This is a genomic window from Kitasatospora xanthocidica, assembly GCF_014656195.1.
GTDB classification, from domain to species: domain Bacteria; phylum Actinomycetota; class Actinomycetes; order Streptomycetales; family Streptomycetaceae; genus Kitasatospora; species Kitasatospora xanthocidica.
The window spans coordinates 114202-169065 of the sequence record NZ_BNBY01000007.1 but is presented as its reverse complement, the minus strand read 5'-3'; the positions used below and the strand labels follow the sequence as shown (position 1 = coordinate 169065).

58 protein-coding genes and 1 pseudogene (2 of these 59 cut by a window edge) are annotated in these 54864 nt (G+C 72.7%); 23 read left to right on the top strand and 36 right to left on the bottom strand.

Annotated elements, in window-relative coordinates; genetic code table 11:
* The 3 genes in view from IE332_RS15300 to IE332_RS15290 are tightly spaced (at most 22 nt apart) and all read left to right on the top strand, a layout consistent with a single transcriptional unit that may run on beyond the window.
* Positions 1-1098: the 3' portion of a cysteine desulfurase gene (locus tag IE332_RS15300; RefSeq protein WP_189916396.1), read on the top strand. The gene continues 162 nt to the left of window position 1, outside the view; only the last 1098 of its 1260 coding nucleotides appear in the window; its start codon lies off the left edge, out of view; its stop codon occupies positions 1096-1098.
* A 20-nt stretch (positions 1099-1118) separates the two neighbouring features.
* Positions 1119-1571, top strand: coding sequence for a Fe-S cluster assembly sulfur transfer protein SufU (sufU, locus tag IE332_RS15295; protein WP_189916395.1), 453 nt, complete (start codon positions 1119-1121; stop codon positions 1569-1571).
* Positions 1572-1593: 22 nt separating this feature from the next.
* The gene (locus IE332_RS15290; RefSeq protein WP_189916394.1) at positions 1594-1986 is read left to right on the top strand and encodes a metal-sulfur cluster assembly factor; all 393 of its coding nucleotides are present in this window, start codon (positions 1594-1596) and stop codon (positions 1984-1986) included.
* 242 nt (positions 1987-2228) lie between these two features.
* On the opposite strand, the gene IE332_RS15285 is transcribed toward IE332_RS15290, so the two are convergent.
* The 8 genes from IE332_RS15285 to IE332_RS15250 all read right to left on the bottom strand — a co-directional run bounded on the left by IE332_RS15285 (position 2229) and on the right by IE332_RS15250 (position 7563).
* The gene (locus IE332_RS15285; protein WP_229928617.1) at positions 2229-3161 is read right to left on the bottom strand and encodes a helix-turn-helix domain-containing protein; all 933 of its coding nucleotides are present in this window, start codon (positions 3159-3161) and stop codon (positions 2229-2231) included.
* Between the two features lie 118 nt (positions 3162-3279).
* Positions 3280-3711 carry an NUDIX hydrolase gene (locus IE332_RS15280; RefSeq protein WP_189916393.1) on the bottom strand — a complete coding sequence of 144 codons (432 nt, stop codon included), beginning with the start codon at positions 3709-3711 and terminating at the stop codon, positions 3280-3282.
* 33 nt (positions 3712-3744) lie between these two features.
* Complete coding sequence (locus IE332_RS15275) at positions 3745-4098, bottom strand: hypothetical protein (RefSeq protein WP_229928616.1); 354 nt, start codon at positions 4096-4098, stop codon at positions 3745-3747.
* Between the two features lie 80 nt (positions 4099-4178).
* Complete coding sequence (locus tag IE332_RS15270) at positions 4179-4424, bottom strand: hypothetical protein (RefSeq protein ID WP_189916392.1); 246 nt, start codon at positions 4422-4424, stop codon at positions 4179-4181.
* Positions 4425-4446: 22 nt separating this feature from the next.
* Positions 4447-5133 (bottom strand): pentapeptide repeat-containing protein, encoded by a 687-nt coding sequence (locus IE332_RS15265; RefSeq protein ID WP_189916391.1) that lies wholly within the window; start codon positions 5131-5133, stop codon positions 4447-4449.
* Positions 5134-5168: 35 nt separating this feature from the next.
* Positions 5169-5312: a hypothetical protein gene (locus IE332_RS15260; RefSeq protein WP_189916390.1), complete on the bottom strand. Its 144-nt coding sequence runs from the start codon at positions 5310-5312 to the stop codon at positions 5169-5171.
* Between the two features lie 131 nt (positions 5313-5443).
* Positions 5444-6802 (bottom strand): hypothetical protein, encoded by a 1359-nt coding sequence (locus IE332_RS15255; RefSeq protein ID WP_189916389.1) that lies wholly within the window; start codon positions 6800-6802, stop codon positions 5444-5446.
* An 11-nt stretch (positions 6803-6813) separates the two neighbouring features.
* Entirely contained in the window at positions 6814-7563 is a 750-nt protein-coding gene (locus IE332_RS15250; protein ID WP_189916388.1) for a hypothetical protein, read from the bottom strand.
* Positions 7564-7589: 26 nt separating this feature from the next.
* Here IE332_RS15250 and IE332_RS15245 point away from each other — a divergent pair, with 26 nt between their 5' ends.
* Positions 7590-8468 carry a glycosyltransferase family 2 protein gene (locus IE332_RS15245; RefSeq protein WP_189916387.1) on the top strand — a complete coding sequence of 293 codons (879 nt, stop codon included), beginning with the start codon at positions 7590-7592 and terminating at the stop codon, positions 8466-8468.
* A gap of 22 nt (positions 8469-8490) precedes the next feature.
* Here the strand turns inward: IE332_RS15245 and IE332_RS15240 are convergent, their stop codons facing one another.
* The 3 genes from IE332_RS15240 to IE332_RS15230 are packed head-to-tail and all read right to left on the bottom strand — an operon-like array spanning position 8491 to position 11754.
* On the bottom strand, positions 8491-9630 hold the full coding sequence (locus IE332_RS15240; RefSeq protein WP_229928615.1) for a DegT/DnrJ/EryC1/StrS family aminotransferase: 1140 nt from the start codon (positions 9628-9630) through the stop codon (positions 8491-8493).
* Positions 9627-10682 carry an NAD-dependent epimerase/dehydratase family protein gene (locus tag IE332_RS15235; RefSeq protein ID WP_189916386.1) on the bottom strand — a complete coding sequence of 352 codons (1056 nt, stop codon included), beginning with the start codon at positions 10680-10682 and terminating at the stop codon, positions 9627-9629. Before IE332_RS15235 ends, IE332_RS15240 begins: the two co-directional genes overlap by 4 nt.
* A 19-nt stretch (positions 10683-10701) precedes the next feature.
* On the bottom strand, positions 10702-11754 hold the full coding sequence (locus IE332_RS15230) for an NAD-dependent epimerase/dehydratase family protein (protein WP_189916385.1): 1053 nt from the start codon (positions 11752-11754) through the stop codon (positions 10702-10704).
* Positions 11755-11879: 125 nt separating this feature from the next.
* On the opposite strand from IE332_RS15230, the gene IE332_RS15225 reads away from it, so the two are divergent.
* The 6 genes and pseudogenes from IE332_RS15225 to IE332_RS15200 all read left to right on the top strand — a co-directional run bounded on the left by IE332_RS15225 (position 11880) and on the right by IE332_RS15200 (position 16021).
* Positions 11880-13235, top strand: a complete 1356-nt coding sequence (locus IE332_RS15225) for an NsdA family TPR-like regulatory protein (protein WP_189916384.1) — start codon at positions 11880-11882, stop codon at positions 13233-13235.
* A gap of 529 nt (positions 13236-13764) precedes the next feature.
* Positions 13765-13863: pseudogene (locus IE332_RS42370) on the top strand (Gfo/Idh/MocA family oxidoreductase); the annotation flags it as partial.
* Positions 13857-14348 carry a DegT/DnrJ/EryC1/StrS family aminotransferase gene (locus tag IE332_RS42365; RefSeq protein ID WP_373313742.1) on the top strand — a complete coding sequence of 164 codons (492 nt, stop codon included), beginning with the start codon at positions 13857-13859 and terminating at the stop codon, positions 14346-14348. The pseudogene IE332_RS42370 and the gene IE332_RS42365, both read left to right, overlap by 7 nt.
* Entirely contained in the window at positions 14345-14785 is a 441-nt protein-coding gene (locus IE332_RS15210) for an NUDIX domain-containing protein (RefSeq protein WP_189916383.1), read from the top strand. Before IE332_RS42365 ends, IE332_RS15210 begins: the two co-directional genes overlap by 4 nt.
* A gap of 374 nt (positions 14786-15159) precedes the next feature.
* Positions 15160-15633, top strand: coding sequence for an NUDIX domain-containing protein (locus tag IE332_RS15205; RefSeq protein WP_189916382.1), 474 nt, complete (start codon positions 15160-15162; stop codon positions 15631-15633).
* Positions 15634-15670: 37 nt separating this feature from the next.
* A complete protein-coding gene (locus tag IE332_RS15200; RefSeq protein ID WP_189916381.1) occupies positions 15671-16021 on the top strand; it encodes a GNAT family N-acetyltransferase in 351 nt (116 codons plus the stop codon).
* A 168-nt stretch (positions 16022-16189) separates the two neighbouring features.
* On the opposite strand, the gene IE332_RS15195 is transcribed toward IE332_RS15200, so the two are convergent.
* Positions 16190-17059 (bottom strand): hypothetical protein, encoded by an 870-nt coding sequence (locus tag IE332_RS15195; protein ID WP_189916380.1) that lies wholly within the window; start codon positions 17057-17059, stop codon positions 16190-16192.
* 143 nt (positions 17060-17202) lie between these two features.
* Here IE332_RS15195 and IE332_RS15190 point away from each other — a divergent pair, with 143 nt between their 5' ends.
* Positions 17203-17616, top strand: coding sequence for an NUDIX hydrolase (locus IE332_RS15190; RefSeq protein ID WP_189916379.1), 414 nt, complete (start codon positions 17203-17205; stop codon positions 17614-17616).
* A gap of 80 nt (positions 17617-17696) precedes the next feature.
* Here IE332_RS15190 and IE332_RS15185 read toward each other — a convergent pair whose 3' ends face one another.
* Together IE332_RS15185 and IE332_RS15180 are read right to left on the bottom strand one after the other, a co-directional pair.
* Complete coding sequence (locus IE332_RS15185; protein WP_189916378.1) at positions 17697-17918, bottom strand: hypothetical protein; 222 nt, start codon at positions 17916-17918, stop codon at positions 17697-17699.
* A 100-nt stretch (positions 17919-18018) separates the two neighbouring features.
* Complete coding sequence (locus IE332_RS15180) at positions 18019-19353, bottom strand: MFS transporter (RefSeq protein ID WP_189916377.1); 1335 nt, start codon at positions 19351-19353, stop codon at positions 18019-18021.
* A gap of 325 nt (positions 19354-19678) precedes the next feature.
* Between IE332_RS15180 and IE332_RS15175 the strand changes: the two genes are divergently transcribed.
* Positions 19679-21295: a hypothetical protein gene (locus IE332_RS15175; RefSeq protein ID WP_189916376.1), complete on the top strand. Its 1617-nt coding sequence runs from the start codon at positions 19679-19681 to the stop codon at positions 21293-21295.
* Between the two features lie 49 nt (positions 21296-21344).
* On the opposite strand, the gene IE332_RS15170 is transcribed toward IE332_RS15175, so the two are convergent.
* Positions 21345-21824, bottom strand: coding sequence for a VOC family protein (locus tag IE332_RS15170; RefSeq protein ID WP_189916375.1), 480 nt, complete (start codon positions 21822-21824; stop codon positions 21345-21347).
* A gap of 136 nt (positions 21825-21960) precedes the next feature.
* Between IE332_RS15170 and IE332_RS15165 the strand changes: the two genes are divergently transcribed.
* Both IE332_RS15165 and IE332_RS15160 read left to right on the top strand, forming a co-directional pair.
* Positions 21961-23145: a hypothetical protein gene (locus tag IE332_RS15165; RefSeq protein ID WP_189916374.1), complete on the top strand. Its 1185-nt coding sequence runs from the start codon at positions 21961-21963 to the stop codon at positions 23143-23145.
* Positions 23146-23396: 251 nt separating this feature from the next.
* Positions 23397-24887 (top strand): alkaline phosphatase PhoX, encoded by a 1491-nt coding sequence (locus IE332_RS15160; RefSeq protein ID WP_189916373.1) that lies wholly within the window; start codon positions 23397-23399, stop codon positions 24885-24887.
* A 17-nt stretch (positions 24888-24904) separates the two neighbouring features.
* Here IE332_RS15160 and IE332_RS15155 read toward each other — a convergent pair whose 3' ends face one another.
* Complete coding sequence (locus IE332_RS15155) at positions 24905-26533, bottom strand: PucR family transcriptional regulator (RefSeq protein ID WP_229928613.1); 1629 nt, start codon at positions 26531-26533, stop codon at positions 24905-24907.
* Positions 26534-26679: 146 nt separating this feature from the next.
* Between IE332_RS15155 and IE332_RS15150 the strand changes: the two genes are divergently transcribed.
* The 4 genes from IE332_RS15150 to IE332_RS15135 all read left to right on the top strand — a co-directional run bounded on the left by IE332_RS15150 (position 26680) and on the right by IE332_RS15135 (position 31409).
* Positions 26680-27276, top strand: coding sequence for a PadR family transcriptional regulator (locus IE332_RS15150; protein ID WP_189916372.1), 597 nt, complete (start codon positions 26680-26682; stop codon positions 27274-27276).
* The gene (locus tag IE332_RS15145) at positions 27273-28541 is read left to right on the top strand and encodes an FAD-dependent oxidoreductase (RefSeq protein ID WP_189916371.1); all 1269 of its coding nucleotides are present in this window, start codon (positions 27273-27275) and stop codon (positions 28539-28541) included. Before IE332_RS15150 ends, IE332_RS15145 begins: the two co-directional genes overlap by 4 nt.
* A 150-nt stretch (positions 28542-28691) precedes the next feature.
* Entirely contained in the window at positions 28692-30320 is a 1629-nt protein-coding gene (gene pruA / locus IE332_RS15140) for an L-glutamate gamma-semialdehyde dehydrogenase (RefSeq protein WP_189916370.1), read from the top strand.
* A gap of 159 nt (positions 30321-30479) precedes the next feature.
* A complete protein-coding gene (locus IE332_RS15135) occupies positions 30480-31409 on the top strand; it encodes a proline dehydrogenase family protein (RefSeq protein ID WP_189916369.1) in 930 nt (309 codons plus the stop codon).
* A gap of 67 nt (positions 31410-31476) precedes the next feature.
* On the opposite strand, the gene IE332_RS15130 is transcribed toward IE332_RS15135, so the two are convergent.
* The gene (locus IE332_RS15130) at positions 31477-32031 is read right to left on the bottom strand and encodes a Uma2 family endonuclease (protein WP_189916368.1); all 555 of its coding nucleotides are present in this window, start codon (positions 32029-32031) and stop codon (positions 31477-31479) included.
* Between the two features lie 156 nt (positions 32032-32187).
* Here IE332_RS15130 and IE332_RS15125 point away from each other — a divergent pair, with 156 nt between their 5' ends.
* Positions 32188-32880 (top strand): RraA family protein, encoded by a 693-nt coding sequence (locus IE332_RS15125; protein ID WP_189916367.1) that lies wholly within the window; start codon positions 32188-32190, stop codon positions 32878-32880.
* 10 nt (positions 32881-32890) lie between these two features.
* Here the strand turns inward: IE332_RS15125 and IE332_RS15120 are convergent, their stop codons facing one another.
* From IE332_RS15120 to IE332_RS15105, 4 genes are all read right to left on the bottom strand, one after another.
* Complete coding sequence (locus IE332_RS15120) at positions 32891-33379, bottom strand: GNAT family N-acetyltransferase (protein WP_189916366.1); 489 nt, start codon at positions 33377-33379, stop codon at positions 32891-32893.
* Between the two features lie 48 nt (positions 33380-33427).
* Complete coding sequence (locus IE332_RS15115; RefSeq protein WP_189916365.1) at positions 33428-34393, bottom strand: SGNH/GDSL hydrolase family protein; 966 nt, start codon at positions 34391-34393, stop codon at positions 33428-33430.
* A 127-nt stretch (positions 34394-34520) separates the two neighbouring features.
* Positions 34521-35849 (bottom strand): TerD family protein, encoded by a 1329-nt coding sequence (locus tag IE332_RS15110; protein ID WP_189916558.1) that lies wholly within the window; start codon positions 35847-35849, stop codon positions 34521-34523.
* A 211-nt stretch (positions 35850-36060) separates the two neighbouring features.
* On the bottom strand, positions 36061-37332 hold the full coding sequence (locus IE332_RS15105; RefSeq protein ID WP_189916364.1) for a hypothetical protein: 1272 nt from the start codon (positions 37330-37332) through the stop codon (positions 36061-36063).
* Between the two features lie 329 nt (positions 37333-37661).
* Here IE332_RS15105 and IE332_RS15100 point away from each other — a divergent pair, with 329 nt between their 5' ends.
* On the top strand, positions 37662-38162 hold the full coding sequence (locus tag IE332_RS15100) for an SsgA family sporulation/cell division regulator (RefSeq protein ID WP_189916363.1): 501 nt from the start codon (positions 37662-37664) through the stop codon (positions 38160-38162).
* A gap of 46 nt (positions 38163-38208) precedes the next feature.
* Here IE332_RS15100 and IE332_RS15095 read toward each other — a convergent pair whose 3' ends face one another.
* The 3 genes from IE332_RS15095 to IE332_RS15085 all read right to left on the bottom strand — a co-directional run bounded on the left by IE332_RS15095 (position 38209) and on the right by IE332_RS15085 (position 41466).
* Positions 38209-39648 carry a helix-turn-helix domain-containing protein gene (locus tag IE332_RS15095; RefSeq protein WP_229928612.1) on the bottom strand — a complete coding sequence of 480 codons (1440 nt, stop codon included), beginning with the start codon at positions 39646-39648 and terminating at the stop codon, positions 38209-38211.
* A 211-nt stretch (positions 39649-39859) separates the two neighbouring features.
* A complete protein-coding gene (locus IE332_RS15090; protein WP_189916361.1) occupies positions 39860-41008 on the bottom strand; it encodes a M56 family metallopeptidase in 1149 nt (382 codons plus the stop codon).
* Positions 41005-41466, bottom strand: coding sequence for a BlaI/MecI/CopY family transcriptional regulator (locus IE332_RS15085; protein WP_189916360.1), 462 nt, complete (start codon positions 41464-41466; stop codon positions 41005-41007). Before IE332_RS15085 ends, IE332_RS15090 begins: the two co-directional genes overlap by 4 nt.
* A 432-nt stretch (positions 41467-41898) precedes the next feature.
* Here IE332_RS15085 and IE332_RS15080 point away from each other — a divergent pair, with 432 nt between their 5' ends.
* Together IE332_RS15080 and IE332_RS15075 are read left to right on the top strand one after the other, a co-directional pair.
* Positions 41899-42567, top strand: coding sequence for a phosphatase PAP2 family protein (locus tag IE332_RS15080; protein ID WP_189916359.1), 669 nt, complete (start codon positions 41899-41901; stop codon positions 42565-42567).
* A 209-nt stretch (positions 42568-42776) separates the two neighbouring features.
* Complete coding sequence (locus IE332_RS15075; protein ID WP_189916358.1) at positions 42777-43292, top strand: pyridoxamine 5'-phosphate oxidase family protein; 516 nt, start codon at positions 42777-42779, stop codon at positions 43290-43292.
* Between the two features lie 175 nt (positions 43293-43467).
* Here the strand turns inward: IE332_RS15075 and IE332_RS15070 are convergent, their stop codons facing one another.
* The 11 genes from IE332_RS15070 to IE332_RS15020 all read right to left on the bottom strand — a co-directional run bounded on the left by IE332_RS15070 (position 43468) and on the right by IE332_RS15020 (position 52324).
* Complete coding sequence (locus tag IE332_RS15070; RefSeq protein WP_189916357.1) at positions 43468-44070, bottom strand: hypothetical protein; 603 nt, start codon at positions 44068-44070, stop codon at positions 43468-43470.
* Complete coding sequence (locus IE332_RS15065) at positions 44067-44738, bottom strand: hypothetical protein (protein ID WP_189916356.1); 672 nt, start codon at positions 44736-44738, stop codon at positions 44067-44069. The genes IE332_RS15070 and IE332_RS15065 overlap by 4 nt, the downstream gene beginning before the upstream one ends.
* Complete coding sequence (locus IE332_RS15060; RefSeq protein WP_189916355.1) at positions 44728-46050, bottom strand: putative T7SS-secreted protein; 1323 nt, start codon at positions 46048-46050, stop codon at positions 44728-44730. The genes IE332_RS15065 and IE332_RS15060 overlap by 11 nt, the downstream gene beginning before the upstream one ends.
* Positions 46047-46346, bottom strand: coding sequence for a hypothetical protein (locus IE332_RS15055; protein ID WP_189916354.1), 300 nt, complete (start codon positions 46344-46346; stop codon positions 46047-46049). Before IE332_RS15055 ends, IE332_RS15060 begins: the two co-directional genes overlap by 4 nt.
* Before the next feature lie 173 nt (positions 46347-46519).
* A complete protein-coding gene (locus tag IE332_RS15050) occupies positions 46520-47011 on the bottom strand; it encodes a hypothetical protein (protein WP_189916353.1) in 492 nt (163 codons plus the stop codon).
* A 110-nt stretch (positions 47012-47121) separates the two neighbouring features.
* Complete coding sequence (locus tag IE332_RS15045; RefSeq protein ID WP_189916352.1) at positions 47122-47442, bottom strand: DMT family transporter; 321 nt, start codon at positions 47440-47442, stop codon at positions 47122-47124.
* Positions 47443-47449: 7 nt separating this feature from the next.
* Positions 47450-48172: an HAD family hydrolase gene (locus tag IE332_RS15040; protein ID WP_189916351.1), complete on the bottom strand. Its 723-nt coding sequence runs from the start codon at positions 48170-48172 to the stop codon at positions 47450-47452.
* Between the two features lie 50 nt (positions 48173-48222).
* Positions 48223-49308, bottom strand: a complete 1086-nt coding sequence (locus tag IE332_RS15035) for an ABC transporter ATP-binding protein (protein WP_189916350.1) — start codon at positions 49306-49308, stop codon at positions 48223-48225.
* Positions 49309-49362: 54 nt separating this feature from the next.
* Positions 49363-50172 (bottom strand): ABC transporter permease, encoded by an 810-nt coding sequence (locus IE332_RS15030; protein ID WP_373313741.1) that lies wholly within the window; start codon positions 50170-50172, stop codon positions 49363-49365.
* Positions 50172-51152, bottom strand: a complete 981-nt coding sequence (locus IE332_RS15025; RefSeq protein ID WP_189916348.1) for an ABC transporter permease — start codon at positions 51150-51152, stop codon at positions 50172-50174. The genes IE332_RS15030 and IE332_RS15025 overlap by 1 nt, the downstream gene beginning before the upstream one ends.
* An 8-nt stretch (positions 51153-51160) precedes the next feature.
* Positions 51161-52324, bottom strand: coding sequence for an ABC transporter substrate-binding protein (locus IE332_RS15020; RefSeq protein ID WP_189916347.1), 1164 nt, complete (start codon positions 52322-52324; stop codon positions 51161-51163).
* Positions 52325-52685: 361 nt separating this feature from the next.
* Here IE332_RS15020 and IE332_RS15015 point away from each other — a divergent pair, with 361 nt between their 5' ends.
* The gene (locus IE332_RS15015) at positions 52686-53474 is read left to right on the top strand and encodes a GntR family transcriptional regulator (RefSeq protein WP_189916346.1); all 789 of its coding nucleotides are present in this window, start codon (positions 52686-52688) and stop codon (positions 53472-53474) included.
* 147 nt (positions 53475-53621) lie between these two features.
* Here the strand turns inward: IE332_RS15015 and tmpA are convergent, their stop codons facing one another.
* Positions 53622-54864, bottom strand: partial view of a 2-trimethylaminoethylphosphonate dioxygenase gene (gene tmpA / locus IE332_RS15010; RefSeq protein ID WP_189916345.1) — the 3' portion only. It continues 338 nt past the right edge of the window; the window shows 1243 of its 1581 coding nt (coding positions 339-1581); its start codon lies off the right edge, out of view — the gene reads right to left on this strand; the stop codon is at positions 53622-53624.

Below are 54864 nucleotides of genomic sequence, written 5' to 3'. Positions count from 1 at the left end.
GAGCGGCACAACGCCAACGTCCACCGCGGCGTGCACGTGCTCGCCGAGGAGGCCACCGCGCTGTACGAGGGCGCCCGGGACAAGGTCGCGGCCTTCGTCAACGCGCCGAGCCGCAACGAGGTGATATTCACCAAGAACGCCTCGGAGTCGCTCAACCTCGTCGCCAACATGCTGGCCTGGGCGGAGGAGCCCTACCGGGTCGACGCCGACTCCGAGATCGTCATCACGGAGATGGAGCACCACTCCAACATCGTCCCGTGGCAGCTGCTGTCGCAGCGCAGCGGCGCGAAGCTGAAGTGGTTCGGGCTGACCGACGAGGGCCGGCTCGACCTGTCCAACATCGACGAGCTGATCACCGAGAAGACCAAGGTGGTCTCCTTCACCCTGGTCTCCAACCTGCTCGGCACCGTCAACCCCGTCGAGACGATCGTCCGCAAGGCCCAGTCGGTCGGCGCGCTGGTCGTCATCGACGCCTCGCAGGCCGCGCCGCACATGGTGCTGGACGTGCAGGCGCTGGAGGCCGACTTCGTCGCCTTCACCGGCCACAAGATGCTGGCCCCGACCGGCATCGGCGTGCTCTGGGGCCGCCAGGAGCTGCTGGAGGACCTCCCGCCGTTCCTCGGCGGCGGCGAGATGATCGAGACCGTCACCATGGGCTCGTCCACCTACGCCCCGGCACCGCACAAGTTCGAGGCCGGCACCCCGCCGATCGCCCAGGCGGTCGGGCTCGGCGCGGCCATCGACTACCTCCAGGGCATCGGCATGGAGAAGATCGCGGCGCACGAGCACGCGATCACCGAGTACGCCGTCGAGCGGCTGCTGGAGGTCCCGGACCTCCGGATCATCGGCCCGCGCACGGCCGTGGACCGCGGCGCGGCGATCTCCTTCACCCTCGGCGACATCCACCCGCACGACGTGGGCCAGGTGCTGGACGAGCAGGGCATCGCCGTGCGCGTCGGCCACCACTGCGCGCGGCCGGTCTGCCTCCGGTACGGAATTCCGGCGACCACGCGGGCGTCGTTCTACCTGTACTCGACGCCGGGCGAGGTCGACGCGCTGATCGACGGCCTGCACCACGTCCGGAACTTCTTCGGCTGACGGGACGGGGCAGGACGACCATGAAGCTCGACTCCATGTACCAGGACATCATCCTGGACCACTACCGCAACCCCCACGGCAAGGGGCTGCGGGACGGCGACGTCGAAGTGCACCACGTCAACCCGACGTGCGGCGACGAGATCACCCTGCGGGTGAAGCTCGACGGCCCGACGGTGGTCGACGTCTCGTACGAGTCCCAGGGCTGCTCGATCAGCCAGGCGAGCGCCTCGGTGCTCAACGACCTGGTGGTCGGCAAGACCGTGGGCGAGGCGCAGGCGGTCCAGGAGGCCTTCCTGGAGCTGATGCAGAGCAAGGGCCAGGGCGAGGGCGACGAGGAGGTGCTGGAGGACGCGGTCGCGTTCGCCGGCGTCTCCAAGTACCCGGCCCGGGTCAAGTGCGCCCTGCTCAGCTGGATGGCCTGGAAGGACGCCACCGCCCAGGCGCTCGCCCAGCACCCCGCCGTGAACGACTGATCCCGCAGAGGAGGAACAGACCATGAGTGACGAGAACACCACCGCCGACGCCACGGCCTCCGCTGCGGAGGAGCAGACCGGCATCATCGTCGGCACCACGGCCGGCACCGTTTCGGTCGAGGACCTGACCGAGGCCCTGATGGACGTCGTCGACCCCGAACTGGGCATCGACGTCGTCAACCTGGGCCTGATCTACGGCGTCCACATCGACGAGTCCGACGTGGCCACCATCGACATGACGCTCACCTCGGCGGCCTGCCCGCTGACCGACGTCATCGAGGACCAGGCCAAGACCGCCACCGACGGCCTGGTGAAGGACCTGCGCATCAACTGGGTCTGGATGCCGCCGTGGGGCCCCGACAAGATCACTGACGACGGCCGCGACCAGCTGCGGGCGTTGGGGTTCAACGTCTGAGGTCGCTGGGCGATCGTTGTTCCGCTGCGGCGCGAACCCCTCGGGGGTCGCGCCGCAGCGGCGTTTCTGGGGTGAACACCCGCGCAGCATCCCCTTGTTGAGCAGGTTCACCGCCGTTCCCCGCCGTCCACCCCCCACCCGCCTGCCGGCGGGTGCCCGCCCCGGGCCTGGCCGAGCGCGGCGTTGATGGAGCAGGGTGATGTACCTGCCGGAGCCCTTTCGGGCTGGTGGGAGAGCGCGTCTCAGGCGGCGATGTGTGCAGGCCGACTGCCGGCTATTGCGGAGCGCAGGGCAGTCCGGACTCGTTCGGCACCTGCGGTGGCCACGTCCGCGCCCTTGCGGGCCGTGGGGGTTCGGGTGGTCAGGCCGGCGCACGGGCGGCAGATGCCCGGCCGGGGCACGGGGTCGTGGCACTTGGCGCACTCGGCGTACCGGGCCGGTGGCCGCGCGGCAGGCCCGGCGGGCGGCATCTTGCGCTCCAGGCGGTAGCGGAGCACGGCGGCCGCCGAGTGCACCGGGGTGGGCAGGCCCGGCAGCAGGGCGTGGGCGAGGTCTGCGTGGGCCGCGCCGCGTTGCAGCCACTGCGCCACCAACGGTGCCAGTTCCCGTGCTTCGGCCTCGCCCAGGCGCAGCCGGGGCTCGGGGCGGATCACCCGGAACAGCGTGGCCGCTGCCTCGCGGATCTCGGGTGCTTCCTCTTCTCCTTCCCGGTCGCTTTCGTCTGCCGGGCTTGTGGGGAGGGAGGGTTCTTGGTGCCGGTTCTTTACAACAGGGCTGCCAGCACGGCCGGTTGCCGCTTCACCGGGCGCCGGACGGGTGGTACCCGGCGGCCCCGTGAGGTGTGGGGTGTCGTAGACGTGGGTTTCGGTGATGATCGTGCCGTCGGGCATGCGGATCTTCTCGACCCGGTAGTACCCGGCCTCGGTCAGTTCCTTCAACGCCTTGCGGATCGCGCCTCGGCCCTGGGGGCTGCTGTCGGCCATGTGCCGTCCGTCTTCGCGCCAGCCGTCGGGGCGGGAGAGGAGGTCCGCGAGCAGACCCCGGGCGGTGTAGGACAGCCGCCGGTACTGGAGGACGGCGTTGGGTAGCACGGTGAAATTGCGCACGTGGGCGCTACGATGGACGCGCATCGGGAGTGTCAGCTCCTGTTGCCGGGCCCCGGGGTGTTCCAGCACCGCCGGGGTCACCTGTTTTCGGTTGGGTTACGGAACGTACCACGGCATTTGACGCAGCGTGAGACGTTCACGACATTCGGTGCGCGACCAGTGTGCTGACGCAGTTGCCGGATTGCCGCTACCTGGCGGCGAGAAGGTCCCCGCGTTCGACGGCCTTGCGGAGGACTGCGGCGATCTCCTGAGGCAGGAGGTTGATCGCGTCGAGGGCTTCGGTGGTGAGGGGGATCTCCTCCAGGAAGTACTCGCCCCGGCCTGCCTGGCTGAACTCGGGCCCGGTGCGATCCTCGAAGCTCCACTTGTCGACGGTGGCGAGGTAGAAGTCCTGGCGCTCGTCGTCCGTCTCGATGGTGTGGAGAAGGCTGACGATCTCGGCCTCGCCCGCGATTTCCTCGCGGACCTCGCGCAGCAGGGCCTCCTTGGGACTGGCGTCGGTGGGCTCGATCTTTCCGCCGACGATCACCCAGTACGGGGCGATGCCGGGGCGGATGCGCTTGATCAGCAGTGTGGTGTTGTTCGGGGTAACGAGGACTGCGCGGACGCGGCGCTGCATGGTGGTCTGCTTCCTGTTCGGTGGGACGGGCGGTCAGGCGGCTTCGGCCTGGTCGATTGTGGCTGCACTCGGCTGTGCGAGCCAGACCAGCCGTGCGGTGATCCCCGGTCGCCCGGCGAAATGGCTCAGGGCCCGATCGGGGGACGCGAGGGTCATTCGCGCCTGCCCGTCGATGCTGATCACGTGCGCCGGCCCGCCGTGGTCGACGAACCCCCAGGCCACGACCCACCCGTCGACGTCCGGGAGTCCCTCGCCACACACCTGGACGACGGCGAACAGACGGGGTGCGGTGTCGAGCACGAGCCCGCACAGCTCCTGGTCGAAGGTCAGACCGGCCGGGGGCCGAGGCATGACCGGACGGGAGTTCTGCGGCGGCGCACCAGCCATGGAAGTTCTCCTATGTGAACGGGAGTTGGAGGCGACGCTGCCGCCATCACGGGCAGCGGAACAGCTCGCACTGGGCGGTGTCAGATCGGCGAGGCCAGGACGCCTCGTGGCCAGTGGCCGAGCCAGAACGCGGCGGTGGACGGTTCGGGTTGGCCCTCGGTGGAGCCGTCGTGGGGCAGCAGTTCGGTGGGGGCGATGTAGCCCTCGCCGGGATCGAGCCGCAGCCGGAAGACGCGAAGGGGCAGCCCGAGGGCGGCGTAGGCCCGCAGGTCGTCGGTGTGCGGATAGCGGTCATTGGGGTCGGTGTGGGCGATCGCGAGAGTCACGCGGGTTCCTCCCGGGCGTGATTTACCGGTCGTCGAGGGTGTCGCCGAAGGTCACGTCCAGCTCGGCGACCAGGGCTTCGGCGAGCTCGGCCCGCTGGGTGCGGTCGATGAGGACCTTGCCGAGGTTGGCGACGCCCCGCAGCGTGGTCAGGTCGTTGCCTCGCAGGTCGAGGCCCTGGTACTTTCCCCGGCCGAACTCGGTCAGCCGCAGGGTGCAGGCGTCGAGGACTGCGCCGCCGAGGTCGCAGCCGGTGAACGACGCCTCGACGAGCGCGCACTTGGTGAAGGCGACCGGGCCGGTGACGCGGACCTGCTCGAACGTCGAGTAGTCGAGCTTGCAGTTGTCGAACAGGACGTTGTCCAAGGTCGTGCCGGTGACGGCGGCGCCCATGATCTTGCAGTTGCGGAAGACGACGCGGGAGAGCTTGCTATCGGTGATGCGGGCGGTGGCCAGGTCGCAGGTGTCGAACTCGACCGAGTCGAGGCGGACTTGATCGAGCTGCACGCGGTCGGCCCGGATGTTGGAGACGCGGCCGGTGACGAGGCGGGTCTCGGCGAGGTCCAGGGCCCGCAGGTCGGCGTCGCAGTACTGGAAGTTCTGGACGATGCCCCGGGCGGAGCCCAGGGTGGTGACGTTGGACAGGTAGAGGCCGGGCTCGTTCAGGTGGGGCAGGGTCACGGTGACACGACCGAAGGTGATGTCGTCCATGGGAGGCTCCGTTTTCTCGAAGGTCGGGGCGGGCGTTACTTGCCCTTGGTCTTGTTCGACCAGTTGTCCCAAGTGGGCCGGTTGTCGAACGGTCCAGCGATGGGGTCGGTCACGGTGAAGCCGGTGAGGTCGGTGACGACGGCGGTGTTGCTGGTGGCCGGCAGTTCGAGCAAGGTCATGCGGCGTTCTCCTCTCGGACGGTATGGGACAGGGCGGCGACCAGGGCTTACCGGGACGCGCGGCGGGCTGAGGCAGACACCGAAGACCGCGTAGGAGTTGCCGCGAAGCACGATCAACTGGTGCCGCTCGATCACGTCGGGGCCGCGCGGCGCTTCGACCACCGCTCCTCCTCCGTCCGGTTCCGGAGGGGAGCAACCAGCCACGGTACGAGCCGGGGGGCTGGAACGGCGGCGATCTGCTCAACCGGATGGAGAAGCCCCTGCCTGCATGACTCCGCCGTCCAGACTGTGAACCGGGCGTTGGGGCAGGCCGGGTTGATGCCGATCTCTCCCTTGGGGCTGACGCCGTTGAATGGCGTCAGGATGCCCTCCTTGTTCCAGTAGGCCCACGCCTGAAGAGCCTTGGCCTGCTCGAAGCAGTGGTAGAGCTGCGGGTAGCGGTCGAGAAGCCGGATCTCTCGGAAGATCAGCTGGCCGAGGAGGCGTGGTGCCGTCTTGGCCAGCGTGCCCAGACCGGCAGTGTGGAACGTGAAATTCCGGATGTCCTGGCGTGGCGTCAGGGATGTGGCGGCAAAAAGGTGGGACATGCGCCGGCGAACGTAGTCGGCGGCCGACGCTGCCAGGCCGGGCTCGATGCGTCCGATGAGATCGAGGAGTCGGGTGTGGCCTGGGTAGAACCGCCCGAGGTCGAAGAGAGTGCCCATGCTGTCCACGGCGGAGAAGGCGAGTTCCTTGTAGAGCCGGTTGTTCATCTCCCCGCAGTCCGCGTACTCCCGGGTGGCCCGGCTGCTGGAGTGGAGCATCAGGTACTCGGCGACGGTCTCGAAGTAGAGGTACCCGAGATAGGGAAGGACGGGGACCGTTGCGGCAAGGGCGTCGATGAACGACTCGTTCGGAGTCGTGCCACCACTGGCGTTGTGCAGGAGCTTGTCGAGGAACGGAGCTGCGACGCGCACCCGGTCCACGACAGACCGCAGTACCTGGTCGTCCTCGGCTGCGGTGAGAAAGTGCCGGTACGTCTGGTAGGTCCACAGGTGGATGCCGCCGAGCCGCAGGTAGTCCAGGCCCTTGACCGGTGCCGGGCGACCGGGGGTGACCTGGATGACCAGGGGTGTGCTGTCGCGGCGGCTGGCCAGGCCGTGGCGGGCGTCCAGCAGGTAGGAGCCGAGGTTGTGGGGCCGCAGCACGCCGCCAGGCAGCGGGGTGAGGGGCGATCCGTAGACGGCCCCGATCAGGCAGCCGGTGGACGCGAGCAGGTGGCCGCTGGAGCGGATGGCGTCCAGGGAACGGGTCAGGTGCAGGAGGTAGACCGGACCGCCGGCGGTGAGCGAGGCGAGCATGGCGTTGGCGTCCTCGCGCAGCAGGTGCCCGTTGGGGGCCTGTTCGAGGCGCTGGTGCCAGTCGGCCTCGGAGTCGGTGAGCCCGGCCGGCAGCGGTCGGTCGGGAGGTGCGCTGTAGTCGGTGTGCGCGAGGTCCCACTCGGTGTGCACGGGGGCTTCTCCTATTCGGGCATCACGGCCTGGAGCGCGCGCTCCAGGGCCTGGGTATCGGTCGCGCCGTAGAGGTGGGCATGCTCGCTGCCCACCACCAGGTCGTGGGCGAGCACTGTGGTCCAGGCGGGAACCTGCAGGCGCAGGTGGTTGAGATCGGGCCACCAGCGGGCCAGTGGCAGCCGGTAGCGGTCGAGCGCGTCAGCCGCCTTGAGGAGGTCCACCGCCACCTGGTGCTGCCGATAGGCGCGTTCCTCTCTGCGGGCGAAGGCGTTGTGCGGCACGTCGTGGAGGGCGACTGCGGTGATCGCCTCTGTCGTGGCCGCAGTCCTGAACGTCGCCTGAAGGCTCGCGGTGTGCTGGGTCAGCCAGTCGGCGGCGCGGCGGCCGTGGCCGGGATCGTCGCGGTCGTTCAGCCGCCGGCAGTCGTGGCAGGCCGCAGCTGCCGCGAGCGCCAGCCCCCGGCCCGGCGTGAGGCCGTGGCTCGGGGCGAGCAACTGCACGAGCACGGCGACGCGAGCACCGTGGCGTACGCCGTGGATCGAGGTGGCCGTCTGCGTGCGGGCGAACCAGGAGACGTTCGGTACCAGCAGCAGCGGCCGGTGTGGCAGTCTGGCCCGGACACCCGGGTCGGCGGGCCGGTGGCGGGCGATCCAGTCCAGCGTCGGCCGATCCATCACCTGGTGGTCCGGCAGTCGGCCGGTGCCGGCCAGCTCGTGCAGCGACGGTCCGCCGCCGGGTCGGGGTGTCGGCGAGATCATGAAGGTTCCTCGAAGGGTCGGGTGCGATGGGCGTCACACTGGGCGTGGTGGTGCTGACGATGGGAAACCGGCCTGCGGAGCTGGCGGCGCTGCTGGAGTCGGTACGGGCCCAGGACGGCGGCGACAGCGGCGTTCGGACCGTCGTGCTCGGGCAGGGCGTGAAGCTGCCCGAGTTGCCGGAGTGGGTGGACGCGGTGGAGCTGCCGGAGAACCTCGGCATCCCCGGGGGCCGCAACGCCGGCGTCGAGCGGCTGCGCGAGCTGGGCGGCACGGACGTGCTGGTCGTCCTGGACGACGACGGGCTGCTGCCCCGCACCGACACGTTCCGGCTGATCCGGGATGCCTTCGAGCGGGACTCGGAGCTGGGCATCGTCAGCTTCCGGATCGCGGATGAGACCGGGTTCACCCAGCGCCGCCACGTGCCGCGCTTCGGCGAGAGCGATCCGCTGAAGTCCGGTCCGGTCACGACGTTCCTGGGTGGCGGGCACGCCATCCGTATGAGCGTGATCGACCAGGTCGGCCTGTTCCCCGCCGAGTTCTTCTACGCGCACGAGGAGACCGACTTCGCCTGGCGCGCCCTGGACGCGGGCTGGCGGATCGACTACCGCGCCGACCTGGTGCTGCAGCACCCCCGTACCGACCCGGCCCGGCACGCCGCCTACTACCGGATGACGGCCCGGAACCGGGTGTGGCTGGCCAAGCGCCACCTGCCCGCCCCTCTGGTGCCGGTCTACCTCACCTCCTGGGCGCTGTACACGCTGGTCCGCCGGCCGCCCATGTCCGGGCTCAAGGCGTGGTGGTCGGGGTTCTTCGAGGGTGTTCGGGTGCCGTGCCCGCCGCGGCGGCCGATGCGGTGGAGCACGGTGTGGCGGATGACGCGGCTGGGCCGGCCGCCGGTGATCTGACAGCCGGCCCGGCACGCGGGGGTCAGCACCAGACAGCGTGGGCGGCGTCGATGACACGCTGCACGTCCGCAGCTGTCATCGCCGGGTAGCAGGGCAGGGAGAGCTGCTGGGTGGCGATCTGCTCGGTGATGGGCAGGTGGCAGTCCAGGTGGCGGTACGCGGCGAAGTGGTGCACCGGCTTGAAGTGCACGCTGGTGCCGATCCCGTGGTCGTTCAGGAGCATCTCGGCCACCATGTCCCGGGTCAGGCCGCCCGCCGGTTCGATCAGGACCGGGTAGAGGAACCAGCCGTGCCGGACGCCGTCCGCGACGATGGGTAGCCGCAGGCCGGGCAGGTTGGCGAGGGACCGGTCGTAGGAGGCGGCGATCAGGGCTCGGCGGGCGGTGAAGTCGGGCAGCTTCTGGAACTGCTGGAGGCCGACCGCGGCCGTGATGTCCGGCATCGTGTACTTCAGGCCCGGCACGGTGACCTCGTAGTCGGCGGTGTTCCGTTTGCCGTGCCGTTGCCACACGGAGGTGTCGATGCCGTGCCGGCCGAGCAGGCGGGCGGCCTGGACGAGGTCGGCGCGCCCGACGATCATCCCGCCTTCGCCACAGGTGATGACCTTGTTGGCGTAGAAGGAGAACACCGCCAGGTCGCCGACGCTGCCGGCCCGCAGGCCGTCGCGCCAGGCGTGCAGAGCGTGGGCGGCGTCCTCGATCAGGACCATGCCATGGTCGTCGGCAAGCTTGCGGAAGGCCAGGAGATCGCAGGGCTGGCCGCCGTAGTGCATGACCACGACGGCCTTCGTCCTGGAGGTGATCGCCTGCTCGGCCGCCCCGGGGTCGATGGTGAGGGTGACCTGATCGACCTCGGTGAACACCGGTCTGGCGCCGCACTGGACGATGGCGTTCGGGGCCGCGCAGAAGGTCAGGCTCGGTGTGATCACCTCGTCGCCCGGCTTGATCCCGGCCGCCAGCAGAGCCAGGTGAAGCGCGGCGGTGCACGAGGAGACCGCGAACGCGTCCTCGACGCCGAGTTCGGCCTTCACCGCTTCCTCGAACCGGCCGGCCTTAGGGCCGTGGGTGAGCCAGCCCGAGCGCAGGGTGTCCATGACCTCGGCTTCCTCTTCCTGCCCGAGCAAGGGCCGGTTCCACGGCAGGAACGGGGCGACGGTGGTCACGGCCGCCCCCACACGGCGGTGTAATCGGCCAGGTAGCGCCGGCACTCGGGAGCGCGCACACTCCGCACCTTGCCCGCGGCGAGAGCCGCCGCCAGGCCCCGGTGGTTGTCGTACTGGGGCTCCTCCGGGTCGGTGATCTGACGGTTCGCCAAGAGGTCGGCGATCTCCTGCACGCCGTCCTTGAGGGTGGTGGAGCACGTCCCGGGGAGGTGCTGCTGGAGCCGGCTGAAGCTCACCCGGTAGTCGCGGGCGTCGGCTTCGTCGCGCTCCGGGCCGCGCTGGATCCTCGATCCGGGCACGATGGCGGCCACGGTCTCGGCGACATCGGCGATGGTGTGGTTCTCCTGGTCACTGCCGATGTTCCACGCCCCGGTCAGATCCTTGTCCAGAACGGCGGCGAGCACCCTGGCGACGTCGCCGATGTGGACGAGGGGCCGGCGCTGGGCGCCTCCGTTGAGGGGGATGCGTCCGGTGGCGACGGCGCGCGAGGCCATGGAGTTGACCACGGAGTCCAGGCGCTGACGGGGCGAGGAACCGTGGACGGTCGCCAGCCGAAGGCTCGTCAATGCGGTGACTTCGCCGAGCACGTCGGGCAGGCGCCGTTCGGCGAGGACTTTGGTCCGGGCGTAGATGCCCAGCGGGTTGGGCTCGGTGTCTTCGTCCACGGTGCCTTCGCGCTGGCCGTAGACGCTGCACGAGGAGAAGAACACGTACTGACCGACGCCCGCGCTGGCGGCGGCCTCGGCGGCGACCATCGGGGCGGCGTAGTTCAGTTCGACGGCCAACTCCTCGTCCAGCCGGCAGGCCGGCTCTCCGACGATCCCGCCGAGGTGCACGACGGCGTTCGCGCCGTCGCAGACCCCAGCCAGCAGCTCGGGGTCACGCACGTCCCCGGGGACGAACGTGGCGGCGCTGGGCAGGAGCTGGCCGGGGTCGTCCCCGCGGTTGTAGATCAGGCCGTCCACGACGGTGACATGGTGGCCGAGCGAGACGAGGCGGTGGGAGGCGACGGAGCCGATGTATCCGGCTCCGCCGAGCAGCACGACGCGCATGGGGTGAAGGTCCCTTCGTTCAGGCGGCCGAGACGGCGGTGGTCGTCGCGGTGAACCAGTCCGGGACGGCACCCGGGGTGGTGTTGAGCCAGTGCACGTAGCGGTCGATGCCTTCGGTGAGGGTGATGGCGGGACGCCAACCGAGCAGGTCGGCGGACCGGCGGGTGTCGGCGAACCCTCCACGCGGGTCGCCCTCGGGCATCGGCGTCACGACAGAGGCGGCCTCGGGATAGTGGGTGGCGATCAGGTCGGCGATCCGCCGGACCGAGGTGGGGATGCCGGTGCCGACGTTGATGGTCTGCCCGGCAGCCCGGTCGATGGCGAGGGCGAGGACGGTGGCGTGTGCGATGTCCTCGACGTGGACCATGTCGCGGACCTGGTGGCCGCCGCCGTTGAGCCTCATCGGCCGGCCGGTGTGGGCGGACAGGGCCAGCCAGGGCACCATCCAGGAGTGCGAGCCGGGCTTGGGGATCTGCGGGTCGCCGTAGACCGAGAAGTACCGGACGATCGAGTACTCGGTGCCGCTGCCTCCGAGCATCAGTCGCACCTGGTGCTCGCCCCAGAGCTTGGTGTTGGCGTACACGGAGATCGGGGTCAGCGGCTGGTTCTCGGTGAATCGCGCCGTGCCGTCCTCGGCGGGGGTGCCGTCGCCGTAGACGGAGGCGGAGGAGACGAAGACCAGCCGCTTCACCGGCGAGGCCGCCACGGCGTCCAGGACGATCTGGGTGCCGTGCACGTTGGCGGCGAACGCGATGTCGGGTCGGCGGGTGCAGGCGGCGACATCGGCGTACGCGGCGGCGTGGATCACGTAGTCCGCGCGGCCCGCGAGCCACTTCACGGTGGCCCGCTCACGAACGTCGCCGAGCACGACCTGGGCGCTGTGGCGGTCCACCTGGAACAGGTCCCGCACCGGGTGCGGGTAGGCGTCGAACCGGTCCAGGACGATCGGTGTGGCGCCGCAGGCGGCGAGTTGAGCGACGATGCGGCTGCCGACCAGGCCACCGCCTCCGGTGACCAGAACGCTGGCCCCGGTCAGCTCACGAAGGCGCGGGTCGCGGTACACGTCGGCCATGAGGCATCAACCTCCTCTGAGGTGCGGGTTTATGCAGTCAGTGAACAGCCGACCACGCTCCGGCGGTACGGTGATGGCCCGCTCATCCTGTTCAATCTGTTCAAGATCAGCTTTGGGGGCGCGAGTTGACTGGGAGTAAGCAGCCGAACCAACAACTGGCGGCCGTCATCGCGGAAGCCGGCTGTACATACGAAGTTCTGGCCAAGGCGGTCCGCGGCGTCGCGGCGGAGGCCGGCGAGACCCTGCACACCTCGCGGTCGGCCGTGCTCTCCTGGGTCCGGGGCGGCACCCCGACCGGCAAAACCGCGGCCTACCTCGCCGAGGCCCTGTCCAGAGTGGCGAAGCGCCAGGTGACGACCGCCGAGATCGGTCTAGGCTTCCCGGCCATCGGGGAGGCCATGCCCCCTGACCCTCTGGCAACCGCTGCCGACCTCGGGAGGCTTGTCATGTTCCACCGCCGCGACTTCCTCGCCCTCGCCTTCGCCACCGCCACCGTCGGGCTCCCGCTCACCTACGACCACCAGGCCGTCGCCGCCACCCTGCGCACCGCGAAGGGCAGCCGTAGGGCCGGAGCCGAAGAGGTTTCCACCGTCCGACAGCTCACCGAGATGTTCAGGACCGCCGACGAGAAACTGGGCGGTGGCCACGGGCTGTCCACCGTCTCGTCCTACCTGGCGGATGCCGTCGTGCCGATGCTCCAGGCCACGTTCCCGTCCGAGGAGGTCCGGCGGAGCGCGTACGGAGCGGCAGCCGAGCTCGCCACCCTGATCGGATGGAAGTGCCACGATCTGGGCCGCGAGGGCGCCTCCCAGCGGTTCTATCTCCTCGCCTACCAGCTCGCCTGCGAGTGTGACCCCGCAGGCCATGGAGCCTGGACGATGCGAGCCCTGACCCACCAGGCCCTCGACCTGAACCAGACCACGCACTGCGTCGAGCTGGCCGAAGCCGCGCTCTCACGGGCGCAGGGGAAAGTCGACCGGAAGACAGAGGCATTGCTGCTGGTGACGGCCGCCCGGGCCTACGGCGCAAGCGGCCAGAGCAAGAACGCCGCCGGGGCACTCCTGGCCGCCGAGGACGCCATGCTCGCCGCCGACGACGGCGTGCCATCCTACGCGGCCGCGTCCGGCCCGGTTGCGGCCACCGTGGCATCGCACACGGGCAAGACCCTGACCGGGATGAAGGACCACGGAGCCGCTGAACGGCACTACCGCAGGGCGCTTGAGGACCGCGTCCCGGCGACGTACCAGCGGGTTCGCGGTCTGACCATCGCGAACCTCGCCAAGTCTGTCGCCGCCCAACACCGCCATGAGGAAGCCGTCGTCCTCTGGAATCAGTGCTTGGACCTCATGGACGGCGTGGCATCCGACCGAAACCAGAAGGAGCTGAAAACGGTGCGCTCAGCCATGGCCGTCTACAGCAGGCGCGGAATCCCCGGAGCCCCCGAACTCGCTCAGCGAGCTGCCGAACTCGCGTCTGGGTGACCACCCATAGAGCTGGTGGTCACACAAGCGACACCATGGATTTCGTCCGCATCGACGCCTGGCTCGCCGACACGCCCCGCGTCCGCGCCTCCATCCGGCAGCACTTCGCCCGCTGGATCACATTCAGCGGGCGGGGGCGAGACCCATTGTCTTGACCTGTTCCGGAGGCCGCCTCCGGCGCTGGGCCCTTGTCGGCTTCCGGCAGGTACTCGCCGTGCTTCATCAGCGCCGCGTGCCGCCGGGTGGGGCGGCACGCGGTGAGGGCGGGGGCGGGCACCCGCCGGGAGGCGGGTGGGGGGTGGATGGTGGGGAACGGTGGGGGAACTGCTCAGCGGAGCTGATGATGCGCGGGTGTTCGCCCGGTGGCGGGAATGCCGCTGCCCGGGACTTCCGAAGGGGGACGTCCCGGGCAGCGGCGCTTCGGGTGTGCGGGTCAGGCATGGCGGGGCTTGCGGCCACGGCGGACATGCTGAACGCCATGAGGCCGGACTTCGTGATCGTCGCGGTCCCGCACCACCCAGGCTGAGCCGTGATCGAGGAGTGCGCGTCCCGGGGCGTGCACGTGCTCAAGGAGAAGCCGTTCGCGACCTCCCCGGAGGAGGCCCGCGAGCTCGCGACGATCTGCGAACGTGGGTCGGTGGAGATCAGCTCGGACGGCTTGATGGATACCTCGCGGGCCGGGCCGAGATCGCCGACTACCTCACCGCCGAGTTCGCCCGGCTCCCCGGCTTCTCGGTCAGGCCGATGCCCGATGGGGTGGTTCCGTCTTGGTACGGGTTGACGCTCACCTACCACCCCGGCGAGCTCGGTGGCTTGAGCATCGAGCGTTTCCATCAGGCCTTGGTCGCTGAGGGCGCCACCGAGTTCGACCGACCCGGCTCCACCTGCCCTCTGAACCAACTGCCGCTCTACCAGGGCCCGGCGATGCTGTTCCCCGGCCACCCGCTCTCCCACCGCGCGTACAGGACCAGGGACTTCCCGGTCGCCGAACACGCGCACGCGCACACGATCAAGCTCCCGGTCTGGCATCGTGAAGAGGATCGTCCTCTGGCCGAGCAGTACATCCGCGCGGCCATCAAGGTGAGCGATCACCACAAGGAGCTGTTGCAATGACCTCCCCCTTCGCCGATCCCGCCTTCGCCCCTGGCCTGCTCCTCGACGCCCAGGAGGCTGGGGTCACTCGCTTCGTCGTTGCCGCGGTCGTCATGGACGGGGACCGTGTCCTCCTCCTGCGCCGGCCTGCCGACGACTTCATGCCGGGCCTGTGGGAACTGCCGTCGGGAAAGGTTGAGACGGGCGAGGACTTCGAGAGCGCCCTTCTGCGGGAGACCGCGGAGGAGACCGGCCTCACGATCAACCAGGTCGTCTCCTACCTCGGGCAGTTCGATTACACCTCCAAGAGCGGCTCCCGCACCCGTCAGCTCACCTTCGAGGTCACCGTCGAGGAGACCACCCCGCTCACTCTCACCGAGCACGACGACCACAGCTGGGCCGACCGCAGCGATCTGCCGGGCGTGAGCGACGAGGTTCGGAAGCTGATCGTTCGCTGACTGGCCGGCCGCTGGCCATGCACCTGGTCGTGCTAGCCGTAGATGTTGCCAGTGAGGGCCTGGAGGCCGTCCCGGCAGCCGGGGCGGCCTCCAGGTGTTCCTGCAGAACGGGGACTCTCTCCTGGCGGGGCGGCACGAGGCCAGGGCCGGGGCGGGCACCCGCCGGGAGGCGGGTGGGGGGTGGATGGTGGGGAACGGTGGTAGAGCTGCTCAAGGGAGCAGATCGCGCGCGGGTGTTCGCCCGGTGGCGGGAATGCCGCTGCCCGGGACTTCGGGGGAAGTCCCGGGCAGCGGCATTTGGGTGTTCGGTCAGAGGCGTCGCCCAGCGGCTCCAGATCGTCGCGTGACGCGGCTGGGCGGCTACAGTCGTCGCCATGAGCGACTCCCCGTCCCACGAGGTCGTGGCCCAGCCCCGCACAGCCGCCGGGGTGCTCTTCTTCGACGAGGACAACCGTGTCCTCCTCGTGAAGCCGACCTACAAGCCCGGCTGGGAGATCCCCGGCGGCTACCTGCATGCCGGTGAGACCCCGAGCGAGGGCGCGGCCCGGGAGGTCAAGGAGGAACTCGGTATCACTCCGCCGATCGGCTGCCTGCTCGTCGCCGACTGGGCGCCCCATCCCACCGAGGGCGACAAGCTCCTCTTCGTCTTCGACGGTGGCGTCCTCCCGACTGGCGAGCTCGACAACATCACCGTCGACCAGGTGGAGATCGGCGAATACGCCTTCCACACCACCGACCAGCTCGACACACTCCTCATCCCTCGCCTCGCCCGCCGCGTCCACGCGGCGTGCGTCGCCAGGGCGAAGTCAGAGACCGTCTACCTGGAACACGGAGCGACCCGCCCGTAACTGCGCGGCGACAACATCCGCTTCACCGCCCACGGCCTTGCCCGAGGTACCGGTCGGGTACGCCTACGGCAACACGATCGAGGCGGGCGACCGGTACTGGAAGCGCATGGCCGAGCCCCTTCCGGACGGCTACACCGAGGCCCCGGCCCTGGCCATCAAGGAGATCGGCGTCCGGATCCCATGGCGGGGCACGGGTGCCGCCCGCCGGATCCACGACGGCCTGCTGCGCCGCCGGCCCGAGGAGCGTGTCACCCTTCTGGTCAACCCGCTCGCAGGGGACGGCAAGGTCCAGCGGCTCTACGAGACCTGGGGCTACCAGGCGTTCAACGTGCAACAGCCGTCTCCGGACTCGCCCCGGCTGACCGCGATGATTCGCCCGATCCACTGAGCCTGGGGTGGCGGCGCCTGGTGGTACGCGCCGATGTTGCCGTGCTTGCTGCGTGTTGTGACCGTCAGCGCTATTTGGCGAACCCCTCATGACGATCACAGCTGTTGGTCGTCCGAGTCGGCCACCCCGCCGTTGCATGGCACGGCGGGGCGCACCGTCAGCTTCGGTCTACTCGGATTCTTCTGCTTCTGCGGGGATCGTCCAACGCAGCAGGGTGGTGGTGCCGTGCTGTTCCAGAGTGACTGCGTAGACCTGGTTCCAGGCTCGTTCGCCGTGGTGGCGCATGGAGTGGTCGCCGGGATCCCAGCCCAAGCCGAGGACCTGGCATCCGTCGATCTCGATCTGTCCGGCGAGCAGGGGGTGGGTCTGGCCGGCCCGGTCGAGGAGGTGGAAGTGGGTGTGCGCGTCTACGGAGACCATCAGGCCGGTGCGGGGTCCTTCTGCCAGCCAAGTTTGGAGCCGGCCGGCGAACTCGTGGGCTTCGTGCAGGGGGAGGTCGAGGCGCCCGTAGGGCCCCTTGACCTCGTACCGGGGTGTCCGTTCGCCGCCGAAGCGGGCGTGGGCGTCGTCCTCGTACTTTCCCCAGTACGTGACGTCGGCGAGTCCGTCGATCGACTCGCCCGGCAGCCCGACGAACGAGTCGAGGGCGCGGGCGTCGCCGAGGACCATGCCGCACCGGTCGATCGGCAGGTCACCGAGTCGGATCGGCTCTCCGTCGGGGTCGCCCGGCCAGGGCACGCCGAGGTCGACCTCCAGGACCGTGACGACCGGCCCGTCGTACGACTCCCCCGTTTCGGCGCGCACCTTCAGCGGCCGGTCGGCAGCGGCCGGCACCGCGACCGCCTCGCAGGACCAGTCCCGGCTCGGGCCGTCCGCGGGCTCGTGCAGATGGCCACCGCCCTGCTTCGCGGCGGCCAGTGCCCGTACGGACAACGGGTCGCCGAGCTCGGACCAGTGGTCGATCCAGCCGGCCATGCCCAGGACCAGCACACCGGACGGCGCGGTGACGACTCCCAGGTCGACAGAGGTTTCGCTCATCCGCTGATTCAACCAAAACGGACTGTCACGGACAGCGACGGGTGCCCTGATCGCCAACTATCGCTGACAACCGCCAACTATCGCTCGGTGGCCCGCTTCATCGAGCCCGATACGACCTTCCCGCCCATCCTGGAGGAGCAGACGTGACACAGCAGACTGCGGAGGAACGCCCGGGCATTGCCGCCGCGATCGTGGTCCACGAAGGCCGCGTCCTGATGGTCCGGCGGCGGGTCAGTGAGGGCCAGCTCTTCTGGCAGTTCCCGGCCGGTGAGATCGAAGCAGGCGAGTCGCCCGAGGCGGCGGCCGTTCGCGAGACGGCAGAGGAGACCGGACTGGGTGTGGCCGCCGTCAAGCTCCTGGGCGAGCGGGTGCACCCGAAGACCGGCCGACTGATGTCGTACGCGGCCTGCGAGGTCGTCAGCGGCACCGCCGAGGTGGTGGACACGGATGAGCTGGACGCCCTCGCGTGGGTGGCCCTCGCCGAGATTCCCGAGTACGTGCCGTACGGGCTGTTCGAGCCGGTACAGGCGTACCTGGACATCGCGCTCGTTGCCTGACCACCAGCTCCATGGGTGACCACCCATGGAGCTGGTGGTCGTGCCCGCACCTCTCACGTGGCAGCACTCCGCCCGCTGGATCACATCCAGCGGGCGGAGGCGAAACCCACCATTTCGACCTGTTCCGGAGGCCGCCCCCGGCAGTCGGGGACGGCCTCCGGGCCCTTGTCGGCTTCCGGCAGGTACTCGCCGTGCTTCATCAGCGCCGCGTGCCGCCTGGCGGGGCGGCACGCGGTGAGGGCGGGGGCAGGCACCCGCCGGAAGGCGGGGGGATGGTGGAGAACGGTGGTGGAGCCGCTCAACGGAGCAGATGATGCGCGGGTGTTCGCCCGGTGGCGGGAATGCCGCTGCCCGGGACTTCCGAAGAGGAAGTCCCGGGCAGCGGCGCTTCGGGTGTGCGGGTCAGGCGAGGTGCTTGGGTTTGCGGGCGACGGCGAGGGCCAGGGCGGCGCAGAGCACGGCGGCGAGGGTGGCGAAGCCGCTGACGGCGGGGAGGAGGCCGTAGGCCTGGACGAGGGCGCCGACGATGACGATGGGCAGGGAGCTGCCGAGGTAGACGATCACCCAGAGGGCGGAGAGCTCGGAGCCGCGGCGTTCCGGGTTCAGGGCGGCGACGGCGGTGGTGAACAGGGAGCGGAAGGCGACGCCCTGGCAGGCGCCGCCGAGGACGCTGCCGATGAACAGCAGGGCCGGGGTGCCGGTGTACCCGGCGGCGACCACCAGGGCGAGGCCGGTGGCCAGGCCGGTCATGCCGAGGGCGATCACCAGGCGGTCCGAGGTCGGCGGGACGATCAGCTGGGCGGCGGCCGAGGAGCCGAGCAGCAGGGCGGCCACGATCGCGCCGGTCAGGTGCGAGGGGGAGTGCAGCAGCTTGGCGGCGAAGGCCGGGGCCAGGCTGAGGTAGACGCCGAAGACCGCGTAGGAGATGAAGCCCGCGGAGGCGGCGAGCAGGAACTCGCGCCGGCCGGTGCGCGGCAGCCGCAGGCGCTGCGGGCGCAGGTGGGCCGGGGTGGTGATCCGGGGCGGGGAGGCCGGCGGGCGGTTGCGGCCGGGCATCCGCGGGTGGACCAGGGCCAGCGGTACGCAGAGCGCGAGCAGGGCGATGGCGTGCAGCAGGAACGGCGTGAGCAGCGGGTCCGAGCCGCCGGCCAGCAGGGCGCCGACGACGGGGCCGAGCGCCACGCCCCCGGCGGAGCAGGCCAGGGTGAGCTTGGCGGCCAGTGTCGGGTGGTCGGGCAGCAGGTCGCCGAGGGCGGCACCGGCGGCGCCGGTGGACAGGCCGACGGCGACGCCCTGGACGGCGCGGCCGACCGCCAGCTGCCAGAAGCTGCCGGAGGTGGCGAAGACGACGTCGCCCGCGGCGGCCAGTGCGACGGCGGGCAGGATCAGGGCGCGTCGGCCGAGGTGGTCGGACCAGTGGCCGACCGCGGCCAGTACGGGGACCAGTGCGAACACGTAGATCGTGAAGAGGATCGTGGTGTCGAGGGGACCGAGCCCGAGGCGCTGCTGGAGCAGCGGGTAGATCGGCGTCGCCAGGTTGGCACCGATCAGCATCAGCAGCAGGGCGGTCGAGACCAGGCCGACGCGGACTCCGCGGAGCGCGTTCCAGCGGCTGATCGCGGCGAGCTGGAGCTGGGCGCGCGGCGCGAGCTCCAGGGGGAGCAGGGCCTCCGACAGTCGGCGTCCGTCGAGCTGCGCGGTGCGCAGGCCGGAGCCGGCGGGGGAGAGGTCCGCCATGTGAGGGGTCTCCTGTGGCAGGGCACCACCGGGTCGGCGGGGTATGCCGGCGCGCCCGTCCTGAGGCGCTGTGGTGGTGGCCGCGGTGCGGGGCTCCCAGGTGGAGCGGATGAGCTGAGGATCGGGGCTTCGTTGCCCCGGCGGTCCGCGCGGGGTGTGCGCGATACCAGATCGAAGGATAAGGGGTGGGCGCACGTATACGGCGCGCGCCCCTGTGTGCGCCCCTTGCGGCCGGGCATCGGGGGTGTCACACCTATACGCTGAGGTGGTAGATCGGTACGCGGAGCTGTTTGGGCTGACCGCTGGCTGAGGGAGAGCGCAAACGATGGCCGGACGACGTCGGAAGAACGCCGGGGCTTCGGGGGGAGAGGGTGCGGCCGAGACGGTGCTGCCCGCCGATCTGGAGCTGGAGGACCTCTACGGGGCGTTCGCCGCGCACGGGCTGGACGACGAGGACCTGGACGACGCGGCGGTGCTGGTGCCGCCGGTGAAGCTGCCCCCCGAGGGGGAGCTGGCCGAGCAGGCGAAGGCCGTCCCGATGTTCGGGTACGCGCTGACGCTGGCCCGCTGGGCCGCCCCGCACCGGGCGGTGGACGAGTTCGGCGACCTGGTGGAGGAGGACCGGGCCCCCGCCGCGCGGCTGCTCGGCCTGGCCCCGGCCGAGGGCGAGGTGGCGGAGGAGGCCGAGGTCGAGGCGCTGCGGGCCTGGTCGCTGGCCTGCGACCTGGACCTGGTGGAGCTGGGCACCACCGCGGAGGGCGAGCACGTCGCCGTCCCCGGCCCGGACCTGGAGCCCGCCGAGCAGGGTGATCCGGAGACCGTCCTGGAGCTGTGGCTGACCGCCGCCGGGATCGTCCGGGAGCTGGCCGTGGAGGCGGACTCGCTGCCGGAGGAGCACGGCGAGGCGGAGGAAGCGCCGGCGGAGGAGGAGGACGAGGACGGGCTCTCCGAGGTCGAGGAGGCCAGGGACGAGGCCGCCGAGCTGCTGGACGAGGCGCTGCAGGTGCTCTACGAGACCACCGCCTTCGCCGACCCGGGCAACGAGACCGTGCCGCTCGGCGTGCTGGCCGCGCTGCTGGTGGTGCCGGAGGGCGAGGAGCCGAGCGAGGAGCTGCTGGGCGACATCACCGACGTGATGGTCGCGCTGGACCCGATGCTGGGCGACCTGGCCGAGCTCGGCCTGCTGGACTACCGCCCGATCGACCCGGACCTGTTCGACGAGGAGGAGGGCGACGGGTCCGCCGTCGTCGGCGAGGAGCCGCTGGACGAGGAGGAGTCGGCCCGCTTCGGGCTGGTCCGGCTCACCCCGCTCGGCCAGTACGGCATCCGGCAGTGGCTGCTGGAGGACGGCTACGACGCGCCGCTGGTCGGCGAGCTGGCCCAGGGCGACGCGGCCGAGCTGCTGCGCGGGGTGTGCGAGTCGGCCAACGTGCTGCCCGAGGAGGAGCTGCGGGTGTGGACCGCCGGCCGGGAGCCGGTGGCGGCGGCGGGTGAGCTGCTCGCGGCGGCGCGCGGCGGCGACGCGTACGGCCCGCTGCGGCGGATGCTGTGCGTCTCGGCGCTCGACCTGCTCGGTCCGGGCGCCGAGCCGGCCGTCCGGGAGGTGCTGGACGACCCGGAGCTGGGCGGCGCGGCGCGGGCCTGGCTGACCGCGCAGGGCGCGACGGACGTGCCGGCGCCGGCCCGGGCGGTGGCGCTGTGGACGGTGGTCGACACCTTCGCGGCCCAGCTGCTGGACAACGGCGGTGACGCCGAGCTGCTGCGCGACCTGGTCACGGACCTTCCGGTCAAGGGCGATCCGGCGACCTGGTTCGGGGAGCTGTGGCGGGTCGACCACCCGTACACGGCGGACGTCCTGGAGGCGATCGGGGAGCTGCACCTGGACCGGGCGGTGGCCAAGGAGGCGCGCAAGGCGGCCTTCAAGGCGCGCTCCAAGAACTGAGGCGAGGGGCCCCGGGGCGGGGGAGGCCCGTGGCCTACGGGCTGCGGGCCTACTGCGGGAGGTCCAGCGAGCCGTCCTCGGTGAAGGGGAAGAACGGGTTGTGGGCCAGCTCCCAGAGGTGGCCGTCCGGGTCCTCGAAGTAGCCGGAGTAGCCGCCCCAGCCGGTCGGGACCGGCGGCTTGACCAGCACGGCGCCGGCCTCGACGGCCGTCGTCATCGCGGCGTCCACCAGCGCGGGGGACTCCAGGTTCACCGCGAGGGTGACGCCGCGGAAGGACGGCTCGCCGGTGGCGGGAACGCCCGCGTCGGCGGCCAGCTCGTCGGTGGGGAAGAGGCCGAGCACCGAGTCCGCGGTGCGGAACCAGACGATCTCCGGGCTGGAGGCGGTGGAGCGCCGCCAGCCGAGGTCCTCGTAGAAGCGGGCGCTGCGGTCGAGGTCGGAGACGCCGAGGGTGACGATGCTGATCCTGGCGGGGAAGGCGCCGGGTGCCGTGGTGCCGTCCGGGGTGGTGCTGCTCTGTGCTGTCATGCCGCCAGGTTAGGGAGGGCTGCTGACAACCGCTCGTCCTGACACGGCCACCGCCCCCGACCGGCGGCCGAGCTGATGACCCGGCAGCTGCGGCCACGTAAGGTGGCGTAGGCGGTGCGGGCGCGAGGAGTCGGGGGTGCGGCAGAGGATGATGCGGGAGAGCGGCGGCAGGCACCAGGAGTGGAACTCGGGGCCGTCGGGCCGCGCGCCGGCCCCGGAGCGGCCGGGTCAGGAGGATCGTTTCGCCGACCAGGAGGAGTTCTCCCGCCGGACCCTCGCCGCGGTCGACTTCCCGGTGTACGGCGTGGCCGCCGGGCCGGCCCGTACCGGCGAGGCGCTGGCCGCCTTCGAGACCTCCGACGGCGAGCTGCGCTGGGTCGAGGTCCAGTGCGGCGACTGGCGCTCGGCCGCCGGACCGTACGTGACCGTGCGCACCTATCGGCCGGGCGCCGAGCAGGGCGAGCCGCTGCCCGAGCTGGAGGACGTGGTCGAGGACGAGCGGGACCGCGTCTACGAGCAGCTGGGCGTCGACGAGGGCGACGGGCCCGGCCGGGTACGGGCGCTGCGCGAGTGGATCACGGTGGACGGCGAGCCGTGCGCGCTGGAGGTGCACGAGGACCGGCCGGTGCTGCGGCCCGGGGCGGCGGCGGTCGGCGGGCCCGAACCGGTGTGGGCCGGGCGGCTGCGGGTCGGCGGGCTGACCGTGACGGTCTGCGGGCGCGGGGTGGCCCCCGGCGGGGTGGAGCTCGGCGGGATCCGCGACTTCGAGCGGTACCTGCGCGGGCGCACCGACCTGCTGCGCGACCTCGCCTCCCGGCAGTCCCGGTACGTCCCGGTGGAGGAGCGCGAACTGCCGCCCGTCGTCGGGCTGGAGGCGCACCGGTCGCTGATCGCGCAGAGCATCGCCGAGACCGCCGCGATCGAGGCGCAGGTCCGGGCCGGGCGCACGCCGAGGCTGCCGCGCGGGCTGCGCGGGGACGTCTGCGCGGTGCGCTGGGAGGCGGCGGTGCGCCAGCAGATGCGGCTGGCCACCGAGACCCGGGAGGAGGCCGCGGCGGCGGTCACCGCGATGGTCAACCACCTCAACCGGCTGTCCCAGCAGACGCACTGGCTGGTCGGTACGGCGGACGGGGAGGCGGCCGTCGAGGAGGTCGTCCGGTACACGGTGTTCGCGAGCCAGGTGGCGAGCCTGCCGGCCCAGCGGGCCTGGGAGCAGCTGTGGCGGGAGCGGCCGGGCGGGGCCGGGGCGTGGGAGGAGCACCGGCTGGCCGAGCAGCTGTGGCTGGCGGCCTGGGAGCAGTGGCGGACGGCACGGGGGTGACGGCTGCCCGTGGTACGAGCGGTACGAGCAGTACGAGTGCTGCGAGCGGTGCAGGCGGTGCGGTGTAGGCCGTGTGGTGGATTCTGGCAGGCCTGACGGTGTCTTGGCAAAGTCCAGGTCATGTGTCGGTCATCGGTCGGCAAATGGCCGCCGGGATGTGAGGTGGGCGTCATCCCGGGTTCACCCGCCCGGCGGAGCCTGCTGGGCGTCGGCATCCGCCCCGACGACCGCTCACCTCAGGAGTTGCTGCCATGTCGCTGTCCCGCCGGGACTTCGTCAACCGTTCCACCGTCGTCGGGGCCGGCGTGCTGATCGCCGGCAGCGCCGAGGCCCTGGCCAGCGCCCCCGGTGCGATCGCCGCCCCGGCCGGTGGCGAGGCCCCGGTCGCCGCGGCCGCCGGGACCAACGCGGCGGGCGGCACCGCCGTCGGCTACGGCCCGCTGGTGCAGGACCAGGCCGGGCTGCTGTCCCTGCCGAAGGGCTTCTCGTACAAGGTCCTCAACCGGGCCGGCGTCACCAGGCTGCGCACCGGCGAGTTCACCCCGAGCAACCACGACGGCACCTCCGCCTTCGAGGACGAGCACGGCGGCAACTACATGGTCGTCAACCACGAGCTGTCCGGCGCGCGCGCCAACTGGCCGCACCCGGTGCCGCTGACCGAGGGCCACGTCTACGACCCGGGCGCGGCCGGCGGCTGCACCGTCGTGCACGCCAAGCGCGACGGCTCGGTCGAGCAGTGGGTCGGCATCGCCGGCACCGCCACCAACTGCGCGGGCGGCGTGACCCCGTGGGGCACCTGGCTGTCCGGCGAGGAGACCGAGGACAAGGCCGGCAAGAACGGCTTCACCAAGGACCACGGCTACATCTTCGAGGTCGACCCCTTCGACGACGACTACAACCGCGACCCGCAGCCGGTCAAGGCCTTCGGCCGCTACGCCCACGAGGCCGTGGTCGTCGACCCGAAGCGCGGCCAGGTCTACCTGACCGAGGACGCCTCGAACCCGAACGGCCTGCTGTTCCGCTGGACCCCGCCGGCCGGCTTCAAGCACGGCCGCTACCAGCTGCGCAAGCTGGCCGCCGACGCCGGTGTGCTGGAGGCCTTCAAGGTCTTCGACGCCCAGGGCAAGTTCGTCGACGACCTCTCCCGCGCCACCAAGGTCGGCACCACCTACGGCGTGGACTGGGTCAAGGTCCAGGACCGCGACGCCAGGACCGTCTCGATCCGCAAGCAGTTCAAGGACGGCGAGGTCAGCCGCGCCCGCAAGCTGGAGGGCATGTGGTGGGGTGACGGCGGCTTCTACTTCGTCTCCAGCTTCGCCCGCTCGGAGAGCCCGCTGCAGCACGACGGCCAGGTCTGGTTCTACAACCCGGCCCGCCGCACCATCACCCTGAAGGTCCTGCTGGGCGTCAACACCGACGTCTGGGGCGACCACGACAACTTCGACGGCCCGGACAACATCACCGTCTCGCCCTACGGCGGCATCGTGATCTGCGAGGACGGCGAGGGCGTCTCGCACCTGTTCGGCGCCACCGAGGACGGGCTGGTCTACCCGATCGCCCGCAACGAGCTGAACATCGGCACCGCCGAGAAGCCCGAGTTCAGCGAGTTCACCGGGGTGACCTTCTCGGACGACGGCAAGACCCTGTTCGCCAACATCCAGACCCCGGGCATCCAGCTGGCCATCACCGGCCCGTGGCGCCGGCTGAACGAGCACAAGCGCGGCCAGGGCTACGGCGAGTGACCCTTTCGCACCGAGCCTCAGGGATGTGACCGGCTGCCCGCGGACCACTCGTCCGCGGGCAGCCGCAGTTGCAGCATCGCCAGCAGCCGCTGCTGCGGCTGGGCGAGGTCGATGCCGGTCAACTGCTCGGCGCGGCGCACCCGGTAGCGCAGGGTGTTGGGGTGGATGTGCAGGGCGTCCGCGGCCACCCGGACCTCGCCGAGCGCGTCCAGCCAGGCCAGCACCGACTCGGCGAGCCGGGTGCCGTGCCGGCGGTCGTAGTCGGTGAGCGCGGTGAGCCGCGGGTCGCGCAGGCCGGTGCGCTCCTGCAGCAGCGCGACCATCTCGCTGACCAGTACCTCCGCCTGCACGTCGATCAGCGCCGCGACGTCGAGGTCCACTCCGCCGCGGCCCATCGCGTCCAGGATGCGGTCCGCCTGCGCGCGGGAGTCCGGCACCTGGGCCAGGCCGTCCACGGTCGAGCCGATCGCGGCCCGCAGCGGGACGCCGAGGTGCTCCCGGGCGGCCGCCACCACCTCGGAGGCCCAGCCGCGCACGGTGGCCATCGGCAGGCCGGGCGGCAGCTCGGGCAGCAGCACGTACACCCGGGACTCGATCGGGGCGAGCAGCGCGGTGCGGTGCCGGGCGGCGGTGTGCACCGAGATCAGGCCGGTGACGTCGGAACGGTGCAGCGCCTCGGTGGTGTGCGCGGCGTACGCCAGCACGGTGGCCGGGCGGCGCAGGTCCAGGCCGAGGTGGGTGGCGAGCGACTGGGGGCCGGTGGAGCCCTCCAGCAGACCGGTCAGCAGGGTCCGGGTGAGCCGGACGTCGGCGGACAGCTCCCGGCGGCGGCGGACCAGCTGGGCGGCCGCGACCCGGGCCGCGCCGACCAGCGCCTGCTCGGCGTGCGCGGCCAGCGGCTGCGCGCCCTCCTGCACCCAGATGGTGCCGAGCGGCTGCGCCCCGGCCCGGATGCCGACGGCCAGCCGGCGGCGCAGGCCCAGCTCGGGGTGCGGCTCGACCGCGATCGGGGTGTCCGAGCTGCGCAGGTGCTGGAAGATGCCCCACTCGCGGAGCTTGGACAGGTACGGCTCCGGGCCCTGCCAGCCGAGGATGGAGAGCCGGCGCAGGTCGTCGACCTCGTCGGAGTCGGAGGAGCGGGAGTAGGCCAGCACCCGGCTGGAGGTGTCCTCGATCGAGACGATGCCGTTGGTGAGCACGGCGACGGTCTGGGCGAGGGAGAAGAGGTCGCCCGCGTTGGGCTCGGGGGCGCCGGGCGCGTCCGGGGCGTCCGGTCCGGCGATGATCGCGCGGGCCAGCGAGTCCAGGTGCTCCCAGCGGGTCTCCCGGCGCACCGACAGCAGGGCGACGCCCGCCTCGGTGGCCGCCTCGCGCAGCGCGTCGGCCTGGCCGGGCCCGTCCAGCTTGACCGCCACGGCGGCCGCGCCGGCCCGGCCGGCCGCGCGCAGGGCGGGGAGGGCGGCGCGGCCGCGGGCGCCGATCGCGAGGACGAGCTCGCCGGGGGCGGCGGTCGGCGGGTCCTCCGGGTCGAGGATCGCGACGTCGCGGACCGGGACGTCCAGCCCCAGTGGGGCGGCCTGGAGTTCGACCAGGGGCTCGCCGAGGGACATCAGCAGTTGGCGGAGCGGGAGGCCGGGGGTGGTCACTCCGGGCCTCCTTCATCCGCTCGGACAACGCCGTGTGGTTGATTTTAGCCGGACGGACAGAGTTCTGGCCCGTCACTCCTGAATAGTTGATTCCGACTATTCGATGTCGGATAGTCGGTACTGACCAAGTGATGAGGAACGCTCTCATGGCGAAGCGACGCAAGGTGTCGAATCCGCTGGCCCTCGCGGTCATGGCCGAACTCGGAGCCGAGCCGATGCACCCGTACGAGATGGGGCGCCGGCTCAAGGAGCACGGCAAGGACCGCAACATCAAGTACAACCGCAGCTCGCTCTACATGGTCGTGGAGCAGCTGCGGAAGGCCGGGTTCGTCGCCGAACAGGAGACCGTCCGCGACACCCAGCGGCCGGAGCGCACCGTCTACGCCCTCACCCCCGAGGGTCAGACGGAGCTCCTCGACTGGATGCGCGAATGGATCGCCGAACCGCAGGAGGAGTACCCCGCCTTCGGGGTCGCCCTCTGCCTGCTGGTGGTGCTCCCCACCGAGGAGGCGGCCGAGCTGCTCGGCCGCCGGCTGGAGGCGCTGGACGCGCGGATCGACGCCTCGCGCGCCCAGCTGCACAAGGCCGCCGGGATGGACGTCCACCCGATGTTCGTCATCGAGGAGGAGTACGCCCTCGCGCTGCTGGAGGCGGAGCGCCGCTACACCGAGAACCTCATCGGCCGGATCGGGGAGCCGGAGTTCAACCGGACCCTGCGGGAATTCATGAGGAGCCTGGAATGAGCACCAACGGAACCACCAGCACTGACGGAACCACCGGAACGGGCCGTAGGGTCCTGGTCGTCGGTGGCGGCATCGCCGGACCGGTGACGGCCCTGGCGCTGCGCAAGGCCGGCCTCGAACCGGTCGTGTTCGAGGCCTACCGGACCTCCGCCGAGGGCATCGGCGGGACCTTCATGATCGCCCCCAACGGGCTCGGCGCGCTGGCCGTCGTCGGGCTGGGGGAAGAGGTCGGCGGGATCGGGCAACCGGTCGGGCCGATGGTGATCGAGGACGGCAAGGGCGGCGTGCTGGCCGAGTTCGCCGGCCTCGACGACCTGCCGCGCGGCCGGCTGATGCGCCGCGCCGAGCTCTACGAGGTGCTGCAGCGGCGCCTGGCGGAGGACGGCATCGAGGTCCGGTGGGGCAAGCGGCTGGTCGGCGTCGAGGAGGGCGCCGACGGGATCACCGCCCGCTTCGCCGACGGCACCACCGCCACCGGCGACCTGCTGGTCGGCGCCGACGGCACCGGCTCCACCGTCCGCACCCTGATCGACCCGGCCGCGCCCGCCGCGCGGTACACCGGGCTGCTCGGCGTCGGCGGTTACAGCTCCTACCGGCTGCCCGGCCGGGCCGGACGCGGCGAGTCCGTGCACTTCGCCAACGGCGCCCGCGCCTTCTTCGGCTACTGGGGCCTGGCCGACGGCAGCGGCACCGCCTGGTTCAGCAACATCCCGCAGCCCGAGCCGCTCGACCCGGAGGAGGTCCGCGCCCTCGGCGCGGCGGAATGGCTGCGCCGCTGCCGCGAGCTGCACGCCGACGACCTGCCCGCCCGCGAGGTGCTGCGAATGGCCGACGCGCGGAGCATGGAGACCTTCCCCCGGCTGGAGATCATGCCCTCGGTGCCGCGCTGGCACCGCGGCCGGATGGTCCTCGTCGGCGACTCGGTGCACGCGCCCTCCAACAGCTCCGGCCAGGGCGCCTCGCTCGCCGTCGAGAGCGCCGTCGAACTCGCCCGCTGCCTGCGCGACCTGCCCGACCACACCGCCGCCTTCGCCGCGTACGAGGCGCTGCGCCGGCCCCGGGTCGAGAAGATCGCCGCCGACGCGGCCCGCACCAACAACCAGAAGGCCTCCGGGCCGGTCGGGCGGATGGTGTTCCGGCTGGTCGCGCCGATCGCGATGCGGACCTTCATGAGCCCGGAACGGACGCTGCGGCCGGTACACGGCTACCGGATCGACTGGGACCGGCGGGTGGCCCCGGCCGGGCCGGCCGTGACCGCGGCGTGACCCCTTAGTCGTCCCGGACAACGCCGTACGGGGGAATTTAGCCGCCCGGCCAATCAAGTGGCCCGGTAGCCAGGAATAGCGTTCGTGCTGTGGCCCGCGTGCGACCCGCGCAGGCCTTCCCCGCACCGAACGAAGGAGAGCGTGCGCTTCATGGATGCTGTGACCCAGGTCCCCGCGCCGGTGAACGAGCCGGTCCACAGCTACGCCCCCGGGAGCCCGGAACGGGCCCGTCTGGAGGCCAAGCTGAAGGAGCTGGGCGGCCAGGAGCCGGTCCAGCTGACCATGACGATCAACGGTGAGCGCCGGATGGGCGGCGGCACCGAGATCCACGTCGTCCAGCCGCACAACCACGCGGCGAGGCTCGGCACCCTGCGCAACGCCACCCAGGCCGACGCGCAGGACGCCATCGACACTGCCCTGGCCGCGGCCCCGGCCTGGCAGGCGCTCTCCTTCGACTCCCGCGCCGCGATCTTCCTCAAGGCCGCCGACCTGCTGGCCGGCCCCTGGCGCGAGACCCTGGCCGCCGCCACCATGCTCGGCCAGTCCAAGACCGCCCAGCAGGCCGAGATCGACACCCCCTGCGAGCTGGTCGACTTCCTGCGCTTCAACGTGCACTTCGCCCGCCAGATCATGGCCGAGCAGCCGATCTCCTCGGACGGCGTGTGGAACCGCAGCGACCACCGCCCGCTCGAGGGCTTCGTCTACGCCATCACCCCGTTCAACTTCACCGCGATCGCCGGCAACCTGCCGACCGCGCCCGCGCTGATGGGCAACGTGGTGCTGTGGAAGCCGTCCCCGACCCAGCAGTTCTCCGCGCACCTGCTGATGCAGCTGCTGGAGGAGGCCGGCCTCCCCAAGGGCGTCATCAACATGGTGACCGGCGACGGCCTGGCCGTCTCCGAGGTCGCGCTGAAGCACCCGGCGCTGGCCGGCATCCACTTCACCGGCTCCACCGCCACCTTCCAGCACCTGTGGCGCGAGGTCGGCAACAACATCGCCGGCTACCGCACCTACCCGCGGATCGTCGGCGAGACCGGCGGCAAGGACTTCCTGGTCGCCCACCCGTCGGCCGACCCGAAGGTCCTCAAGACCGCGATGACCCGCGGCGCCTTCGAGTTCCAGGGCCAGAAGTGCTCGGCGCTCTCCCGCGCCTACGTCCCCGCCTCGCTGTGGGCCGGGCTCAAGGACGAGTTCGCCGCCGAGGTCGACGGCCTCACCATGGGCGACGTCAGCGACCTGTCCAACTTCATGTCGGCCGTCATCGATGAGCGCGCCTTCGCCAAGAACAAGGCCGCCATCGACCGCGCCCAGGCCGACTCCTCCGTGGAGGTCCTCGCCGGCGGCACCTACGACGACTCGGTCGGCTACTTCGTCCGCCCGACCGTCCTGGTCTGCCAGGACCCGGCCAGCGAGTACTTCAAGGACGAGTACTTCGGCCCGATCCTCGCCGTGTACGTCTACGAGGACGAGAAGTACGACGAGATGCTGACCCAGATGGAGTCGGCGTCGGCCTACGGCCTGACCGGCGCGATCATCGCCCAGGACCGCGCCGCGGCCCAGGACGCGATGCACAAGCTGCGCTTCGCCGCCGGAAACTTCTACATCAACGACAAGCCGACCGGCGCCGTCGTCGGCCAGCAGCCCTTCGGCGGCGGCCGGGCCTCCGGCACCAACGACAAGGCCGGCGCCAAGCAGAACCTCACGCGGTGGACCTCGACCCGCTCGGTCAAGGAGACCTTCGTCCCGCCGACGGACTACCGCTACCCGCACATGGGCTGACCAGCCCCCTGACCCTCCGGCTCGTTCCGTAGCCAACGGTCACCCGCGACGCCCGGCCCCGCAGCCGGGCGTCGCCCCCGCCGGGGCGGCGGGCAACCCCCGTACCGCCGCCCCGGCGCCTTTCTGCCACCCTTGGAAACACCAGCTCCAGGAGTCACGATGCTCCGTTCCGCCCTTCTCGCGGCCTCCCGGTCCCCGCAGGTCCGCACCGTGGTCGAGAAGTTCCCCCCGACCCACGCGATAGTCGAGCGCTTCGTCGCGGGCGAGGCCCTCGACGACGCGGTCACCGCCTGCGACGACCTGGTCGCCACCGGCCGGAAGGTCACCCTGGACCACCTCGGCGAGGACACCCAGGACGCCGCCCAGGCCGCCGGCACCGCCGAGGCCTACGAGCACCTGCTCAAGGCCCTCAAGGAGACCGGCCTGGCGGCCGGCGCCGAGGTCTCGGTCAAGCTGTCGGCCGTCGGCCAGTTCCTCCCGGTGGACGGCGAGAAGATCGCGCTGGAGAACGCCCGCCGCATCTGCGAGGCCGCCGCCGACGCGGGCACCACGGTGACCCTCGACATGGAGGACCACACCACCACCGACTCCACCCTCGCCATCGCGCGCGAGCTGCGGGCGGACTACCCCTGGCTCGGCGTCGTGCTGCAGGCCTACCTGCGCCGCACCGAGGCCGACTGCCGCGAGTTCTCCGGCCCCGGCTCCCGCGTGCGCCTGTGCAAGGGCGCCTACAAGGAGCCCGAGTCGGTCGCCTTCCAGGGCAAGCACGAGGTCGACCTCGCGTACGTCCGCGCGCTGAAGATCCTGATGGCCGGCGAGGGCTACCCGATGATCGCCTCGCACGACCCCAACATGATCAAGATCGCCGGCCAGCTGGCCCAGTGGAACGGCCGCAAGCGGGACTCCTTCGAGTACCAGATGCTGTTCGGCATCCGCCCGGAGGAGCAGCTGCGCCTCGCCGGCGAGGGCAACACCATGCGGGTCTACCTCCCGTACGGCCAGGAGTGGTACGGCTACTTCATGCGCCGCCTCGCCGAGCGCCCGGCCAACCTGACCTTCTTCCTGCGCGCCATGGCCACCCGCGGCTGACGCCGCCGGTTCGGAGGAACGGCTCGTACCCCCTGTGTGGGAGGGGGTGCGAGCCGTTTCGCGTTTCCTAGAGGAAGGGCTTGGTGTCGAGCTCGAACTCGAAGGGCGCGGGGAGGGTGAGTGGCTCGCCGAAGGCGGCCAGGTGCACCTCGGTGTACTCCTCGCGGTGAGGCTGGCCGAAGAGGCTCACCTGCGACCTCTCGCGGTCGATGAGGAGATAGAGCGGGATGCCGGCCCGGGCGTAGCAGTGCCGCTTGGCGATGCGGTCCTGGTCGGGCTTGCAGGACGTGACTTCGGCGACCATGGCGACGCCGTCCGGCTCCATCCAGGGAGGGGCGCCACAGAAGAGGCGGAGCACCTCGGGTACGACGGTGAGGTCGGGGATGACATGGTCGGGCGGGTGGCCTCCGCCCCCAGGGAGGCGGAGGCCTTTGTGGCCGGACACCTGCATCTCGGCGGCGGCTTCGCCGTGCATCTGGTCGATCAGGTGGCTGAGGATGTGCTCGTGGTGTCCGTCAGGGGGAGGCTCGACGATGATGTCGCCGTTCACGAGCTGGGCCCGAAGACCCTCCGGCATCTCCAGCTCCAGGAAAAGCTCCAGGAGGATCTCGCTGTCCGTCATGCTCGCCTGAACTCCCTTCAGTGACTCGCCGACAGGTTAGGTGTGCCGGTTGTCCGACGGATGGTGGATAGGCGATCGCCACTCGATGGTGTGAGTTCGGGGCCTGGCATAGGATCCGGTGCTGGTCAACTGGGCTTTTACTCGGAGGAGTTGGGGATGCTGAAGGGGTTCGAGGGGTTGTCGACGCCGTTGGTGGCGGATGCGTGTGTGCGGGTCGGGGTGGGGGTGCGGGTGGCGCCGGTGGGGGTGGCCGGGGTGGTCGGCGGGGGCCGGGTGGCGGGGCGGGTGCTGCCGGTGCGGCACTACGGGAGCGTGGACGTGTTCCTGGAGGCGTACGGGGCCGCCCGGGACGGGGACGTGCTGGTGATCGACAACGGCGGGCGGACGGACGAGGCCTGCATCGGGGACCTCGCGGTGCTGGAGGCGCGGGCCGCCGGGGTGGCCGGGATCGTGGTGTGGGGGCTGCACCGGGACACCCCCGAGCTGGTGGAGATCGGGCTGCCGGTGTTCAGCTACGGCGCGCTGCCGCTCGGGCCGGTGCGGCTGGACGAGCGGGAGCCGGAGGCGCTGCTGTCGGCGCGGGTCGGGCCGCACGCGGTGACCGCCGAGGACGTGGTGTTCGCCGACCCGGACGGGGTGCTGTTCGTGCCGGCCGACCGGGTCGAGGAGGTGCTGGAGACGGCGGGCGCGATCGCCCGGACCGAGCGCGCCCAGGCCGGGCGGATCGCCGCCGGGGACACGCTGCGCCGGCAGACCGCCTTCGACGACTACCTGGAGCGCCGCGCCGCCGACCCGGCGTACAGCTTCCGGCAGCACCTGCGGCGGGTCGGCGGGGCGATCGAGGAGTAGACCCCCGCGGTTACAGGGCCCGGTACATGACGTGCAGGCCGACGTAGCCGTCGACCGGGTGCAGGAAGGCCTCGGGGACGGTGCCGACGACCTCGAAGCCGAGCGACTCGTAGAGCTTCACGGCGCGGTGGTTGTTGGCGACGACCGCGTTGAACTGCATGGCGCGGAAGCCCGCCCCGCGGGCCCAGTCGAGGGTGTGCTCGACCAGGGCCCGCCCGATGCCCTTGCCGTGGTGGGCCGGGTCGACCATGTAGCTGGCGCTGGCGACGTGCGAGCCGTTGCCCGGGCGGTTGCGGTTCATGGTGGCGCTGCCGACGATCCGCCCGTCCTCGTCCACCGCGACAACGGTGCGGTCGGGGGCGGTCTTCATCCACCATTCCCGGCCGAGCTCGAAGGACATGTCGAGCGGGTAGGGGAAGGTCTCGCCGGCGGCGACGACGGCCTGGAAGAACGGCCAGATGGCCGGCCAGTCCTCGGGGGTGGCTTCGCGGATGATCATCCGGTCAGGATGCCCCGGGCGCGGGCCGCGCGGCCACCGGTTTTCGGCTCAGCCGCCGCGGACGGCGTGCTCGACCACGGCGGCGGCGCCGGCCTGGCCCCGGGCGTTCGGGTGCACCAGTCCGTACGTCAGCGGGAGGATGGTGCTCAGCACGCCGTCGACCCAGCGGTCGGCGTCGCAGACGCTGTGGCCGGCGCTGGCGGGGTAGAGGTCGACGAAGGTGTCCCCGTGGTCGGCGCTGCTCCGCGCGACGACCGCGTTGAGCGGCTCCAGGATCGCCGTCCGGGCCCAGGCGAGGTCGCCGGTGCTGACGGTGGCGAACTGCAGCAGGTCGCCGTACGTGCAGAGGTCGGCGTCCTCGGGGACGAGGTGCGGGTAGCCGACGGTGATCACCTTGGCGGACGGGGCCTTGGCGTGCAGCTCGGTCAGCATGGTGCCGTAGGCGGCGCTCAGCCCGGCGAGGCGGTCGGGCAGGACGGCGTCGTACCGGTCCTTGCAGGGGGTGCCCTGGCCGAGGTGGGTGGCGCCGAGTTCGACGCAGTCCTTGAGGATCCCGGCGAAGCCGAGGTCGTTGCCGCCGATGCCGACGGTGATCAGGTCGGTGTCCGGGCCGGCGGAGTCGATCTGCGGCGGGACGGGCGGGTAGGGGGCGTTCGGGTCGGTGCCGAGCGGCGGGAGCGGGCGGCCGAGCGGGGAGAGCTTGGCGGTGCGGACGTTCTCGGTAGTGGCGCCGCTGCAGCTGACGTTGCGCAGGTCGGTCAGGGCGCCGAGGTCGCGGCGGATGATCTCGGGGTAGGACTCGACGGTCCGGGCGCAGCCGTCGCGGGGCTCGGTCTCGGCGCCGGTGGCCTCGATGACGCCGGCGGTGAAGGAGTCGCCCATGGCCACCCAGGACAGCGCCCGGGTGCGTTCGGCCGGCTTGGCGGCGGCCTGGACGGTGGTGGGGGTGGTCAGCGTGGTGGCGAGGACGGCGGCGGTGCCGGCGACGGCGAGGCGGGACAGGAAGCGTGGCACGGTCTCTCCTCAGCGGGTGCGGGGGAGAGTGCGATTCACCCCCCTGAGAGTCAATCGAGTCGGTCCGTAAACGACTTGATGCCTCAGGAGGGTGAATTCGCGGCCGTGGGCGTGACGGCGCGGTGGGTCAGAGCAGCGCGGCGGCGGGCTCGATCATCGCGCGGGCGGTCTTGCCGTCGACGTACTCGCCGAGCGCCGTCATCTCCCACTCGCCGCCCGGGCGGCGGACCAGCTTGCACATCACCACGCCGGTGCGGGCCTCGGAGTGGGTGAGGTCGAAGCGGACGAGCTCCTCGTTGGTGGCGGCGTCCAGCAGGCGGCAGTAGGCGTTCTTCACGTCGGTGAACTTCTGGCCGGAGAAGGAGTTGACGACGAAGACCAGGCCGTGGACCTCGGCAGGCAGGCCCTCCAGGTGGACGGTGATCAGCTCGTCGTCACCGTCGCCTCCGCCGGTGAGGTTGTCGCCGGAGTGGGCGATGGCGCCGTTGAAGATGTTCAGCTTCATGAACCAGGCCGTCTCCAGCCGCTTGTGGCGGGCGTCGAAGGCCAGGCAGGAGGCGTCCAGGTCGACGCTGCGGCCGCGGGCGGCGGGCTCCCAGCCGAGGGCCATCCGGACGGAGGAGAGGAAGGGGCGGCCGTTCTTGACCAGGGAGACGGAGCTGCCCTTGACCAGGCTGACCCGGCCCTTGTCCAGGGTGATCCGGGCCGGCGCGGCGGGGGCCGGGGGCGCGGCGGGCGGCGCGGGCGGGACCGGGGGCAGCGGGTGGGAGCCGGTGGCGAGGGCGATCCGCGGGTCCACCGGGGCGGCGGGCGGCGGGGGCGGGGTGTCGAACGGGTCGGCCGGCGGGGTGGGCAGCTGGAGGGTCCGGTCGGCCGGGGCCGGGGCCGGCGCGGCCACCGGGGCCGGGGGCGCGGGCGGGGCGACGGGCGCGGCCGGGGTGGCCGCGGCGGCCGGCGCCGGGGAGTCGTCGACGCTGACACCGAAGTCGGTGGCGATGCCCGCGAGCCCGTCGGCGTAGCCCTGGCCGACCGCGCGGACCTTCCAGGCGCCGTTGCGCAGGTAGACCTCGACCACGATGAGCGCGGTCTCCAGGCCCAGCTGGGGCGGGGTGAAGGTGACCAGGACCTCGCCGGTGTCGGCGTCGCGGACGGTGGCGGTGGGCTCCGTCCCGGCGAAGGTGGAGACCTGGTCGGCGGGGCTGGCGGTGACCACGATCTTGGTGATGTCCGCGGGGACGGCCCGGGTGTCGACGGTGATCGCGTCGGGGGAGCCGGCGGCGGCCGGGCGGTGGCTGACACCGGGGCCGTTCGGGGCGTTGAAGAAGACGAAGTCGTCGTCCGAGCGCACCTTTCCGGCATCGGTCAGCAGCAGGCCGGAGACGTCCAGCGCCTTGGGCGCGGTGACCTCGACGGTCACTCGCGCGGCGGTCAGCGGTGCGTTGCCGCCTTGGGTCAGGACGGTGGGCACGGACTCCTCCTCGGGTGCGGAACGGCGGCCCGGGCAGGGGCCGTTTGGGGGCGCCCGGCCGGGTGCTGCCCACAGTAACGAACGGGGGTGCGGGGATGCGCCCGTCCGGGCAGGTCAGCTGTCGGATCGTCGGACGGTTGGGACCGTGTGACAGCCGACCGCCGCCCGGGCGGTGGCGCGGGCGGGGCGGGCGCGGCCGTCAGCGCGGCGCGGTGACCGGTGGGGCGGCGGGGCCACCGGGGGCACTGGGGGCCTGACCTGCGGCGCCCGGGAGGCCGGGGCCCTGCGGCGGCGCGGCGGGCGGCGGCGGGACGGCGCCGAAGGTGCCGAGCGCGGCCACCGCGCGCGGGTGGCAGAGGGCGAAGGCGGAGGCGCTCCAGCTCTCCGTCGGCGCCGACTTGCGGACCGCGGACGGGTCGGCGGCGGCCGGGCGGGCGCCGCGCACGCCGAAGGTGTAGCGGCCGGGCCGGACGTCGGTGCCGGGCGGCGTGGTGAAGCGGTAGACCAGGGTGCCGCGCTCCTGCTGGACGGTGACCACGGCGCCGGGCAGATCGGTCCAGGCGGTGCCGGTACCGGCGGCCGAATCGCCCGGGACGAGCCGGAATTCGGCCTGCAGCGCGGTGAGCGGCTCGCTCACGGTGAGGCCGAGCTCGTGCCGCAGGCCGTCGCGGCCGAACGGGGTGACCAGGGGGACGCCGGCCAGGGCGTGGTCGGCGCTCGGGTCGGGCGCGGTGGGGCCGGAAGGCCCGGGGGGCGCGGTGGGACCGGGGGCGGCCCCGCCGGGCGGCGGCACCGGGCGGGCGGGCGCCGTCGGCGCGGTGGGCGCGGTGGGCTTGATGACGGGCACGTGCGGGGACTCGCCGGCGGCGGGCTGCCCGGCAGGCTGTCCGCCCGGCTGCCCGGTGGGCTGTCCGGTGGGCTGTCCGGTGGGCGGGGTCGGCGAGGGCGAGGGCCCCGCCGTGGCCGGTGCGCCCGGCTCCGTGCCGGTGAGCTGGGTGCCGGAGGCCTGCGGGTCCTGCCCGGTGGCGGTCAGCCCGCCGGCCGGGGCCCCCGGGTGCGCCGAGCGGTCGGCGGGCGGGGTCGCCACGACCGGGGCCGCGCCGGTGGGGCGGACCGCGGGGTGCGTGGACGGGTGGGCCGGCTGCCGGGCGGCGGACGGCCCGCCGGAGGCCGGGGTGGCGGTGGGGGTCTGGGCGGAGACCGCCTCGGCCTGGTCGGTGGCGCCCGGGGTGGGCGGCGGGGTGGAGCCGACCCGGGCCACGCCGGCCCGACGGCCGATCCCCTGCTGCTCGTTGAGGAGGAGGGTGGTGGCGATGCTGATGCCGACGACGGTGGACATCGCCATGGCGGCGCCGGAGAAACGAATGGTGGGCAGTCGCAGTCGGCCGCCGAACGGGCGTGGCCGGCCGTGTCGGCCGTGCCGTTCGGGCTCGTGCGACACGTCCAGCGCGGTGTCCTCGCGCACAGCCACCGGACCCCTCCCTCCCCGAAGCCGCCGTCGCGTCGCCGTATTCTCCCACGCGCTGGCACCGGGCCCGGCTCCGGCCGTCCCGGGCCGTTCCGCGGCGGGCCCGCGCCGGGGAGGGGGAGAGCGTACCAGCGGCCGGTCATACGGTGGACGGGTTCCATCCATTTCGTGGACATCCGTTCGACGTACGGAAGTTGACACTCCGTCCGACAAGCGCGGGTAAGGGGCGGTCGCACCGGAAGGGGGTTATTGCAACCCTCTTGCAACCCTTGCCCGCCGGGCACGCCGTGGCGCACGCTGAGGACATCCCACGCCGTCCCGGAGAGACCGTCATGCCGCCCGACCCGCTGTCCGCAGCCTCAAGTGCACCCCTCGCCGCCACCCCCACGGGCGGCGATGGGGACGGCTCCACCGCCGCTCCGGCGGCGGTGGAGGAGGTGCTGCCCCTGCGGATCTCGCTGGGGGAGGAGGTGGTCGGCGAGGTGCGCACCCGGTTCCGGTTCGACGCCGCCCGCCCGTACGAGGTGCTGCTGACGTTCCACCTGGGGCGGCCGGACGAGGCCGACTGGGTGTTCTCGCGCGAGTTGCTGCGCGACGGCCTGTGCACGTTGAGCGGCCAGGGCGACGTCAAACTGTGGCCGGCGTACTGCCCGTGCCACGGGTCGACGTTGCACCTGGCGCTCGAATCCCCGCACGGCAGCGCCCTGCTGGAGGCCTCCAAGCCCGTGGTGCAGGCCTGGCTGGACCGGACCTACGCGCTGGTCTCCGAGGAGCAGGAGCGCGACTGCGGCCCGACCGACGCCGACCTGGCCGCCCTGCTGGCGAGCGGCTGACGGCCAGCACCCGGTGATCCGCGGGCGGGCGCGCCGCGGACCGGTCTCAGCGGGCGAGCGGGGCGTCCCCGGGCGTACGCGGCGGAGGGACGGCCGCCGTGCCGGGCAGCAGGGCCGTCCCGGTCGCCAGCGCGGCCCGCAGCCGCCGGACGGCCGGGGCCGTGGAGGCCGGCAGCAGGTCGTACGGGTCGTCCGGCCCGTCCACGGTGACCAGCACCGACTCGGCGATCCGGTACGGCCGGTGGGCCAGCAGCCCGCCGAGGTAGCGGCGCAGCCGGGACAGCTCGGCGCGGACCGTGACCGTCCGGCCCGCGTCGCCGAACAGCGCCTCGGCGAGCTGGGCGGCGCTGCTGCCCTCGCGCCGGGTGGCGAGCAGGAGCAGCAGTTCGGCGTGGCGCGGGCTGAGCGGGTGGGACCAGCTGCCGGCCGCGCCCCGGACGGACAGCTCGGGGCGGTCCGCCCGGCGCAGGTCGAGCCGGAGCCGGGCGCCCTCGGCCTGTTCGCCGCCCACGGTGCCGGCGCCGCCCTCCTCGGGCGGCCGGACCGGGCGCACCAGCCAGCCGTCGGCGAGCGGTTCCAGCACGCACTCGCCGAGGCCGGGCACCCAGTGCACGGCGGCCGGGGCCCAGCCCTCGCTGGGTACCCGCAGCCGGTTGGGCGGCGGCAGTCCGGCGGCGGCGGCGGTCCAGCCGGCCGCGTCCACCACCAGGGCCGGGCCGCCGACCCGGGCGAGCATCGGCGCGGCCAGGGTGCGCAGCTGGTGCAGCGCCTCCAGCCGGTGGGCGCGCAGCTCGGTCTCGGCCAGCCGGGCGGCGGTGGCGGTGAGCTGGAGCAGGTAGGGGCGGATGCTGTGGGCCGGGCCGCTCAGGTTGATGGCGCCGACCAGCTGTCCGGTACCGGGGTCGTGGACGGGCGCGGCCACGCAGGTCCAGGAGTGGTGGCTGCGTAGGTAGTGCTCGGCGGAGTGGACGTGCATCGGGCGCCGGGCGCGCAGGGCGACCGCGATGCCGTTGGTGCCGACGCTCTCCTCGATCCAGCGGGCGCCGGTGATGAAGCCGATCCGGTCGGCGCTGCGGCGCAGGCCGCGCTCGCCCTCCTGCCAGAGCACGTGGCCCTCGGCGTCGGCGATGGCGAGGATCAGCGGGAGCGCGTCGGTCGGCTCCAGCAGGGTCTGGCGCAGCACCGGCACGACCGTGTCGAGCCCGCTGGCACGGCGTCTCTGTTCGATTTCAGCCGGGCCGAGCAGGACGGCGGCGGCGCCGCTGTCGGGGTCGAGGCCGAGCCTGCGCAGCCGGGCCCAGGAGTCGCCGATCTCGGGTCGGGGTTCGAGCAGGCCGGGGGCGCCGTTCTCCTCGGGGGAGGCGGGTCCGGTCAGCTCGCGGGCGGCGGCTTCGGCGAGGGTGCGCTCGTGGACCTTGGACAGCTCCGCCGCGGTCGGCGGGGTGCGGCGCTCTGGTCGTCGGGACTGCCGTCCGGTCTGCCGCACTCGGTCCGCTCCTCGCCGCCGTTCGAGGTCGCGCCGGGGCCGACGCGCTGACGAAAGCGTACGGGGGCGCTGGGTCCGTGGGGATGGGGTCTGCCAACTCGGCATACCGGACGGTACGGAACGGCGGCCGCGGGCGGCGCGGCCGCCGTCCCGCGCCGTGCGGGCGGCTTCAGTGCCGCGCGCGGCACGCTTCAGCGCCGTGCGACCGGCTTCAGTGCCGCGCCTCCGCGCCCTGCTGAGCCGCCTCGACGACGTGGTGCAGGTCGGCGGTGGCCTCCAGGGTGGCGCCGGTGCTCAGGGCCAGACAGGCGGCCAGGGCCAGCGCGACGGCCCGCAGCCGGGTGCCGGGGGCGGCGGCCGGCCGGGGCTGCAGCAGCGCGGCGACCCGGCGCGGGACCGGCCCGGAGTGGGCGGCGGGGGCCAGCCGGGGCCGGTCCGGCCGCGGGGCGCGGCTCGCGGCCAGGGCGGCCCGGCCGACCGCCCGGGCGGTCACGGTGCGGTCGCCGACCCGGGCCGCCGCCACCTCGTCGGCCCAGCGCTCCAGGTGGTACCCGAGGGGCGTGCGCAGCGCGCGGAGCGCCGGGTGGATGCCGGCGGCGTGCTCGGCGACGGCGAGGAAGACGTGGTGACGGGCGGCCAGGTGGGCGCGCTCGTGCGCGAGCAGGGCGGAGCGCTCCGGCCCGCTGAGGGCGCCCAGCATGCCGGAGGTGACCACGATCCGGCCGGGCTCACCCGGTCGGCCGGGGCGGCGCAGCCGGCCGGGCAGGGCGAAGGCGTCGGCGCGCTCGTCGTCGAGGACGGCGAGCGGCGGCTCGGCGGGGCGCAGCAGGGCGGTGAGGGCCGTGAGGGAGGAGCGGAGGGGGCGGCGGAGCCGGGTGGGCGCGGGTCCGTCGCCGGGCCGGGGCGGAGCGGTGAGGCGGTCCGGGGTGGCGAGGCGGTCCGGGGTGCGCGTTCGGCGCACGGTGGCGCGCCGGGGGCGCATGTCCGGATGCTGGTCGGCGGGCGGAAGGGCGGCCCGGGCCGTGCGCAGTTCCCGCCGTCGGCGGCGGGCCGTGCGCACCGCCAGCGCGGTGAGCGCGGCCAGGGCCAGGGTGGCCGCGAGGGCGGCGAACGGGGCGTCCGGGGCGGCCGCGGTGAGCCAGGGCAGCGAGAGGTGGCCGAGGGCGGCGACCGGCGGCAGCTGGAGCAGCCCGTCGGCGGCGAGCAGGCCGAGCGAGCAGAGCGTGCCCCCGGCCAGTACGGCGGTGCTGCCGGCCAGGGTCCAGGCGGCGGCCCGCGGCGACAGCGCCTCGGCGAGGCGGCGGGCCAGCGGCGCGGCCAGGAACGGCAGCAGCAGCGGGGCCCAGACGGCGATCATCATCGGCCGACAGCCCCCGGGCGGCCGTCGTGGGGGCCGTCGGCGCCGGTTCCGAGGACGGCGGGGCCGCCGGCTCCGGTGTCCGGGGTGGCGGGGCCGTCGCCGAGCAGGTCGCGGAGCAGCTGTTCGTCCTCGGCGGAGAGGTCGGAGACGAAGCGGGCCAGCACGGTGGAGCGGTCGGCCTCGCGGCGCAGCTCGGTGTGCATCCGGCGGGCGGCCAGACCGGCGGTGTCCTGGACGGTCGGGGTGTAGGCGTACGCGCGGCCGGCCCGGGTGCGTTCGACCGTCCCCTTGTCGTGCAGCCGGGCCAGGATCGTGGCGATGGTGGTGCGGGCGAGGTCCCCGCCGAGCGCCGCCTGGACGTCCTGCGGCGTCAGCGGCCGCCGGGCCGACCAGAGCGCGGCCAGCACCTCGGCCTCCAGCTCCCCGGCGGGCCGGCGGGCGGACGGTACGTCGGACATGGCGGCGTTTCCTCCAAGTTTCGTCTACAGTCTCGTAGACCGTCTACGCGACTGTAGACGGCCTGGGCGTGTCCTGCGGTGAGCCGCCCTCCAACGTACGGGAGGTCCTTCGGTCGTGCTCCGGTTCCCCGGCGATCGCGCCCGCCCGGCCCGTCCGGTGCTCCGAACGGTGCCAGTTCCGCCGCGTCGCGTACGGGAGTGGCCGGTCCGCTCGTTCACCCTCCGGCGGGCCGTCGGCGGTGCGGTCGAGGCGATCGGCACGGTCCGGGCGGCCCGCGGGGTGCGCGCCGGGCGCGGGCCCGGCACCTCGCCGCCCGGAGGCGACCGATATCGGCCGCCCACCATCGGTCTGGTAGTAGTTGTCCCCGTGCTCCCCAATGTTCTCGAACTGTTCAGCGCCCGTAAGGCGCCACGTCACGGAGGTGACGCGTGATGTCCTCCCGGGCCCTGGCCGTCTACGACGGCAGCGGCATCGACGGCAGCCTCTACACCCGGGTCAACGGGTGGGCGCAGTCGGCCCCGCACTGGCTGGACGAGCTGATCAAGGTCTGGTCGGCGTTCGGCCTGGGACTGTTCGCGCTCTTCATGCTCTGGTCGTGGTGGCGGGCGCGCGGCGCCGACTCCGCGGTGATGGCGAAGGTCCTGGCCTCGCCGCTGATCGTGGTCATCGCGTACGCCGTCAACTCGGTGTTCAAGGGGATCGTCGAGGAGACCCGACCCTGCGCGCAGATCCCCGGCAGCCTCTCGCTGGAGGCCTGCCCGGGCGCCGGGGACTGGTCCTTCCCGAGCAACCACTCGGTGATCGCCTTCGCGGCGGCGGCCGCGCTCTGGTTCGTCGACCGGCGGCTCGGCTGGGTGGCCGGGCTGTTCGCGGTGCTGATGGCCGCCTCCCGGGTCTGGGTCGGCGTGCACTACCCGCACGACGTGGCGGTGGGCGCGCTGGTCGGCCTGCTGGCCGCGGTGGCGCTGGCGCCGGTCGCGGGGCGCTGCGGGCCGCTGGTGGACCGGATGCGAGCCGGCGCGCTGCGGCCGCTGCTCGGGCCGGGCGAGCTGCCGGTGGTCAGCCGCGGCTACTCCGCGTCGGGGGCGCAGCGGCACTGAGGCGGCCGGGCGCGGGCGGGTCCGGCGATCCCGCCGGTCCTTCCGATCCCGCCGAACCCGCCGATTCCACCCGTTCCGCGACCCTTGTCCGTCCGGGGTGGCGGGTAGAGCATGTGAGCCGGGCGTGGGGCCTCCTGAGGGGGCGCCCGCCCGGCTCAGTCGTGCTCGGGGCGCGTGGGCACCGGGCGTGCCAGCGGAGGGAGTGCCGAATGCCGTACAGACTCGACATCACGCAGGGGGACTGGCCCGGCGACCTGCTGCACAAGGGCGTCGAGGGGCTGCTCGCGGAGGCGATGGTGCTCACCCTCGCCACCGCCGGCCACGAACACGGGCCGCACGCCAACCTGGCCTTCTTCGCCTACGACGAGGAGCTGGTCCTCTACTTCGTCAGCGAGCGCTCCACCCGGCACAGCCACCACCTCGCCGAGGAGGCCCGGGCCGCCGCCACGGTGTTCCTGCCGCCGCCGGTCTTCGGCGAGCAGCTGCGCGGGCTGCAGCTGACCGGCAGCGCGAGCGAGGCCTGGGGGCGGCAGGCGGAGGCGGCACTGGCGGCGTACCAGGGTCGGTACCCGTCCTTCGCGCAGGAGGAGGACGTCCGGCGGCAGTTCCTCACCGGGGGCGGCGCGGCGGCCCTCTACCGGTTCCAGGTCGAGGAGCTGACGGCGGTGGACGAGCCGAACTTCGGCCGGCGCAACTACCTGCGGGCGCGGGTGGTACGGGGGTAGGACCCCTCTTCGGACCCCGGCCGCGGGGCGACACCGGGGCACGCGCCCCGACAGGCCCCAGGGCCCCTCTTCGGGCCCCCGGCCGCGGGGCGTTCGAAGGAGGCCCCGGCCGCTTCCCGCCGCGGGTGGACGTCGTGTCGGCGCCCGCCGCCCCACCGGTGCGGGGGCTTGCCGGTCACCCCGTGGTTCCGCGGGGGCGGTTGCCGAGGTGGGCGAGGCAGAGGACGAGGGCCGCGATGGCGGCGTTGAGTCCGATGACGGACCACAGGGAGGCCGATGAGGCCGCCTCGCCCGGGAGTTTGGGGGCGACGCGTCCGGCCGGGTCGATGCGGACGGTGACGGTGTCGCCGGGCTTGAAGCGTTCGGAGTCCTGGGCCAGCGGCCCGCCGGGGACGGTGGCGCCGTCCGCCGAGGTGAGGGTGTAGCTCCAGGTCGTCGAGCCGCGGGACGACCTGTCGGCCTTCTCGGACACCACCACGGCGTTCACCTCGCGCCCGGAGGACAGCACGAGGTTCTGCCAGGCGTCGCCGCCCGCGGCGGTGGCCAGAACGACGGCCAGGGCCACCAGGGCCAGCGCCCCGCCGGTGTCCTTGTAACCGGGGTCGCTGCCGGGCCCCCGGAGCTTCGCCAGTCCCACGCCCGCCACCACGAGGTAGAGGATCACCAGGCCGACGACGAGGGCGGTGCCGACGTAGGCACCGGCGAGGACGACGGTGACGAACAGGCCGGTCAGGACGGCGGCGAGGACGGAGGCCCGGCCGACGGGGGCGGTCGTCATCCGAAGGCCTTCCGGATGGTGTCCCACTGCTCGGCCGGCAGGCCGTCGGCGCTCTCGTCCCGGGGCGGGTGGAAGGAGATGCCGCGGAACGCGGTGGCGAGCAGGGGCAGCCACTCGTCCCAGTGGTCGAGGTCCTCGGTGGTGAAGACGGCGGCGACCACGTGGGGGCTCCACGGGTGGGGGAGCAGCAGTTCGAGCTGGCGCACCGTGCTGACGGTGGATCCGGGGACGCCCCACAGCGCGCCCGGCACGGGGACCTCGACGTCGCGCGCGACGAGGGCGGCCCGGCCGACCGGGAGGTCGACCACGCCGACGTCGGCGTCGGGCCAGGCCTCGGCCAACTCCTCGGCGACGCGGGCGGGGTAGCTCCCGGGCGGGCCGAGCTCCTGCGGGCGGAGGAAGACGGTGAACATGCCGTGGACGGGCTCGCCGTCCTCGGCGCGGACCAGGCAGCCGGACACGTGGACGGCGCCCTCGCGCAGTTGGGCCTGGAACGCGGTCTCGGCGGCGATCACCGCGCTGAGCTTCTGCTCGGGCGCGGCGTCGGGGAAGAGCGCGTCCAGCTGCTCGGCGGTGCGGGTCATCCGGTCGCCGAGGTCCTCGGTCGGGTCGACGGAGGTGAAGCCTCCGGGGAGGGTGAGCCAGAGCGGCGGGTTCTCAGCGTCCATAGCCGGCCGCCCATCCGCCGAGGCCGAGCAGGTTGCCGACGGTGGACACGGTGCCGACGACGGCGTTGGCCTTGCCGCCGCCGGCGGCGAGGCCGCCCGAGCCGAAGAGGTTGTTGGCGCCGGTGGTGTAGTTGACCGCGCTGGTCAGGCCGTTGCTCGGGTTGTCCTGGGTGAGGGCGTACGCGGTCGGGGCGTTGAGTCCGGCGGTGGTGACGGCCTGGACGCCGTCGGAGACGTCCATCGCGGCAGCCTTGGAGAGCCCGAGCTTGATCGCGGGCTTCTCGATCGCGGTGGTGAAGATCGGGTTGGCCGGGTCGACCGCGCGGGCGGCGGACCGGACCTCGGTCGTCCCGGCGGTGACCGCGCCGCGCACTCCCTTCCCGGCGAGGCTCGCCTCCCGGGCGGCGGTCACGCCCTTGGCGGCGACGCCCACGCCGGGGATCGCGCCGAGCACGTCGCCGCCCAGGGTCAGCCAGTTGCCGATGTTCTTCTGCGGCGGCCACAGCTGGCCCTTGACGGCGTACTGGGTGGCGTGCGCGCCCGCGGCGGCGGCGCTCAGCAGGATGGCGGGCAGGGCGAGCGCGGGGAAGAAGATCGCGGCGACGCCGCAGACGCCGGCCGCCACCGTCAGCAGGTCCGCGCCGTGGTTCTTCAGCCAGTTGCCGACCTTGCTGAGCCAGCCCGGCTCCGGCGGGGCCTTGCTGTCGGCGGCCTTGCGGATGGCGTCGGCCGTCTTGTGGGCGTCCGACGTGTGGGCCTCGGCGAGTTCGTGGGCCTGGTTCCGCAGGCCGGTGAGTTCGTCGGAGGCGCTGGTGACCAGGTCGGCGGCCGCGTCGAGGTGGCTCTTCGCCTTGGTGTAGCGCTGCTCGGCGGCGGCGAGGGAGGCGTCGTCGGGGAAGCTCTGGCCGGCCAGTTTGAGGTCGGGGGCCGCCGCCGCGGTGGCGTGGGCCTGCTCGGCCTGTTCCTTGTGCTGTTTGGCGGTGACCGCGGCGCGCGCCAACTCGGCGGCCTTGGGCTGGTGTTCGGTGAGCGCCCGGTACCAGACGTCGAGTGCCTGGTAGGCGGCGGTGATGGAGTCGGCGGCGTCCTGCAGGTACGCGGGGAGCTTGCCGAACTGGCCGGCGAAGGCCTTGGCCGCGTCGCCGGTCCACTGGCCCTGGTTGGCGGAGAGCTGGGCGAGCGTGGTGTGGACGTCGGTCAGGTGCTGGCCCACCCGGCGCAGGCTTCCGCTGAGGCCGGTGACGGCGGCGGAGTCGCCGGGGGTGGGGTTGAAGCCGAGGCCGGACCAGTCGGGCGGCGTGGGTGCGGTCATGACTGCCCCGCCGCGGGGGTGAGGGCCTTGGTGATGCTCTGCTCGGTGCCGTCGTAGTTCTGCTGCACCTTGTCCAGGCCGTCGTCGAGGATCTTGACGCACTCGCGGACCTTCTTCAGGCCGTACTCCCACTTGCTCTGGAAGTGCCCGCAGGCGTCGTCCAGGAAGTCGAACCCGGTGCCGGTGCGGCTCGCCTCCCGGAGTGCCTTGAGCCCCTGATCGAGTTCGTCGCCGCAGCCTTTGAGGTCTTGGGCCAACTTGGCGAGGAATTCGGTGCTGACCGTGAAATCGGCCACTTTCGCCCCCCGTGCGTCGATTGTCGGACCGGGTGAGCATAGCCCTCGCCAGTGCGCGGTTGATCGGTTCCTGTCGATCAACTTGCCTGTACGGACGTATTTTTGACGATACCTTTACGGGCCGTCGACGCCGCCTCGGCGCCGCCGGCCCCGGCCGGACGGGTGCGGTGGCGTCAGCGGCGCCAGAAGCCGCGCTTCTTCGGGGTGACGAGGTCCACGACCGCCGCGACGAAGAGTTCGGCGACGGGGGAGGGGCCCCGGCCGTGGTTGAGGTGGCTCTCGGAGGTCCACTCGCCGAGGACGGTGCCGGGGCTGCCGTCGAGGGGGTCGAAGGCGTGCTCCAGGGTCACGTAGCGGACGGTCCGGGAGCCGCGGGGGTGGACGGCGGCGACGTAGTGGGCCTCGGTGGCGCCGACCGGGGTGGGCAGGGTGACCAGCAGCATGTGGTGGCCGTCGACCGAGAGGTGGCGGCAGTCGAGGCCGTGGGTGGGCAGGCGTTCCTCGGGCGGGAGGGTCCGGCCGAGGTCGTCCCAGATCTGGGTGACGACGGGCAGCAGGCTGCCGCCGTCCGGGGTCGGGGTGGCCACGCGGGGGCCGAACTCCAGTACTTGGCGGGCGAGCTCGCGGTGGGCGAAGCGGTAGTGATGGCGCCGGGGGTCCGTCATGGGGGACACGGTAGCGAACGGCTCGGGGCGGGAAGTCGGGGGTCCGACTTCCCGCCCCGGCAGGCGAGTTGGGCAGCTGGTTCGCGAACTGACGACAGGTCAGGTGGCCGTCAGTGGCTGCCCTTGAGGTTGAGCACGACCACCCCGACGATCACCAGCGCGAGCCCCAGCCACTGCAGCCGGCCGAGCGACTCGCCGAAGGCGACCACGCCGATCCCGGCGACCGCCGCGGTGCCGGCCCCCGACCAGACCGCGTAGGCGACCGAGACCGGGATGTGCTTGAGCGCGCGGCCGAGCAGGTAGAAGGAGAGCGCGTAGCCGATGCCGACCCCGAGGCTGGGCCAGAGGCGGGTGAACCCCTCGGTGAGTTTGAGGCAGCTGGTGGCGCAGACCTCGCTCAGGATGGCGAGGGCGAGCAGGACGTAAGGCATGTCGGTGTCAAACCGCCGGGGCGGCGGTGAGCTTCCCGAGCAGCGCGAGATCGGCCTGCTCCAGGCTGCCGAGCAGGGTGATCCGGGCGCCGTCCGGCATCGGGGTCGGGGTGGAGGGCACGGCGAGCACGGCGCAGCCGGCCGCGCTGGCGGAGGCGACCCCGGTCGGGGTGTCCTCGACGGCGAGGCAGACCGCCGGGTCGAGGCCGAGCCGCTCGGCGGCGGCGAGGTACGGGTCGGGGGCGGGCTTGGTGCGCACGGTGTCCTCGGCGGCCAGGGTGACGGCGAACCAGTCCCGGCCGATCGCGGACAGCACCACGTCCACCACCTCGCGCGGGGAGGCGGAGACCAGCGCGGTGGGCACCCGGGCGTCCCGCAGCGAGGCCAGCAGGGCGAGCGCGCCGGGGCGCGGCACCGTCTCCGCGGCGACCTTGCCGGCGAAGGACTCGCCCAGGCGGGCGGCGAGCTCGGCCTCGCCGAGCGCGGTGCCGCTGACCCGGTGCAGGTGGGCGGCGGTGTGCTCGACGGCCTGGCCGAGCACCTCGGGGGCGTCCTGGTCGGTGAGCGGGTGGCCGAGCTCCTCGGCGATCTCGGCGGCGGTCTGCCACCACAGCTGCTCGGTGTCGACCAGGGTGCCGTCCATGTCGAAGAGGACGGCGGCGGGCAGGGCGGCGGCGGGGGTTCCCGGGGCTCCGGGCAGGGCGGATTCGGGCAGGGCGGATTCAGGCATGGCGGTACCTTCGGTGGTTCTCAAGGACGGAGCAGGGACGTGCAAGGCTCTCAGGCCGGGCGGCGGTCCACCAGCACGGGGCGCTCCGGCAGGGTGAGCTCGGCGCGCGAGCCGGCCGGCAGGGCGGCGGTGGCCTCGGTCGGCAGGTCGGCCTTGACCTCGGTGCCGTCGTCGAGGCGGACGGTGAGCCGGGTGACGGCGCCCAGGAAGGACGCGGAGACCACCAGGGCCGGGCCGTTCTCGGCGGGCGTGAGGGAGACGTTCTCCGGGCGGACCAGCACGTGCAGTTCGCCGTCGGCCGGGATGTCGCCGTCCACCGCGTGGCGGCGGCCGAGCACCTCGACGCCGTCCGAGGCGCGGGTGCACGGGATGCGGCTCATGGTGCCGACGAACTCGGCGACGAAGGCGGTGGCCGGCCGGCCGTACAGCTCGGACGGCGTGGCGCACTGCTCCAGCCTGCCCGCGCGCAGCACCGCGACCCGGTCGGCCATGGACAGCGCCTCCTCCTGGTCGTGGGTGACGAACAGGGTGGTGATGCCCAGCTCCTGCTGCAGGCGCCGGATCTCCTCGCGCAGCTGCAGCCGGACCTTGGCGTCCAGCGCGGACAGCGGCTCGTCCAGCAGCAGCACCCGCGGCTGCAGGGCGAGCGCGCGCGCGAGCGCGATGCGCTGCTGCTGGCCGCCGGACATCTGGTGCGGGAAGTGCTCGGCCCGGTGCGGCAGGCCGACCAGCTCCAGCAGCTCCTGGGCGCGCTTGCGGCGGTCGGCCTTGCCGGAGCCGCGCATCCGCAGCCCGAAGGCGACGTTGTCCAGCGCGGTCAGGTGCGGGAAGAGGCTGTACGACTGGAACACCATGCCCGCGTCGCGCTTGTGCGCCGGGATCGCGGTGATGTCCCGGCCGTCGACCAGGACCTCGCCGGAGTCGTGCTGCTCGAAGCCGGCCAGGATGCGCAGCGCGGTGGTCTTGCCGCAGCCGGACGGGCCGAGCAGGGCGAGCAGTTCGCCCGGGTGGACGGTGAGGTCCAGGCCGTCGAGGGCGGTGGTGGCGCCGAACGAGCGGCGCAGCGAGCGGAACTCGACGGTGGCGCTGCCGGGGGCGAGCGCGACTCCGGTGACGGGGGCGGGGGCCGTGGTCATGGCAGGGGACTCCTGGAAAGCGGGGGGTGGTTCAGGACCGTACGGGCGGTGCGCTCAGGAGCGCGCGGCCTTGCGGCCGCGGCCGACGGCGGACATCAGCAACAGGACGAGCCAGACGATCAGCAGGCTGAGCATGGAGACCGCGACCGACATCTGGCCGTCGCTCTTGCCGTTGGAGCTGATCCACACCGAGAAGGGGGCGAAGCCGAGGATGGAGGCGGTGGTGAACTCGCCGAGCACCAGGGCGACGGTGAGCACAGCCGCGTTCAGCAGCGCGCTGCGCAGGTTCGGCAGGACGACGGTGAGCACCGCGCGCAGCCAGCCGGCGCCGCAGTTGCGGGCCGCCTCGACCAGGGTGACGACGTCCACGCCGCGCAGGCCGGCGTCGATCGCCCGGTAGGCGAACGGCAGCGCCATCAGCACGTACGCGATGATCAGGACGATCGGGAAGCCCGGGTCCTGGATCGCCACGATGGTCTGGAAGAACGGTGTGTCCTGGAGGTAGTCCGGGCCCCAGCGCAGCACGCCGATGATGCCGGTGGTCAGCGCGACCACCGGGACGACCAGCGGCAGCGAGCACAGCACCTCGATCACCGGGCGCAGCCGGGGCGCGCCGAGCCGGGCGGCGAGCATCGCGGGGACGAGCAGGAGCAGCAGCACCGCGACGGTGACGCCGGCCAGTTCCAGGCTGAGCACCAGGCTGTCGGTGAAGCCGGGGGCGTTCAGCAGCTCGGTGTAGGCGCGGAAGGTGGTGCCGCCCTTGTTGTCGTCGACGCTGAAGTACAGCGAGGCGGCCAGCGGTACGGCGAAGTAGACGCCGCAGAGCAGCAGGACCAGGCCGCGGCCGAAACGGATGCGATCGATCAGGCGAGCCACTTGGCACTCCGGCGCTGAAGGGGCAGGTACACGGCCATCACCAGGCAGGCGACGACGATCATGTCGAGGCCGAGGGCGAGGGCGAGGTTGCCCTGGCCGACCAGGACGTTGCCGGACAGCGCGTCGCCGATCTGCATCGAGATCAGCGGCACCGAACTGCCCACCATGGCCTCGGCGGTGGCGTACGCGGCGAAGGAGGCGCCGAACAGCAGCACGAAGCCGCCGAGCAGCGAGGGCAGCAGGACCGGCAGCGCGACGTGCCGCCAGTACTGCAGCGAGGTGGCGCCGTTGTTGTAGGCGGCCTCGCGCCACTGGACCCGCAGGCCCTCCAGGGCCGGGGTGATGGTGATGACCATCAGCGGGACCAGGAAGTAGAGGTAGACCACCGAGAGGCCGGAGAAGGTGTAGAGGCTCCAGCCGTGCGCGGTCAGGCCGAGCTTCTTGGTGACCTCACCGGAGTTGCCGAGGGTGGCGACGAACATGAAGGCGAGCGGCACGCCGCCGAAGTTGGCGAGCACGCCGGAGGCCGACATCACCGCCTCGCGGAACATCCGGAACCGGGAGGTGGCCACCGCCTGGGCCAGCGGCAGGCCGACCACGGTGGCGATCAGCGCGGTCAGCAGCGAGAGCTTCACGCTGCCCCACAGGGCCGTCCAGTAGGCGCCCTGGAGGGAGGCGGTGAGGTTGGCGGTGGTGAACGTGCCGCCGCCGTCGGGCGCGTCCGAGGACGTGGTGAACGCGCCGATGGCGATCGCGACGGCCGGCAGGCCGAAGCCGATCACGAAGAACAGCAGCAGGGGGAGGGCGGCGAGCCAGGCGTGGCCGCGGCCGGCCCGGCGCCTGCCGGGGCGGGGGGCCTTGGCCGTACGGGCCGAGGCCGTGGGGGCGGGGGTTGCGGGGCCGGGGGCGCCCCCGCCGCTCTGGGCGGCGGAGGCGCTGGCCGGCACCGGGGTGGGAGCCGTAGTCATGAGTCAGATCAGCCCGAGATCGCCTTGGCCCAGTTCTCGGTCACGACCTTCTTGGCCGCCGTGGTCTGGTCGTCGGTCGGGAAGGTGGTGAAGGGCTTCTCGACGACCGGCAGCTTGGCGGCGGCGGCCGTGTCCAGGGTGCCGGCGGTCTTCATGGCGTCGAACAGGGCCGGGGTGGCGTAGCCGCCCAGGAAGCCGTTCTGGCCCTCCGCGCTGTAGAGGTACTCCTCCCACAGGCGGGCGGCGGCCGGGTGCGGCGCGTCCTTGTTGATGGCCTGGTTGTAGAAGTTGGCGTAGATGCCGTCGGACGGGATGCTGACCTGCCAGTCGATGCCCTTGTCCTTGAACTTCTCGGCGTAGCCGGCGTTCAGGTACGACCAGTCGATGCTGATCGGGGTCTCGCCCTTCTCGATGGTCGCCGGGGTGACCTCGACCGGGTTGAAGTTGCCGGCCTGCTTCAGCTTGCCGAAGAAGTCGATGCCGGGCTGGATGTTGTCCAGCGAACCGGCGTTGGCCAGGGACGCGGCCATGACCGCGCTGTACGCGGCGTTCGCCTTGGTCGGGTTGCCGTTGAGGGCGACCATGCCCTTGTACTCGGGCTTCAGCAGGTCGGCGAAGGTCTTCGGGCAGGCCGAGACCTTCTTGGCGTCGCAGGCGATCGAGATGTAGCCGCCGTAGTCGTTGTAGCGCAGACCGTCGGCGTCCTTCATGGTGTCCGGGATCTTGGCGAAGTCGGCGACCTTGTACGGGGCGAACAGGCCCTGCTTGGCGCCGGAGGTGGCGAACGCGGCACCCAGGTCGACGACGTCGGGGGCGCGGTCCTGGCCCTTGCGGGAGGTGACCGCGTTGATCTCGTCCTGGCTGGAGCCGTCCGGGTTCTCGTCCTCGATCTCGATCCCGTACTTGGCCTTGAAGCCGTCCATCAGCTTGCCGTAGTTCGCCCAGTCGCGCGGCAGCGTGATGACGTGCAGCTTGCCTTCCTTCTTGGCGGCGGCGACCAGGGCGTCCATGCCGCCGAAGTCGGCGGCCGAGGTGGCGGTCTTGGCGTTCTTGCCGCCCGCGGCGTCACCGGACTTCGCGGAGGAGCCGGCGGAACCGCAGGCGGTGAGGGAGAGCGCGGCGGCGGTCAGGACGGCCGCGAAGGCGGCGGTACGGGCGCGGTGCACGGACACGGGTCAGTCTCCTGAGAAGGGGGAACTGCGAGTGGGCGTCTCGATCGGGGGATCTGGCGAGTGGCGGGTCCGGAGGCGTCCGGGCGTCGGAGCCGTTCGGGGGGCGTCCCGGCGTCGGAACCGTTCGGAACCGTTCGAGTTGACTAGCCAACTTCGCTGACGGGGGTAAGTACGCCGGAGTCCGGTGACGGGAAGGTGAACGGACGGCTCAGAACCGGGGTCGGCTGCGGGAACGGTCGAATCCGGCCATCGGAGCGTGATCCGTTCGATGCGATGCTTCGAATGCGCCGCGGGATAGGGTCGGGCTGTCCGCGCCCGTACCGCTGCGCAGGACACCGCCCCAGGAGGGACATTGACTGACGTGGCAACTGAGCCCCAGCGGCCCGCCGCGACCGAGGAGCGAGGCTCCGGCGCGCTGTACCGGAAGGTGGCCGCCGACCTGCGCGAGGCCATCACCACCGGTGCGTACGGCGAGGCCGGCCGGCTGCCCGCCGAGGGTGCGCTGGCCGAGCAGTACGGCGTCTCCCGCGGCACCGTCCGCCAGGCGCTCGCGCTGCTGCGCTCCGACGGACTGGTCACCTCCCGCCGCGGCACCCGCCGGGTCGTCCTCGGCGGCGCCCGGGTGCAGAGCTTCTCCGAACTGCTCAGCTTCACGCACTGGGCGTACTCGATGGGCGAGGAGCCCGGCGGCATCCTGGACTCGCTGGTGCGCCGCCCGGCCGACGCCGTCGAGCGCGAGCACCTGCGCCTGGCGCCGGGCGCCGACGTGTACGTGACGGTCCGGCTGCGCACGCTCTCCGGCACGCCGGTGATGGTCGAGCGCACCGTCTACCCGCCGCGGGTCGGCGAGATCGTCGCCGAGCTGCCGGCGGACGTGGTCTCGCACACCGAAGTGCTGCGCGAGCACGGCATCCTGTTCACCGACGCCGACCACACCATCGACATCGTCGCCGCCAACGCCGAGGACGCCCGGCTGCTCGGCTGCCGCCGGGGCGGCCCGCTGCTGCGCGAGCGGCGGCGCACCACCGACCCGACCGGCACCCCCGTGGAGTGGTCCCAGGACCGCTACCTGCCGGGCACGGTGGCCTTCAGCGTGCACAACTCCCTCGCCACCTCGGCGCTTTCGCGGCACGCCCGGGAGCTGGACTGAGGCTGTGACTCGCCCGCTCGCCTCCGGGGCGCTCGGATCCGGTGCCGACGGTCGGCGCTCCAAGGCCCTCGTCCCTCGGGCCTCCTCGCTTCTCCCTTTCGGCACCGGCGCGCCCCTTCGGCTCGGGGCGGGGGCCTTCGCCGTGGGTCAGCGCATGAGGGAGAGCAGCAGCGGGCGGTAGTGGTCGAAACCAGGGGTGGGGGCGCCGGCCGCCTTCGCCTGCTCGTCCCAGCGTCGGACGGCCAGCGCGTCGACCGCGCCCGGGAGTTCGGCGAACTCCCGCGCCTCCCGCTCGCCCATCGGGCCGCCCTGGACGGTCAGCGTGTACTCCGAGGCCGCGGACAGCCGGGCACGGTAGTCGGGCTCGACCGCGCACAGGTAGCGCTTGGCGGCCACGTGCAGCCGGACCGGCTCGGTGACCTCCGGGCCGAACCAGCGGGCCAGCCAGTCGGCGCCGGTGTGGCTGTGCCGGTTGTCCTGACCCTGCATCAGATCCCTTCCGTGCAGCGCACCTTGGAAGTGTCCGACGTCGTGCAGCAGGGCGGCCGCGACCAGGTGGTCCGGTGCCCCGGCGGCCTCGGCGGCGGCCGCGGCCTGCAGCATGTGCTCCGCCATCGTCACCTCCTCGCCCAGGTACTCCCCGGCGCCCTCGCCCGCGAACAGCCCGGCGATCGCGTCCAGCGCGGCCGCGCGGCGGTGCAGCACCGCGAGGGTGGAGGACAGCGAGTCCAGGTCGGCGTAGCAGCCCTGGAGGTGCCGGTGGCCGTCCTGCCGGAACGCCGTACGGGCGTGCAGGAGGCGGGTGTTGTCGAAGACCAGGCAGTCGCCGGGGCCGAGGCGGAAGGTGAGCTGCAGCTCGGGACGCAGGGTGATCGCGGCGAACCGGCGGTAGGCGGCGTAGAACGCGCTCAGCCGGTCGCCGCTGCCGCGCAGGGTGCCGATCGAGCGGTTGTTGAACCGCACCTCGCGGATCCGGCCCAGCGGGTCCACCTCGATCAGCGGACGGTCGGCCCGCAGCTCGGTGCGGCGGTCGCGGAAGACGAAGGGGACGGGCGTGCGGGTGAGCGTCTCGAAGTCCGCGGGCGACTCCGCGCGGAGGACGGCCGCCGCCTTGAACCCGTCCACCAGCCCGGAGTCCCCGCCGGTCGCCGAGTTCTCCAGGCAGTGCAGCAGCTGCAGGGTCGGCACCGGGTCGCGGTACGGGTTGTCGGTGTGCGGGGCGATCGCGACGCTGGTGAAGGCGAGGTTGTTCGGGTCCGGCTCGACCCGGACGTCGAACAGCTCCCCGTAGTTGGTGACCCGCACGTAGCCGAAGCTCTCCGCCACCCGCAGCACCTGCCCCTCCACGGCCGGCACCCCGCGCAGCACCGCGAACCCGCTGCGGCGGACG

Bases quoted from the DNA above. Each gene is read 5' to 3' on its own strand.
- sufU (WP_189916395.1), top strand. From the start codon at position 1,119: ATGAAGCTCGACTCCATGTACCAGGACATCATCCTGGACCACTACCGC.
- IE332_RS15290 (WP_189916394.1), top strand. From the start codon at position 1,594: ATGAGTGACGAGAACACCACCGCCGACGCCACGGCCTCCGCTGCGGAG.
- IE332_RS15280 (WP_189916393.1), bottom strand. From the start codon at position 3,711: ATGCAGCGCCGCGTCCGCGCAGTCCTCGTTACCCCGAACAACACCACA.
- IE332_RS15275 (WP_229928616.1), bottom strand. From the start codon at position 4,098: ATGGCTGGTGCGCCGCCGCAGAACTCCCGTCCGGTCATGCCTCGGCCC.
- IE332_RS15265 (WP_189916391.1), bottom strand. From the start codon at position 5,133: ATGGACGACATCACCTTCGGTCGTGTCACCGTGACCCTGCCCCACCTG.
- IE332_RS15260 (WP_189916390.1), bottom strand. From the start codon at position 5,312: ATGACCTTGCTCGAACTGCCGGCCACCAGCAACACCGCCGTCGTCACC.
- IE332_RS15250 (WP_189916388.1), bottom strand. From the start codon at position 7,563: ATGATCTCGCCGACACCCCGACCCGGCGGCGGACCGTCGCTGCACGAG.
- IE332_RS15245 (WP_189916387.1), top strand. From the start codon at position 7,590: ATGGGCGTCACACTGGGCGTGGTGGTGCTGACGATGGGAAACCGGCCT.
- IE332_RS15235 (WP_189916386.1), bottom strand. From the start codon at position 10,682: ATGCGCGTCGTGCTGCTCGGCGGAGCCGGATACATCGGCTCCGTCGCC.
- IE332_RS15230 (WP_189916385.1), bottom strand. From the start codon at position 11,754: ATGGCCGACGTGTACCGCGACCCGCGCCTTCGTGAGCTGACCGGGGCC.
- IE332_RS15210 (WP_189916383.1), top strand. From the start codon at position 14,345: ATGACCTCCCCCTTCGCCGATCCCGCCTTCGCCCCTGGCCTGCTCCTC.
- IE332_RS15205 (WP_189916382.1), top strand. From the start codon at position 15,160: ATGAGCGACTCCCCGTCCCACGAGGTCGTGGCCCAGCCCCGCACAGCC.
- IE332_RS15195 (WP_189916380.1), bottom strand. From the start codon at position 17,059: ATGAGCGAAACCTCTGTCGACCTGGGAGTCGTCACCGCGCCGTCCGGT.
- IE332_RS15180 (WP_189916377.1), bottom strand. From the start codon at position 19,353: ATGGCGGACCTCTCCCCCGCCGGCTCCGGCCTGCGCACCGCGCAGCTC.
- IE332_RS15175 (WP_189916376.1), top strand. From the start codon at position 19,679: ATGGCCGGACGACGTCGGAAGAACGCCGGGGCTTCGGGGGGAGAGGGT.
- IE332_RS15170 (WP_189916375.1), bottom strand. From the start codon at position 21,824: ATGACAGCACAGAGCAGCACCACCCCGGACGGCACCACGGCACCCGGC.
- IE332_RS15160 (WP_189916373.1), top strand. From the start codon at position 23,397: ATGTCGCTGTCCCGCCGGGACTTCGTCAACCGTTCCACCGTCGTCGGG.
- IE332_RS15150 (WP_189916372.1), top strand. From the start codon at position 26,680: ATGGCGAAGCGACGCAAGGTGTCGAATCCGCTGGCCCTCGCGGTCATG.
- IE332_RS15145 (WP_189916371.1), top strand. From the start codon at position 27,273: ATGAGCACCAACGGAACCACCAGCACTGACGGAACCACCGGAACGGGC.
- pruA (WP_189916370.1), top strand. From the start codon at position 28,692: ATGGATGCTGTGACCCAGGTCCCCGCGCCGGTGAACGAGCCGGTCCAC.
- IE332_RS15135 (WP_189916369.1), top strand. From the start codon at position 30,480: ATGCTCCGTTCCGCCCTTCTCGCGGCCTCCCGGTCCCCGCAGGTCCGC.
- IE332_RS15130 (WP_189916368.1), bottom strand. From the start codon at position 32,031: ATGACGGACAGCGAGATCCTCCTGGAGCTTTTCCTGGAGCTGGAGATG.
- IE332_RS15125 (WP_189916367.1), top strand. From the start codon at position 32,188: ATGCTGAAGGGGTTCGAGGGGTTGTCGACGCCGTTGGTGGCGGATGCG.
- IE332_RS15120 (WP_189916366.1), bottom strand. From the start codon at position 33,379: ATGATCATCCGCGAAGCCACCCCCGAGGACTGGCCGGCCATCTGGCCG.
- IE332_RS15100 (WP_189916363.1), top strand. From the start codon at position 37,662: ATGCCGCCCGACCCGCTGTCCGCAGCCTCAAGTGCACCCCTCGCCGCC.
- IE332_RS15090 (WP_189916361.1), bottom strand. From the start codon at position 41,008: ATGATGATCGCCGTCTGGGCCCCGCTGCTGCTGCCGTTCCTGGCCGCG.
- IE332_RS15085 (WP_189916360.1), bottom strand. From the start codon at position 41,466: ATGTCCGACGTACCGTCCGCCCGCCGGCCCGCCGGGGAGCTGGAGGCC.
- IE332_RS15080 (WP_189916359.1), top strand. From the start codon at position 41,899: ATGTCCTCCCGGGCCCTGGCCGTCTACGACGGCAGCGGCATCGACGGC.
- IE332_RS15075 (WP_189916358.1), top strand. From the start codon at position 42,777: ATGCCGTACAGACTCGACATCACGCAGGGGGACTGGCCCGGCGACCTG.
- IE332_RS15070 (WP_189916357.1), bottom strand. From the start codon at position 44,070: ATGACGACCGCCCCCGTCGGCCGGGCCTCCGTCCTCGCCGCCGTCCTG.
- IE332_RS15065 (WP_189916356.1), bottom strand. From the start codon at position 44,738: ATGGACGCTGAGAACCCGCCGCTCTGGCTCACCCTCCCCGGAGGCTTC.
- IE332_RS15060 (WP_189916355.1), bottom strand. From the start codon at position 46,050: ATGACCGCACCCACGCCGCCCGACTGGTCCGGCCTCGGCTTCAACCCC.
- IE332_RS15050 (WP_189916353.1), bottom strand. From the start codon at position 47,011: ATGACGGACCCCCGGCGCCATCACTACCGCTTCGCCCACCGCGAGCTC.
- IE332_RS15045 (WP_189916352.1), bottom strand. From the start codon at position 47,442: ATGCCTTACGTCCTGCTCGCCCTCGCCATCCTGAGCGAGGTCTGCGCC.
- IE332_RS15040 (WP_189916351.1), bottom strand. From the start codon at position 48,172: ATGCCTGAATCCGCCCTGCCCGAATCCGCCCTGCCCGGAGCCCCGGGA.
- IE332_RS15035 (WP_189916350.1), bottom strand. From the start codon at position 49,308: ATGACCACGGCCCCCGCCCCCGTCACCGGAGTCGCGCTCGCCCCCGGC.
- IE332_RS15025 (WP_189916348.1), bottom strand. From the start codon at position 51,152: ATGACTACGGCTCCCACCCCGGTGCCGGCCAGCGCCTCCGCCGCCCAG.